Below are 57671 nucleotides of genomic sequence, written 5' to 3'. Positions count from 1 at the left end.
AGGCTCGATTCCGCTTACTTTTGTAAACATGTTCGTGCAGCAACAGCCTTATCAAATGCTACAAAAAATGAAAATTCAACTCAGTGAGCAAACCCAATATTCACCCTTACCAGAGGCTTTAAAATAAAATTGGGCATCCAATTAAGGCTGGGCTGGGAGTTGATAAGCCGTTAGACGTTTAATATCGATTGCTTTGGGTATATTGAGACTCAGCACGACATGGGCTTGAGCTTGTGTTGGATCGACTAAATGGAGCTGAACTTTGGCATTATCACCTTGAATGCAGTTGAACTGAAGTTGTTTGGGTTGTGGCATCAAGCGTTGTGCACTTTTCCGTTGTGCAGTGTAATTTAATTGTGTCTTTAACGGATGATGATCTTCAAGATTAAGTTCATAGTCCGTTAAATGCTGTGTGCTTAAAAAGCCTTGAATGAGCGCTTTACACATAAAATGTTGTTGTGCATTGACTGCTTTTTCAGTCTCATTTTGGCAAGCTGTTAAAGTACAGATCAGTATTAATCCCATCACTTTTATATACAGATTCATGTGTTTCCCCTCAGATTTTATCTTTTCTTGTATGGAGAAGAGCTTAAATTTGTTAGGCTGTTGGGTACAGCTACAAGAAAATTTAAAAAATGGGTACAGCACTTCAATTCGAGTATCAACTTCTTGCTTATAGCCTTGCAGAAAAGATACGAGCAGGGGAATTGGTTCAGGGGCAACGACTCTGTTCAATTCGCCAACTTGCGTTGCAACATCAGGTCAGTCTCAATACAGTCAAAAGCTGTTATGCCTTACTTGAAGCACAAGGATGGATCGAAGCGAAGGAAAAAATTGGTTATTTTGTGAAAGCTCGAGTCGCTCAGCCTGAGCTTGCATTACCGCAGCATCCAGATTTTCAGGCATCGGCACGGCAAGTCTCAAATTTAGAACTACAAATTCAAATCCAAAATGCCGCGATTGACAGTCGACTGATTCAACTCGGTTCAATTCAATTGTCACCCAATCTTATTCCGATCCAAGCTTTGCGTCGTTCGGTGCAAAGAGCCTTAAAACATGCCAAGCCTGAGGACTTTTTATATAGCGATCGCCAAGGGCATTTGAGTTTACGCCAAGCCTTGTCTGAACATTGGGCAGAGGATGGCTTTTTTATTGCCAGTTCTCACATTTATATTAGTAATGGCTGTATGCCGGCCTTATCGGTGTTGTTACAAAATCTGACTCATGTCGATGATGCCGTGATTGTACCAACCCCAAATTATAATGGTCAGTTGCAACTCTTGGCATTGTTGAAGCGCAAGATCATTGAAATTCCTGCCAATACTCAAGGCTTTGATTTGGCTCGATTGGAACATGCCATGCAGCAACCCAATGCCAAAGCCTGTTTATTGACTGCAAATTATCAAAATCCTCTGGGTTTTTGCTTAAGCCATGAAGATAAAGAAAAAATCGCGCAACTGGCCGCGAAATATCAATGTGTGGTTATTGAAGATGATATTTATGCAGAATGCAGCCATGAGCCGCAGCGACCTTTGCCGATTCAATATTGGGATCAAGCGGGTTATGTGGTGTATTGCGGTTCAGTGTCAAAGTCATTGTCATCTGCCTATCGTGTTGGCTGGTTTTGCTTACCTGAACGTTTGAAATATCTGCACCCACAATTCATGCTGCAAAATGTGTCGGTGAATACGCCATTACAATTGGGACTCACAGATTTAATTCATAGTCGTGCCTATCGGCAACATTTAAATCAGTTGAAACCGATCTTAAAAAAACAACTGCAAGATTATCGAATTTTTATTCATCAAGCCTTTATGGGCGTAGATATCAGAATTAATCAGCCGATGGGTGGATATGTCCTTTGGATTCAAATGCCTGAATCTATCGACAGCCTTGCTATGTATACTTTTGCGCAGCAACAGGGGATTAATATTGTGCCCGGTATGTTATTTGGCGAGGAGGCACGTTATAACAATTGCGTGCGATTCAATGCGGGGCATGAATTATCAGAGGACATCTGCCAAGCAATTCAGTGCTTGGCAGACTGGGTAAAACAGCAAATCAATTAAAGCTTAAAAGTCCGCTTTAAGCACAATACGATAGCGCGCTTTGCCCGAATGTAGGCGCTCAATTGCTTCATTGATGTGTGACATCGGATAGATTTCCACTTGCGGTGCAATGTTCTTACGCGCAGCAAACTTAAGCAGTTGCGCTAAGGTTGCAGGTGAACCGGTTGCTGAACCGGTCACACCACGTGATAAACCAATCAGTGAGCCTGCTGAAATTTGCATCGGTTCGAGCGGTAAGCCGACCATATGTAATTGACCATTTGGCGCTAAAGTATTCATCAGCATTGGCCAATCTAAAGTCACATTGACGGTTGAAAGCAATAAATCAAAACTATTTTTAAGTTGTTTCATTGCAGCGCTATCACGGCTATTGACGACATGATCTGCGCCCATGGCTTTCAATTCTTCAGTTTTATCCAAATTTGAAGTGAACGCTGTAATTTCGCAGCCCCAAGCTTTGAGCAGTTTGATTGCAATGTGCCCAAGACCACCAATGCCAATCACACCAACATGATGAATCGCTTGAATTTGATGCTGTAAAATTGGCGTAAATACCGTAATCCCACCACACAATAGGGGACCTGCACTTTCAGGTGCTAAATCATCAGGAAGTGGAATTGCCCATTGCCATGCAGCACGGACTTTATCTGCAAAACCACCGGCATGACCAATAATCGTCGGTGTTGAACCTGTCGCGCATTGGACTTGGCGACCATCTAAACATGGCTCACAGTGCTGACAGCTATCGGCTGTCCAACCAATACCTACACGTTGACCGAGTTTCAAGCCTTTGGCTTCTGAACCGAGTGCAGTCACTGTGCCAATAATTTCATGACCCGCAATGACAGGATAGCTTGATACACCCCAATCATTTTGAATAACCGATAAATCGGAATGACACAGACCGCAATATTCGACTTTAACTTCAACTTCGTGAGATTTTAGTTCACCCGCATCAAATTGATAGGGCTCAAGGGCTGCACCAGCAGACATCGCAGCATAAGCATGAACGGTATGAGTTGACATAATTTTCTAGCTCTTATGAAGTAGGGGAGATAAGGTTCTTAAAGTGGCAGTGATTTTCATGATCATTGACCATGCCGACCGCTTGCATAAATGCATAACAAATGGTGGGACCAACGAATTTAAATCCTGCTTTTTTCAAGGTTTTGGACATGAAACGGCTTTCGTGTGTTTCTGTCGCAGCTTCACGATAATCAGGAATATTATGATTGTATGGCGGCTGAGGTGCAAAAGCCCATAACCAATTTACGACATTAATCTTTTGTTGTTTTAATGTTTGCCAAGCCATCGCATTGGCTCGAATGGCTTTGAGTTTACCGATATGACGGATTAATCCTGCATCTTGGCATTTGGCTTGCAGCTCATCATCAGTGAATGCTGCAATGCTTTCAATCGAGTATTGGAAAAAATGTTGTCGATAACATTCACGTTTTTTCAGCACCGTAATCCATGATAAACCCGCTTGCTGACCTTCAAGACAGAGCATTTCAAACAGGGCAGATTCATCATGAAGAGCTTTGCCCCATTCTTGATCATGATAGGCAATATAAAGCGGATCATTAGAGCACCAGCCACAGCGTTGAATGGTCATCAGTGCTCCTTGATGTTTACAGTGTAAATGTCGTCCACTGATCTTGTTGTGTATCCCAATAGCTTAAGTTTGCTTGTGAAATATCGGCAAATTGAATCCAGCTGTCTGTTCCCGATTTATCCGCATAACCTGTGCTGATGAGCAGTGCATCTTCGGTAATTTCCATGATCCAACCTTGGTAAGTTTGACCATTGAGTATGATTTTTTGTTGATTGCCTGATTCAGCAAATTCGACCAAGCGATTGATCAACGCTTCTGACATGAAAATATCCTAAAACTAACGTAAATAAGGATAAGGATTTGTCGCACCGCGACCCTTAGCCTGTAAATAAAGACCATAATGTAAATGCGGTGCGGTATGACGCGCATTGCCAGTATTGCCCACATACCCAATTAAATCACCTGCTTTGACGTAATCACCGACTTTCAGACCACGTTTATGTGCATCCAAATGTGCGTAATAATGCCAAGTGCCCGCAGGGCCGAGTATCCATATCACTTTACCACCCAAATTGTTATCGCGTAAGTCCGAAACCAATCCTTCAGTCGCGCTCAGCACTTTTGTTCCACGTGGAGCCATAATATCAATACCTTCATGTAGACGCCCACTGCTGCGTGATGCACCCCAAGTATCAAGGAGTTTTTTGGCTTTCACACCATCGACCGGAATGGGCAATTTATTAGGCAATTTCATTTTCTTTAGTTTTTCAACTTGCGCTGTTGGCAAGACAATCGGGCTAGTTTGTTTGGGCGCAGAGCTACAACTTGCAACCAAAATTGCGCATAAGCTGAGTGCAATCACACGGCAAATATTGAATAAATTTTTCATCCTGAAAGACAGATTATTCCTACATTAGAACCTTAAATATGTCACAGGCTTAAGCTTGAAATCAATTTTTTCATTGCCGTTGGAATGCCCGACTCAACTGCTAAATTCGGATTCATCCAGCTGCCATTGAGTTCAATTGCTAAATGCTCTTGCTGATCTGGATCAATGTGAAAGACAAAGGCTTCAAGTTGCCATGTGAAATGGGTGAAACTATGTGAAATATTGACTTTTTGCACGACTTTTTTCAGTCCTAAAGTTTGGCAACGGTGCTCAAATTCGCTTGGTTCATCAATAATCGGTAAGCACCATAATCCGCCCCACAAGCCACTATTTGGACGTTGTTGCCATAACCAATTGTCACCGCATTGGATCACTAACACTTGAGCAGAACGTACAGGCACAGGCTTTTTGGCTTTTTTAAACGGGAGCTCATTTTCCAAGCCTTGTGCATGGGCCTTACATTCAGCTTGCATCGGACAATACAAGCATAATGGTTTTTTGGGCGTACAAATCGTGGCACCCAAGTCCATAATCGCTTGAGTGTAATCATGGTTACGTTCGCTTGGACACAGGCTTTTTGCTAGTTCCCACATGGCACGTTCATGCATAGGTTTACTTAGGTCATCTTCAATGGCAAAGAAACGAGACAGCACACGTTTCACATTGCCATCCATAATGACGCCGTATTTTCGTAGCCCTAGAGACATCAGCGCACCCGCTGTCGATGGACCAATTCCGGGCAATTCAATCCATTCTTCCAATGTTTGTGGGAAATGACCTCGTGCTGCCACAATGCCTGCTGCTTTATGCAAGTTGCGTGCACGTGCGTAATAACCGAGTCCTGCCCAATAAGGCGCGACATCATCCCAAGATGCTGTACCTAAGTCATGTACGGTCGGAAAACGCTGCATAAAACGGTCAAAATATTGCAGTACAGTTTTGACTTGGGTTTGTTGCAACATGATTTCAGAGACCCAAACTTTATAAGGATCATCGGCAACTTGCCATGGTAAATCGTGGCGACCATGAACATCGAACCAAGCTAAAAGGGCATCTGAAAATACAAACATGGAGCCAACAAGACCGTGAAATGAGTCGATCATTATAGCGGAATCAAAGCGAGAGAAATGTGAAAAGTGGATAAAGCAGAGGGTAGGGAATTGTAAATAGCAGAGTGAATGACATACAAATCATTCACTCTTTAATGGGGTTAGCTCTGCTTAATCTTCAATGCCCCAGCGTTGATCAAGTTTGAGGGTTTGATTTTCATAGCGCGGAATAATATGAATATGGAGATGTTCAGATTTAGATTTAAACACCTCACCATCATTAAAACCGACATGGAAGCCCGCAGGTTGATGACGCAATTGCAGTTCATTACGCGCTTGTTCTAACAGGGACATCATGGCTTTTCGCTCTTTGTCACTAATCTCAAAAAAGGATGCGATATGACGTAAAGGGACAATGACACTATGCCCTTTGGATAATGGATGCGGTTCAGCAATAATGACACCAAAATCATTTTTTGCGATCACGTCATATTCATCAAAATCGCAATATAGACAGTTATGTTCAGTCATTTTTATCTTCCTCTTTCACTATTATTCATATCTGTTAACCCATCTGTATATTTGTATTTTTCAATCGCTTTAAGCGAGACGTTCAGCTAAAAGCTCATACATGGCAGCTAAACTTTTTTGTTCTGCATCTGCGTTATAGCCGAGGTCAACACCATTGGCTTTGGCGCGTTCGTCGGCAAGAGGATTACTAAAGCCATGTTTGGCATCTTCAAAGACAATCACTTCATGCGCAACTTGTGCAGCGTGCATTTCTTCACGGAATTTGGCAACATCGTCTAAGCTGACCATGCTATCAAGCTCGCCATGTAGGACTAAAATTTCAGCTTGTACTTGACCGACTTGAGCAGGGGTTGCCGTTGATAGATTGGCGTGGAAAGTGGCAACGGCTTGAAGCGGAGCATTTGCACGTGCTAAATCTAACACCACTTTACCGCCATAACAGAAACCAATTGCAGCCAATTTATTGCCATCGACTTCTGCTTGTAATTTTAAAATATCGAGTGCCGCAGTCGCACGATTCACAATGGTATTGCTAGATTCAAAGGTTTGCATCATCCATGCATAAGCTTGTTGTGAGTCTGTTGTGACTTTTTTATCACCATACATATCAATGGCAAGGGCAGCATAGCCATGCTCAGCAAGTTCACGTGCACGCTGTTCAGTATATTCGTTACGTCCCCACCATTCTGGTGCAACCAAGATACCTGCAACAGGTTGGGTATCTGCGGGTGCAGCAAAATAGCCAATGAGTGTTTGACCATCTTGAGCGGTATATTGAATTTCGCGAGTCTGAATAGCGGCCATGCTGAGCTCCTAATTATTGTGTCTATACTTCTGATTAAAGCATAAAAATAATCATTCGATATGAAAAGTCACATGAAAACAGCAGATAATTTTAATCTTAAGCGTCAAAAAAAAGGAGATGCACTTGGCATCTCCTTTTGATTTATTTCATGACTTCAATGAGTTCGACATCAAAAATTAACGTGCTATTCGGCTCAATCACATCACCTGAACCAATTTGCCCATAAGCTAATGCCGCCGGAATAAAGAAGCGGTATTTTGCACCTTCTTTCATGAGTTGTAAGCCTTCAGTCCAACCGGTAATGACTTGACTGGTACGGAAATCGACAGGTTGATTACGAGCAATTGAGCTATCAAATACCGTACCATCAATTAAACGACCTTCATAATGTACACGGACATTACTATTCGCCTTCGGAGACTTACCTTTGCCTTCTTGAATCACTTGGTATTGCAATCCAGATTTTGTGACTTGAATACCTGATTTTTTTGCATTTTCAGATAAGAAGACTTGACCAATTTTGGCGTTTTCTTCTGCTTTTTGTTTTAAAGCGATGAGTTCTTTGGCTTCATTCTGTTTTTTAAACTGAGTCAAAATGCTGGCCATTTCTTCATCGCTTAAAGCAGATTTTTGACCGGCTGTAGCACTTTTTAAGCCAGCACTAAAGGCGTCTAAGTCCATGCCTTGCAAAGATTCAGCATTACTGCGACCCATGAGGTAACCAAAACTGTAGCCGACTTGTTCAGCTTGTGAACTTTTCTTATTGATATCTTTTGCCAAAACCATCTGTGAGCTCAAGATGAGCGCAGCCACACCAATATATATTTTCATTATCATTTCTCAAAATAAAGGAGAGCCTTACGCTCTCCCTTGTCATTATTATTTCACTTGAATCAGTTCAACATCAAAAATGAGCGTGCTGTTGGCAGGAATTGTGCCTGGAACACCTTGTTCGCCATAACCCAATTGAGATGGGATATAGAACGTTGCTTTACCGCCTTCTTTCATGAGTTGCAGACCTTCGGTCCAACCCGGAATCACTTGATTCAGTGGGAATTCAATTGGCTCACCACGCTCAATTGAGCTATCAAAAACAGTACCATCGACTAACTTGCCGCTGTAATGCACTTTAACCACAGAATCCGCTTTTGGCGATTTCCCTTTCCCTTCTTGTGTCACAACATACTGTAAGCCTGAAGCTGTGGTTTTAACACCTGCTTTTTTCGCATTTTCTGTTAAGAATGTATCATTCGATGACTGAGTTTGCTTAGCGGTATCTACTTGCTTTTGTTGCATATCTTTTTGGAATTGTTCATATGCTTCTTGCAGTTGTTTTTCATCATAGGCAGGCTCAGTACGTGCATGACCATCACGAACACCCGTAATAAAACTGTTAATATCTAGCTCTGGTGGTGTTTGATGAGCGACCTCATAACCCAGTGCATAACTGATTTTAGCTACGGCTGTTGCATTCTGAGGTGCTTTAGACGTTTGTGCAGCGGGGTTTTGAGTTGCATAGTAAACAGGAACTAGCGCGGCACCACCTAAGATGACAGCGACAGCGATGGGTAAGGCCTTACTCATGTTTTTTCCAATATCATGTTATCGTTAATGTTGAATTAATATTAGCAGAAAATTTAGCTAAAGCTTGAATAGAACGTTTAAATCCGATTGAGGCGAGTTTAATTTTTGTAGGATTTAAATCAAAAAGACCAGCAAATTTGCTGGTCTTTGAGGTTAGTCCTGATCTTTTTGAGCTTTATAAGCATAACTGTAGTTATAGCCATATCCATAGCTACCACTATTACGTTGCACATCATTCAGAATAATACCGTTAACCTTCACATTCGCTTGCTCTAAGCGATTAATGGTAATTTCTAACTCTTTCATATGCGTTTTCGCATGACGAACAACAAGTAAATTTACGCCAGCATACTGTGCAATAATTACACCATCAGTCACAGCTAAAGTTGGTGGTGTATCAATTAAAATATGATCATATTGTTCAGAGAGTAATTCTAAAGTTTGTTTAAACTTCTGTGATCCTAACAATTCAGATGGATTTGTTGGACTTTTACCACGAGGCATAAAGAATAAATTATCAAGGGTAGATGCTTTAATTACATCATTCAGTGATGATGAGCCTAATAACATCTCAGACAAACCCGGTGAAGTTACTTGATCAAAGTATTTATGTAAGTAACCACGACGCATATCTGCATCAATGACTAAAACTCTTTTACCACCTTGGGCTAAAATTACGGCTAAATTTGTCGTAATAAATGATTTGCCCACTTCAGGTGCGGGGCCAGAAATGGCAATAATATTATTTTTTGCTTCAGCGAGTGAGAAGTGAATGGTGGTACGAACACTACGTAAACTCTCAATTGCAATATCATTACTGTCTTTAAGTGCAAGAATAGGAATATTTTTCTTCTTCTTTAAGAACTTAATACGACTTTCTTGAATAGGCGAACGAGGAACAGTTGCGTAAACAGGTACATCCAACTCATTTTCAATTTGAGATGCATCTTTAATACCTGAACGCATCATATTACGTAATAAGGCAAGTAAAGTACCGAGGAAACCACCCAAGAAAATTGAGAGAACTAAGATTTGCAATTTTTTTGGTGCTATTGGCTCAATAGGCTCAACAGCTTGATCCACAATACGTACATTACCAATTTCACCTGCTTTGGCAATACGTAGTTGTTGATATGAATTAAGCAGGGAAGTATACATTTGCTGTTGTACTTCAACTTCACGGTAAAGTTGTAAATAACGGCGCTGTAAATCAGGAAGTTGCTTTAATGTGTTATTGAGCTCTGCAATTTTATTATTAATGGCAGAGAGCTGAGCATCCATTTGTTGCATGACAGGATGTTCGTTGGTGTATTTGGCTGATGCCTCAGCAACTTTTTGTTCAAGCGCTGTTTTCTGAGTCTCTAAAGCCACACTTTGCGTCAAATAAAGCTCAGATTCTTTTGTGACATCCACTGTATTATACTTTTGACGGAATGTATTGAACTCTCGTTCGGCAATATCAAGTTTAGCTTTAAGCTCAGGTAGTTGTTCGTCTAAGAATTTTAGAGTCTGTGCCGTTTCAGCAGAACGTCGCTCTACATTCTGACGATTATAAGATCCTAATATCTCGTTTAGAACTTGGGTAATATGTTGTTTATCTTCACCTTGTAGATTGAGACCTAAAATTCCAGTTAATTTCCCTTTTTCAGCGACTGAAAAATCTGATAATAGTCGGTCTACTGCGGCAGGGAGAGATTGTTTTTGTACAATATAACTATCTTCAAAGCGATCTTTACTAAAGATTTTAACTTTCCAGTGTCCCGCAGGTGTTGTGCTTTCATTGACTTGGTTAAGTAAACCAGTAAATAGGATTTGATCTGTTTTTGGATCAATTAAGTTAAACTTTTGCTGATCAAAATGAAGTTTTAAATCTTCATTCATATACAGTGCAGGGATATCCAAGCTTCGAATATCAAAACCTTTTAAATCATCTTTAAAGTGTACAGATTGATTTGAATATTTTGTACTATAGTCGTGCGGTGTAAATAGACGGTCTAACAAACCATCTTGCGTACCAGAAACAAGAATATCTAAATTTAGCTTTTGAATGACATTCCCTAACACCATGCGTGACTTTAAAATTTCAATTTCAGCTTGGGCAGGTTGTTTCTGATCGATCATACTCGATAGATCACCCAATAAGGCAGCGGAAGTTCCTTTTGATTCTTCAACCTGAACAAGTGCGTTGACACTATAGGTATCAGGCGTTGTTCTTAGGTAAAGCAATGCAAAAATTAAACTTAAAATCACACACAGCGCGATTAATTTCCACTGAGCAATTAATGAGAAAAATAACTCTTTTAAGTCAATAGTGTCTTCAGTGTTAGTGTTTTGGTTCATAATTGTCATTCAAAAATTAAAAATGTTTTTTCCAGTCGCTTACGCACTGTTGAATTAGTTGGCAGGTCTCGTCGAAAAACTGCTGATCATGCTGATATGGATCTGCAATATTTTTATCTTGCCAATGCCCCAATCGAAATACTTTACCCTTCGCAAAAGGCCAAGTTTGTTCTACATGCTGTTGCTGATTTTTACTCATCACTAAAATCAGATCAGCTTTCTTAACTAAATGAGCGTTTAACTTTTGTGCAATATGAGCATCCATGTTAATGCCATGGAGTTGCATACAGGCTTTGGCCTTATCATCTGCAGGATGATCGACCATCGCCGCAATACCTGCTGATTGAATATTTAAGCTAGGACAAGCATGTTTTAAAAAATATTCAGCCATTGGACTTCGGCAAATATTACCGATACAGACCACAAGGATATTTTGAAATTGCATTATTGCCCCAAACGATCAAAGTTATAAATAATGTTAGAGAACGGAATAACTTGATTGATCACACGTTGCCAGCGAGCTAAACCAGATGCATCAACATAAACGATATCATTAGGCTGCATCTTAAATTGATTCGCTAAACCAAAATCACCAATACTGCTAAGGTCAACATTATACACTTCAGTCATATTATGAATTGGATTACTTCTGACGACATAAATTTTACTACGACTTGCGGAGAGAGGGTTGAGACCTAAGCTCTCACCTAAAGCATCGCTCAAGCTCATGCCTTGTTCGCGCATGGCTAAAGACTGATTCTTACCAGACTCGCCCATGATGTATATTTTTTGATTTTCGCGAGAATTTACGTATAGCGTATCTTTGGGTTGAATGAGAAGGTTGTGGAGCGAATAGCCATTTTTTTCGAGTTCAACACTATTGAGTATATAGCTTTGTCCTTGGCGAACTAAAGTTAAAGACGCATTGTCACCATATTGGCTGTTGACACCACCAGCCATGCCCAGTGCGGTATAAACACTAATTGGTTGATCACTTAAGTAAAATTGTCCACCTTTCATTACATTACCTTGGACAGAGAAACGCTGTCCTTGATATGAAAGAACACGCACAATGACATCAGGTGTTTTCAAATAACGGGCTAATTGGCTACGCAATTCAGTGGTCACCTGATGAAGCGACTTGCCTGCTGCTTTGTAGCGTCCAATGATAGGAAACTGAATGAACCCATTAGAGTCGATTTGAAAACCGTTTGAATTGATGCTTTGATCACTTGAAATAGTATTGGTTGGTGGTGTGATTTCTGGATAAGCCCATAAATAAATCGATAAAATATCGCCAGAGCTCAAAGTATAGTTTTGATGCTTTTTTTGGAATAAATGAGCAATTTGTTGAGGATTGTTTTGAGCAGGTTGAACTGCAAATAAATTTTCTTGAGTTAACTTAATGACATTAACCTGTGTTCCTGCATCTGTTTGATATATGCCTTCCGCAGGTAAGTCATAAGTTTGCATGCCAGATGTTATCGCACAACCGGTCATTCCTAAACTGAGTGCTAATAGAAAGCTATAACGATAGTAACTCACTCGAAATCCTATTTTATAAAAATAATGGTTTGATTGTTTTATAAAAAGATCAACCAACTAATATGTTTTGATTTTATACTAACTTAGACTGTACGCCTAGGTAATCTCTGATGTGTTCTAGTTAATTAAAAAGTATTAAGTTTTCTTGTTTTATTTAAGGATACTAGTAAAGGATTAAATTTCAAAATAATTTTTTATAATTTTGAGGGTTTACGGTTAAGCACAAATTAAGCTTGGTAAATCTCATCAGTTTTAAATTCTGTTATAATTATTGACAGAATCCTGTATGGGATTTTCTCTCATTAAAACATGTAAGGCTATCACATGCTGTCCATCTCTGAACTTAAAATTGCGATTATCGGATTAGGTTATGTCGGGTTACCACTGGCGGTAGAGTTTGGCAAGAAAGTTCCTGTCGTGGGTTTTGATATCCATCAAAAACGTATTGATGAATTGCGCAGTGGCGAAGACCATACTTTAGAAGTATCTCCTGAAGAATTACAACAATCTACACATTTAACTTATAGCTCTCAGCTTGAAGACCTCTCTGACTGTAATTTCTTTATTGTTACAGTTCCAACACCGATTGATGAATATAAACAGCCTGATTTAACGCCACTTGTGAAAGCATCACAAACCATTGGTAAAGTGCTAAAAAAAGGCGATGTGGTGGTGTATGAATCAACGGTTTATCCAGGCGCAACGGAAGAAGTCTGTATCCCTGAGCTAGAAAAAGTATCAGGCTTGAAATTTAACCAAGATTTTTTTGCTGGCTATAGTCCTGAGCGGATTAATCCAGGCGATAAACTGCACCGTGTCACCAATATTCTAAAAATTACCGCAGGTTCAACGCCAGAAGTCGCTGACTTTGTCGATGAAGTCTATAACCTGATCATTGAAGCCGGTACACATAAAGCAACAAGTATTAAAGTCGCTGAAGCTGCGAAAGTCATTGAAAATACGCAACGTGATGTGAATATTGCACTCATTAATGAGCTTGCCGTGATCTTTAATAAAATGGGCATTGATACCGAAGCGGTGCTGCAAGCAGCAGGCACCAAATGGAACTTCTTACCGTTCCGTCCAGGTTTAGTAGGTGGTCACTGTATCGGTGTGGATCCGTACTATTTAACCCATAAAGCACAAGCGATTGGTTATCACCCTGAAATTATTTTGGCAGGTCGTCGTTTAAATGATGGCATGGGTGCGTATGTGGTAACTCAGCTTGTGAAAGCGATGCTGAAAAAACGCATTCAAGTTGAAGATGCCAAAGTCTTGATTTTAGGTTTAAGTTTTAAAGAAAACTGCCCTGATATTCGTAATACCCGCATCATTGATATCGTGAATGAACTCAAAGAATATCATATTGATGCCGATGTCTATGATCCATGGATTGATGCTCAAGAGGCTGAGCATGAATATGGCATTCAGCCAATTTCGACTTTAGAAAATGGCAAATATGATGCCGTGATTTTAGCCGTGGCGCATGATCAGTTTAAAGCGATGGGTGCGCAAGCTATCCGTGCTTTAGGCAAAGCTGAGCATGTATTGTATGACTTGAAATATGTGTTATCTCAAGCCGAATCTGATTTGCGTTTGTAAAAGGACATTGTTTCATGAATCAATATCAACAGGTATGTGAGCAACTGAAAGCCCAGCCAAAAACATGGCTTGTGACAGGAGTTGCAGGCTTTATCGGCTCAAACCTTTTAGAAACTTTGCTGAAGCTTGATCAAACGGTGGTGGGTTTAGATAACTTTGCTACAGGTCATCAGCATAATTTGGATGAAGTTCAAAGTTTAGTATCTGCTGAGCAATGGACAAAATTCAGCTTCATTGAAGGTGATATCCGCCAGTTTGCAGATTGCCAAAAAGCCTGTGAAGGTGTGGACTATGTCTTACATGAAGCGGCATTAGGTTCTGTACCACGTTCAATCGCCGATCCGATCACCACCAATGCAACCAATATTAGTGGTTTCTTAAATATGTTGACTGCGGCACGTGATGCCGGTGTCGCAAGCTTTACCTATGCGGCAAGTAGCTCGACCTATGGTGATCATCCTGCACTACCAAAAGTCGAAGAAAACATTGGTAATCCATTGTCACCGTATGCGGTAACGAAATACGTGAATGAACTGTATGCCGATGTATTTGCACGTGCGTACGGTTTTAAAGCCATTGGTCTGCGTTACTTCAACGTGTTTGGTCAACGCCAAGATCCAAACGGTGCTTATGCGGCAGTGATTCCAAAATGGACAGCATCGATGATTGCTGGTGAAGATGTTTTCATCAATGGTGATGGTGAAACCAGCCGTGATTTCTGCTTTATCAACAATACTGTGCAAGCCAATATTTTGGCGGCGACTGCATCGGATGAAGCGAAGAATCAGGTCTATAATGTGGCTGTCGGTGACCGTACCACGTTGAATGACTTATATCGTGCTATTCAAGTGGCACTTGCGGAAAATGATGTGCAGTTTGAACGTGATCCGGTGTACCGTGATTTCCGTGCTGGTGATGTCCGTCATTCACAAGCGAGTATTGCCAAAATTCAAGCGCATTTAGGTTATGCGCCTGAGTTTAAAATTGCCGAAGGTATTCAACTCGCCATGCGTTGGTACGTGAATAACTTAAAATGATTTTGAATAGATGATTGCGAAACTGTTCGCAAAATATCAGTCGATTGGACTGATTACCTTAAGTTTACTGGCAGGTGCGATAATGACATTTATCGCACTTCCTGTTTTAACGCGCCTGTATTCTGTAGCCGACTTTGGTGCGTATGGGATTGCCTTAGCCATTGTCAGTGTTTTATCGACGGTTGCGAACTTACGTCTGGATCAAGCTTTATTGGTCGCCGAGGAGCAGGATAAAAAAAGCCTGATCTTTGAAGGGGCGGTGTTCTCAACGGTCATTGCAATCATCAGTGGCATTGTCATCAGCGTTATTTTGAACGTTGAAATGGCAGGGGCAGTTGCCACAGGTGTATTGGCTAATACCCTGATTCAAAGCCTATATAATTATCAATTCTCCGCACACAAAGAATATTTTTGTGCAGGTTTAAATATTTTTAGAAGTTTAATTGTGGTGGCAGTACAACTGTCTTTACCGCTTGTGATGCAAATTAGTTTAGTAAACAGTTATAACATCAGCTCGATCATCATGATTGTCGCGGTGTTAGTCTATTTGCTAAAGCATCAACTCTATCAAGTCAGTTGGCAGGCATTTAAAAACTACAAAGATTTCATTTATGCCAATACACCCCATGCCTTGCTGAATAGTTTTTCGCATAACTTGCCGTACTATGTGGTGTCGCATTTTGTCGGCGTGCAGGCGATGGGTTTCTACGCCATTGTCGAGCGGACTTTGCGTGTGCCGATTAATCTGATTTCGCAAACCTTACGTCAGTTCTTTATCCGCAAATTTAAAACCACAGAATCCAATCAAAGTGCCTTGAAGGCGAGTGTATTACTCAGTCTCGTTTCACTGCCTTTATTTGCCATTTTCTTTATCTTGCCTGAATCCCTGTATTTATGGATTTTTGGTCATGAATGGGTCGGGATCTCAAGCTATTTCCAAATTTTGGCTTTGGGCTATTGGGCAATTTTCTTTAATCCACCTAGCTCGGCTTTTTTAATTGCTAAGCGCAACAGCCAAGTGTTGTTTAAACTGCAAATCGTTGAACTGATCATTAAGTTTGCATTATTTGCAGGTTTATATATTTTATTTGACGATAAAATTTATATGCTCTTGGCGGTGCCTATCGCATTGATTATCTATAACTTTGCCATTTTATATGTGGTGTGGAGAAACAAAAACTGATGTTTTTTAAACTATTAAAACTGATGAATTGGTTCACTGCACAATGTCGTCAGCAATTTTATAATGTGACTTTTGGCACTAAGTTTCGCTATTTCGGCAAAGGCTGTACCGTGGATATCAGTGGAAAAGTGAAGATCGGTAGCAATGTCTATATTGGTGATTATGTGAGTCTGATCGTTGAAAATGGCGCAGTGCTAGAAATTGCTGACAACAGTTTTATTGGTGAAAACTGTTATATCAAATGCTTTGGTGGCAAGGTGGTGATTGGTAAAGATGTCAGTATTAATTCCAAATCGTATATCAATGGCTGTGGTGGTGTGACGATTGGTGACAACACCCGTATTGGTACGCAAAGTATGATTATTGCGAGTAATCATAAGTTTGGTGAGCCTGATGTTTTGGTCAAAGATGCGATTACCAAACTAGGGGTTAACCTCGGTGAAAATATTTGGCTGGGTGCACGTGTGACAGTTTTAGATGGTGTCACCATTCCAAGCAACAGCGTCATTGGCGCTTGTAGTTTAGTGTCTAAACCGCTTGATGATGCAGGTGTATATGTCGGTAGTCCTGTTAAGAAAATCAAAGACCTATAATCAGGTCATCATGCTGACTTTGGCATTGATATCCTAAAGTGCATTTTCAGCGTAAAATATTCAGTGATTTTCCCTCTTTTGACACCTGACATAGGTCATGCATATGGCATTTATTGTTTCTGCTTTTCGACAGCTGTTTGATTTGGCTTATTTTATGGCTAAAGGCAGTGTGGCATATGCACGTAAAAAGGGGGTGAAAGTGGGTGAAAACTGCCGAATTTATATTAAAAATTGGGGCTCAGAACCGTTTTTAGTCTCTATTGGTGATCATGTTACGGTCACTTCGGGCGTGAAGTTTATTACCCACGATGGTAGTACCTGTTTGGTCAAAGATGCGCAAGGAAAACGTTATCAACGCTTTGCCTCGATTCAGGTCGGCTCACATGTCTTTATTGGTGTAAATAGCATTATTATGCCGGGTGTAAGCATCGGCTCCAATGTGGTGATTGGTGCAGGTTCGGTGGTGACTAAAGATATTCCCGATAACGCCGTAGCAATTGGTGTGCCTGCCAAAGTAGTCTCAAACTTTGCCGATTATCAAGCCAAAATTCAAAACACTTGTGCCAGTGATAGTGACTTGGTCGGGATCACCGATTATCAACAGCGTGTTGAACGTGCCATGCAAGTGCAACAGCAAAAATCCTCTTAACTCATTCTCCCCACATTTTAGGTTATTCTATGCTGAATAAAGTCATGTTTTTCTTGCCAACTTTAGGCGGTGGCGGTGCGGAGCGTACCGTGATCCAATTGGCAAATAACTTGGTACAGCAAGGCCGTGATGTCGATGTGGTGGTCTGTGATTTAAGCGGAGAAAAAGCCAAATTATTGCCTGAAGTCGACTCTAAAATTCAGCTGATTGACCTCAATTGCGGTCGTGTATTTCGAGCGATCACGCCATTAAAACAACTGCTTAAAGCCGTGCCTTATGAGGCAGTGATTGCCACGCAAAGTCACAGCAATATCGTCTGTGCCATTTCAAAACGTTTGGCAAAAAGTCACAGCAAACTGATTTTGCGTGAAGTATCGACGCCCTCGAAAAATATGAAACTGAGGGGACTGAAAAAGTTTGTCTTTAACCGTTTGGTGAATTGGACTTATCGCAGTGCCGATCAAGTAGTGTGTGTATCCAATGGTGTATTAGAAGATTTTAGACAGTACTACCATTACGCTGAAGATAACCTGAGCACCATTTATAACCCTGTGATTGACAGCCGTTATTTGCAAAAACTCAAAGCACAGGTACAGCATCGATTCTTTAGTCAAGATCATCAAGTGGTGTTGGCAGTAGGGCGTTTAACCGAAGCCAAGAATTTTGGATTATTGATTCGTGCTTTCTATGAATTGCATCAGATGCATCCTGAAACCCGTCTGATTATTTTGGGTGAAGGTGAGTTACGTGCTGAATTTGAAGCCTTAATTAAAGATTTGAATTTAACCGACGTGGTGGATTTACCGGGCTTTGATCCAAATCCATATGCCTATTTTAAATATGCTTCGCTGTTTGTTTTAAGTTCGAATTGGGAAGGTTTGCCGGGGGTGCTGATTCAAGCATTGGCATCCAAAGTCAAAGTAGTCAGTACCGATTGCCCAAGTGGTCCGCGTGAAATTTTGGCAGAGGGTCAGTTTGGGCTTTTGGTACCATGTGATGATCAAAAAGCCTTAAGTCATGCTATGCATAAGGCGCTGTATCATGATTATGTCGAGTTTGATGCGGAAAGCTTTAAAGCGCATTGTTTGCAATTCCATAAAGATACCGTGGTGCGTCAGTACCGAGATTTGTTGGAGTCAAAGGCGTGAATAAACCGTTAATGGTACATGTCATCACCAACTTTGCAGGCGTCGGCGGTGCCGAGATGATGTTGGCACGCCTGATTCAATATACTGAAAATCAATATCAGCATGTCATTATTGCTTTGATGAAAACCTCAGAGGTATATCAAAGTACGCTTGATCGTTGTCAGTCACATTATGCCTTAGGGTGGAATGGTTTAAATACGCTGAGTACGATTCAAAAATTGCGTAGTTTACTCAAACAATTACAACCGAAAACTGTGCAATGTTGGATGTACCATGCCAATGTATTGACCAGTCTCAGTGTCATCGGTTTAGCCCAAAAACCGAATGTAGTGTGGGGAATTCATCACTCACTTGCATCACCAAAAGATGAATCGATCAGTACCAAAATTGCACTCGGTTTAAGTAAGGTTTTATCCAAACAACCGACTGCTATTATTTATTGTGCACATTCTTCTAAACAGCAACATACTGATTTTGGCTTTCAAAATACCCATCAATATGTAATTGCCAATGGTGTCTTTCTCGATAAATTTCAACCCAATCCACAAGTGAATAAACCAACCGTGATTGGGTTTGCTGGTAATTATCGACATGCCAAAGGCTATCCGTATTTGTTTGAAACGATGGGTTTGCTGAAAGATGAAAACATCGTCTTTAAAATTGCGGGTGGTGGCGCAAGTTTACAAAACCCAGATGTTAAAGCCTTATTTGAGCAGTATCAGTTAGATCCTCAAAAAGTCCATTTGCTTGATCAAATCTCAGATATGCCTGCTTTTTATCAATCCATTGATGCCTTCTTAATGACTTCAATCACCGAAGGTTTTCCGAATGTATTGGTGGAAGCCATGGCATCGGGTTTACCCTGTATCAGTACCGATGTTGGCGATGCCAAATACATTGTGCAGGATTTAGGCCGTATTGTTCCGCCACGCAATGCGCAAGCCTTGGCAGAGGCCATTTTAGAATATGCACAAAAAACCGAGGCAGAAAAACAAACCTTAAAACAGGCAACGCGTGAGCGTGTTGAGCAAAATTTCAGTATTGCAACCGTCAGCCGTCAATATATGCAGGTGTGGAGCCAACAGGCATGAAATTTTTAATGATCAGTAGTTTTTTGCCGTCGGTGCTGAATTTTCGTGGCAAATTATTAGAAGCCATTGCTGCTCATGGCTATGAAATTCATATCATGGCACCTGAGTTTGCAAGCTTTCCCGAAGAACAGCAAAAGCTTGAAGCGCTTGGCTATCATTTGCATGAAATTCCAATGCAACGCACTGGCACCAATCCATTGGCGGATTTAAAACTCCTTAAAAATCTGTATCAGCAGATTCGCCATATTCAGCCAGATTATGTATTGTCTTATACGATTAAACCGGTGATTTACGGCATGCTCGCATCATGGCTTGCCAAAGTCCCGCATCGTTTTGCGTTAATTACCGGTCTTGGTTATGCCTTTCAAAATGTGGAATTGGGCAAGCGCAGTCTGTTCCAAAAAATGGTGCATGGCTTATATGCCCAAGCCTTAAAACATAGCGACAAAGTCTTTTTCCAAAATCCTGATGATTTAAAACTGTTCCAAGATATGCACTTGCTCGAAGCCAATAAACCCACTGTAGTGGTGAATGGGTCAGGCGTAAATGTGCAAGATTTTGATGTCATGCCCTTACCGAAAAATGCACAAGGGCAGGTCAAAGCATCATTCTTGCTGATAGCTCGATTACTCGGTGATAAAGGCGTACGTGAATATGCTGAATCGGCACGCATCATTAAAGCTAAATATCCTGAAGCAGAATTTCATTTAGTGGGTTGGATTGATGATAATCCATCTGCGATTGCCCAAGCTGAACTTGATGAGTGGATTGCTGATGGTCGTCTGAAATATTGGGGTAAACTCAGTGATGTGCGTCCTGCCATTGCGGAAAGCTCAGTCTATGTGTTGCCATCTTATCGTGAAGGTACGCCACGTACTGTGTTAGAAGCCATGGCAATGGGTCGAGCGGTGATTACCACCGATGCACCGGGTTGTCGTGAAACGGTATCGCATGGTTTAAACGGCTATTTAGTCGGGGTAAAATCAGTCGATGATTTGGTGCAAAGCATGCAATATTTTATTGAAGATCCAAAACTCATTGAGTTGATGGGACAGCGTTCCCGTGAAATTGCCTTAAATAAATATGATGTGCATCAGGTGAACAAATATATGCTTGGTGAAATGGGAATCTTGGCATGATCAAACGCATTTTAGATATCACCATTGCATCGACGGCTTTAATTTTGCTGTCTCCGGTGTATTTGATTGTGGCTCATAAAGTGAAAAAGAATCTCGGTTCGCCAGTACTGTTTCGTCAGGTGCGTCCGGGTTTACACGGCAAGCCTTTTAAAATGATTAAGTTCCGTACCATGAAAGATGCGCTTGATGCTGAGGGCAATCCATTACCGGACAGTGAACGCCTCACCCCATTTGGAAAAATACTTCGAGCAACCAGTCTCGATGAAATGCCTGAACTGTGGAATGTGATAAAGGGTAATATGAGCATCGTTGGTCCACGTCCCTTACTGATGGAATATTTGCCTTTATATAATGAGCAACAAGCCAAACGGCATAATGTGCGTCCGGGCATCACCGGTTATGCACAAGTGAACGGGCGCAATGCGATTTCATGGGAAAAGAAATTCGAACTCGATACATGGTATGTTGAAAACCAATCGCTATGGCTCGACTTTAAAATCATGCTGAAAACTATAAAAAAAGTCATTGCCAAAGATGACATCAGTGCCGAAGGCGAAGCAACCATGACGAAATTTACCGGTACACCGGAACAAAAATAATGACAACACTCTATGCAATTTATGGTGCTTCAGGTTGTGGACGTAGTCTGATGCCTGTGGCACGTCAGCAATTGGCGCGTGAACAAGATCAATCTGAAATTGTCTTTATTGATGATGCTTTAACAGAAATTAGTGTGGTAAACGGTCATCGTGCCATGAACTATAAGGCATTTTTAAATGAATCTGCATCGACAAAATACGTGCAAATTGCGATAGCCAATAGTCGTGTACGCGAAAAAATTGCCCAGCGTTTAGAAGCAGATGGTATTCGGCTTTGGTCAATCTCTGCCGATAACGTTATTTTCATGGATGAAGTACACATCGCGGAAGGTTCAGCCTTAAGTCCATTTGTCACCATCACCTCCAATATTAGAATTGGCAAATGCTTCCATGCCAATTTATATAGCTATGTTGAGCATGATTGTGTGATTGGGGATTTCGTTACTTTCGCACCAGGCGTAAAATGCAACGGCAATATTCATATTCATGATCATGCCTATATTGGCGCAGGTGCCATGATTAAGCAGGGTACCTCCGATCAGCCTTTAGTGATTGGCAAAGGCGCGATTATCGGCATGGGCGCCGTGGTCACCAAAAGTGTCCCTGCGGGCGCAACAGTGGTGGGTAATCCTGCGCGGATTGTCACGACTTCACAGCAATAAGTTTTAGGAAAATTCCATGTTAAACAGTGCATTTGAGCCTTGGCCAAGCTTTACCCAAGCAGAAGCCGATGCGGTGTCCAAAGTCCTTTTGTCTAATAAAGTCAATTATTGGACAGGTCAGGAATGCCGTGAATTTGAAAAGGAATTTGCACAGTTTGCAGGAACCAAACATGCCGTTGCCGTGGCAAATGGCACGGTGGCACTTGATTTAGCCCTCAAGGCCCTCGGTATTGGTTCAGATGATGATGTGATTGTCACTTCACGCACGTTCTTGGCCTCAGCAAGCTCAATTGTCACTGCAGGTGCCAATCCTATTTTTGCTGATGTTGAATTTGATTCACAAAACATCTCACGCCGTACCATTGAAGCGGTGATTACGCCGAATACCAAAGCCATTATTTGTGTGCATTTAGCAGGTTGGATGTGTGATATGGATCCGATCATGCAATTGGCTGAGGAAAAAGACATCTTCGTGATTGAGGATTGTGCTCAAGCGCATGGTGCGATGTATAAAGGTAAATCTGCAGGTTCAATCGGTCATATTGGTGCATGGTCTTTTTGCCAAGATAAGATTATGACGACTGGTGGTGAAGGCGGTATGGTCACCACCAATGACGAGCATCTTTGGAAAAGAATGTGGTCATACAAAGATCATGGCAAAAACTTTGATAGTGTGTATAACAAACAACATCCACCGGGTTTTCGTTGGTTGCATGATTCATTTGGTACCAACTGGCGCATGATGGAAATGCAGGCGGTGATTGGTCGTTTGCAACTGAAACAAATGCCTGAATGGACAGCAAAACGTCATGCCCATATGGCACGTATCCAAGCTGTATTTGAACATAGTCCATATTTTACAGTGGCGAAACCATCTTCTGATTATGTGCATGCAAGTTATAAATGCTATGTACAGGTCAATGTTAGTACTTTACCTGAAGGCTGGTCACGTGATCGCATCATGGCGGAAATCAGTGCGCAAGCAGTGCCATGTTTTAGTGGCTCATGTTCAGAAGTCTATCTAGAAAAAGCTTTTGATGAGACACCGTGGCGTCCAGCAACACGTTTAGCCAATGCTAAAGCTTTAGGCGAAAGTAGTCTGATGTTCTTGGTGCATCCAACACTGTCTGAACAAAGCCTACAAAAAATCGTAGATGCGATTCAAAGCGTGATTGCCAAGATTCACGCCTAAAACAGCGTATAATCACAGCGTGCTTTTTCAGCCAAGATAATTGAGCCTCAATGAAAGATTTTATTCGTTCCATTGCATCTTTACCGCGTCGCCAAAAACAAGTGGTTTTGGTGACCATGGACATGTGCATGTTGCCACTTATGATGTGGCTGGCCTACGCCATTCGTTTGGCACGTCCAAATGTCACCGTGATGCAAGGACTTGAGGCTTGGTATGTTTATGTTGCGATTGCAGGTGTACTGATTTTCGCTTTGCTCGGGATTTACCGTGCCATTGTCCGTTCATTTAACGAAGACTATTTACTGCGTATTTCGATTGGGACATTTATTCAAATTGTCGCACTCTATGCGATTAAAAAATTAGATGTTGCCTTTATTCCGATGAGTATTCCACTCATGTACGGCTTTATGCTGTTTTCCTACATGTGGTGGAGTCGCGCAGTCATTCGTTATGCGACGCTTAAAACTTTTGCCAAAAAACAAACTCGCAAACGCGTAGCGATTTATGGGGCAGGGCTTGCAGGACAACAAATTGCGGCTGCGTTAAACCGTTCTGATGATTATCTTCCCGTATGTTTTATTGATGATAAAAAATCACTGAAAGGGCAATCTTTAAGTGGTTTAAAGATTTATTCACCGAAAAAAGCGCAAAAGAAACTCGGGAAATTTGGCATTGAAGAAGTGTTACTTGCAATGCCATCAGTCGGACGTGCTCGTAAAAAGGAAATTATTGAATCCTTTGAAGCCACCGACGTCAAAATCATGGAATTGCCAGGAGTCACTCAACTGGTCGATGGACAGGTTAAGGTTGCCGATATCCGTGAAGTGGATATTATTGATTTACTTGGTCGTGATCCTGTACCACCAAAACCTGAACTACTAAAAAAGAATATTAAAAATAAAGTGGTGATGGTGACTGGGGCGGGGGGGTCGATTGGCTCTGAGCTTTGTCGTCAGATCGTGAAGCATCAACCTAAAATGCTCGTGCTGTTTGAAATGTCAGAGTTTGCGTTGTACTCGATTGATCGCGAATTACAAAATTCAGGGATTCAAGTGATCCCGATTTTAGGTTCAGTGACCAATCAAGCCAAATTGGAACGGATCTTACAACAATATAGCGTGCAAACGGTCTATCACGCTGCAGCTTATAAGCATGTACCGCTTGTTGAAGCCAATCCTTTTGAAGGGATCTATAACACCTCGATTGGCACGCAGCGCAGTGTCGATGCTGCTGTCGCACAAGGGGTAGAAACCTTTGTACTGATTTCAACCGATAAAGCAGTACGTCCAACCAATGTCATGGGTGCATCTAAGAGAATGGCAGAGTTATATTGCCAAGGTTTAGCATCAACCAATCCTAAAACCCAAATCAGTATTGTACGGTTTGGTAATGTTTTGGGCTCATCGGGTTCAGTAGTGCCACTGTTTAAAAAGCAGATTGCGCAAGGTGGCCCTGTGACGGTGACTCATCCTGAGGTAACACGTTACTTTATGACCATTCCTGAAGCGGCACAGCTCGTGATTCAAGCAGGTGCGATGGGCATAGGTGGTGATGTATTTTTATTGGATATGGGTGAATCAGTAAAGATTGTTGACTTAGCTCGACAAATGATACGTCTCAGTGGATTCCGACCTGTTGATGAAAATGGGGTGGGGGATATTGAGATTCAGTTTACGGGTTTGCGTCCTGGTGAAAAGCTGTATGAAGAATTATTGATTGATGTGGATAATGTGGAAAAAACAGGGCATGAGAGGATTTTGAAGTCTTTTGAGAAATATATTGACTATACGAAAAGTAAAAAAATTTTTATCAATCTTAATAGTGCTTGCATAACATTTGATAATTTTGTGTTGGAAATAATATTATCCAAGTATGTAGATGGTTATCATAAAGATATATTTTAGGATATTGTTTTGAATTTAATAAATAGTGTGAAATGGGTTTTAATATCTCAGATATCTAAAATTTTATGCCAAGTTGCTGTTTTAATATTATTGGCAAGACTAATGCTACCTAGCGAATATGGTTTAATTGCACTTGCATCAATTATTGTTGCTTTAGGTATGCTATTTCGTGATATGGGTACATCTGCTGCAATAATTCAAAAAAATCTATTAAATAATAAAGTTATTAATGCTGTTTTTTTACTCAATATGTTATTAGGTATATTGGTATGTGCATTTCTAATGGCTTCAGCACAATTTTTTTCAGCTTACTTTTCTCAAGAAAAACTGTCTAATGTAATTATTTTACTATCACTTACCTTTCCTATATTGAGTTTAGCTACAACGCAGAAAGCGTTGATGGAAAGAGAATCCGATTTTAAGAAATTAGCTTTTATAGAGTGTAGTAGTATTATTTTGTCTACAATGCTTTGTATCTTAACGGCAGTTATTGGTGGTGGAGTTTATAGTATTGTGGTTCAAGCTATATCTAATGCATTGATTTCAACAATCTTAATCGTAAATTCTTCAGGTTGGTCTATTAGGAATGTTAGGTTTAAAGATATTAAAAACATTAAAGAATTAGTAAGTTTTAGTGGAAATTTATTTGCTTTTAATTTAGTTAATTATTCATATAGAAATGCTGATAAATATATAATAGGTAAGAATATGACCACTACAGTATTAGGAGCATATGACTTATCCTACAAAATTATGCTGTTTCCCATACAGACTTTGACATCAGTATTATCAAGAGCTTTTTTTCCGGCATTTAGTAAATTACAAAATAATGATAAAGCGTTTAAAGAATTATTCACAAGAAATACAATATCTGTAAGTCTTTTAAGTTTCCCTATGCTTACAGGTCTGATGGCATTAAGAGAAGATTTTGTAAGTTTCACTTTTGGTAAAGAATGGTTATTGGTTTCATCGTTATTGTTATGGCTATGTCCAGTTGGAATGATTCAAGCTTTAGGAAGTTCAACTGGTAGTGTTTTAATGGCAAAGGGTCGTACAGATGTCTTATTTAGGTTAGGGTGTTTCGGGGCTTTTTTAACTATTTTAGGTTTTTTTGTATCGATAAAACTTAGTAATGATATTATATTTTTTTCTCAATTTTATTTAATGTCAAATTCTATAAATTTTATCATTGCAACATATGTAGTTTGTAGAGTTATAGGATATAGTTTCTTTGATTACTTTTTTGTTAATTTACCTATACTTATTGCAAGCGTAGTAATGTTTTTTATTTTAAGTATAATGAATAATTTTCTACCTTATGGGCTTATTGGTTTTATTTTTAAGATTTTATTAGGTATGTTTTGTTTTTTGATCATATTATTTATCTACTCAAATAAATATATAAATGATATTTTTGAGTGGGCTTTAGTTAGAGTTTTTAAAGGTGTAAAGAATTGAGAAAAATATACTATCTACCATTTGAAAGTTGTGAAAATGATTATTGTAATAGAATGAAGTATTATTTATCAAATTATGGTTTAGTAGTTCCGATGAGTAAGAGAAATTTCATAAAATCTTTACTCTTAATAAGAGATAATGATTTTATTTTTTTAAATTGGTTTGAGAATCAAATCGTAAAAAATACTAAATTTAGTATATTAGGTTTCCTAAAGGTATTTCTTGTTTTTTTATTATGCAGGATTAGTTTGGGAAAATTTGTTTATGTTAAACATAATAATTATCCGCATAATTGCTCGGAAAATGATATTCTAAAAGCAAAATGGGCAATTTCTGTATTTGAGAGGATGGCAAATATAGTCGTTGTACATTCATTAACAGAGTTGAATTCTAATCGTGCTTATGTACCCCACCCATTATATGAGAATATAAGTGATAGTAATCTGATTAATGGTGGTAACAGTTATATTATATTTGGTCGTATCGTTCCATATAAAAAAATAGAAAAAGTTATAGAGATTTTTCCTTCTAATAAAAAATTAATTATTGCTGGTATATGTCAGGATAGTGAATATTTAAACAAGCTTGTTAAGATTTCTGAGTATAAGACCAATATAGAAATAATTCCTAAATTTTTAACTCAAAATGAAGTAAAATCTTTGGTTGAAAAGAGTGCTGGAATGCTAATTACTCATAATGATGATGATATGATAGTGTCGGGAAGTTTCTTTTATGCTATGACATTAAGATCAAAAGTATATGCTTTAGAAACACCATTTTTCAAATGGGCTGAAGAAAAAATGGGTAGTAAATACATTGAAACCTTCCCTACATTAAAGGATTTAGGAGATATTTTGACTAAACCAAGCAGTAGTAAGCAAGAGGGGAATCTTACAATGATCGATTTATTTGGGGAAACTGCAATGAATGAAAGCCTTTATTCTTTATTTAATGGTGAATAAGTATGAATATAACTATTGTTGGTACAGGTTACGTTGGCCTTTCTAATGCCATGTTATTTAGTCAGCAACATCAAGTTGTTGCATTAGATATTGACGAAAATCGTATAAAATTACTACGAGAAAAAAAATCTCCGATTCAAGACCAGTTGATTGAAGAATACCTATTGAAGGAAATTAACTTTAAGGCGACTTTAGATAAATCAGAAGCATATAAAGATGCTGACTATATCATTATTGCTACACCAACGAATTACGATGAGAAAACCAATTATTTTGATACCAGTTCAATTGAACAAGTTTTAAATGATCTAAATGTATTAGGTACTTCGGCAGTAATTATTATTAAATCAACAATTCCGGTTGGTTTTACCAAAAAAGTTCAAATGCTTTTTCCAAATCTCAAAATCGTCTTTTCACCCGAATTTTTACGTGAAGGCAAAGCCTTATTTGATAATTTATATCCATCACGCATCGTGGTTGGAGATAAGAGTGAAGTTGGTCAAAAAATTGCTGAACTTTTTAAAAGTGCAAGCTTAAAGCCAGAAGTTGATATTGCATTGATGGATTCAACTGAAGCAGAAGCAGTAAAGTTATTCTCAAATACTTATTTAGCGATGCGTGTTGCTTACTTCAATGAATTAGATAGTTACTGTGCTTTGCGCGGGTTAAATAGTAAAGACATTATTCAGGCAGTTGGTTTAGATCCACGTATTGGAACGCATTATAACAATCCTTCCTTTGGTTATGGTGGTTATTGTTTACCAAAAGATACTAAGCAACTTTTAGCAAATTACCAAGACGTACCACAAAGTTTAATTTCAGCTATTATTCAATCAAATACCACACGTAAAGATTTTATTGCCGAACAAATTTTGAAATTAAAACCTCAAGTGGTTGGGATTTATCGTCTAGTCATGAAGCAGGGATCTGATAACTTTAGGGAGTCAGCGATCCAAGGTATTATGAAGCGGATCAAAGCCAAGGGTATTGATGTGATTGTCTATGAGCCGAATCTGACGGAAGAACGATTTTTTAATTCTGAAGTAGTGAATAATTTTTCAGATTTTAAACAACGAGCAGATGTAATTATTGCCAATAGAACTGTTCCAGAGTTAAGTGATGTCACAGATAAAGTATATACACGTGATATATTTGGGGATAATTGATAGGTAAATTATGTATGTTTTAAAAAGAGATAATTTTTTAGCAACACTTTTTTTTGTTGTTATTTTTTTTATAGTTTTTGATGGTGTGAGAAATAATTTAATTTTTTCTCCTTATTTAAGTTTAATTAGAGAAATTTCTCTTCTTTTAATATTAATTTTAGGGTTTATATTTAGAAGAAGAATTGATAAAAAATATTTATCAAAATTTATTCCTTTGATCCTTTTCTCATTTTTTATTCTTTGTTTATGGCCAATTACTATATTCTTAAATTTTTCTGATTTTTATTTTGTTGAACAAGAATTTGGTAATAAATTTAGTATTTATTATAAACATTTTATTTTTCCATTTTGTTTTTTGGCTACATATGCACTATTAAAAGGTAATGATTTACTTCAGAAAAAAATAGTGAATATATTTGTTGTTTTGTCCTCATTGTATGGTTATGTAACGTTGCCACTTTATTTTTTTCCTCTTCCATTCTTTAATGAGGTATATAAAGATTATGGTCGTTTTGGAGTAGGGTATCCTACAATGGATGGTCAAGTCTTTATTTTGTCTTTATTTTGTTTAATATTTTTGGCTAAGAAAAAAATTATAATGTTTCATTTTTGTTTATACGGTATTTTATTGGGAATGTTATCTCAAAATACTGGAACTATGTATGTCTCTTTATTGCTTATGATTATATTCGGTACTTTTTTAAATTTTAAAAGAACGTTATATATAGTTTTAAATTTATCAATTTTATTGATTACTTCTGTTTTTATTATAATTCAAAATTATTATGATCTTTACATAGATATGAGTAAAGTTTTTTTAAGTAAATTATATACTTTTATTGATAGTAATAATGTTGCAATTGATACAGTATCTATGAGAGAGAGTCAATATGAATTATTAAACTCTTATATTAAGACAGACGATATGTATTATATTTTTGGAGTAGGTGCTAGTAGTTATGTGGAGAATCAATTTTTATATATAAAGACTGCTTTTGGTAATTTGGGTTTTCTATTATACTTAATTAGTTTAACTTATATTTTTATTATAACCTTATTTATAGAAAATAAAAATAAGTTAAAAATTATTTTTTTGTATATAATTTTTTCATTGTCCTCTTACACTCTTTTAACTATATATTTTTTTCCAACTGTCATGGGTTTTTCACTTCTTATCAATATTCTTTATCTAAATGGTAAGATGAAGCCAAATTAATTTTTAAGGTTAATTATGAAAAAAGTTCTTATATTTTGCAGAAGTTATTATCCCCATATTAGTGGTGGCGGGGAAATATCTACTCAGGCCCTAGCAGAAAACTTAGTAAGTCTGGGATATGAAGTTAAAGTTATAACAATTAGTTCATCTTACTGTAAGGAAGTTATAAATAATGTTTTCGTTGAAAGATTGAAATTTAAAAATATTTATTGGTCTTATGAGTCTAGTAATTCGCTTATAAAAAAGATTATTTGGCATACCATTGATGCAAATAATATATTTATAGCTTCAATACTTGATGAAATCATTAAAAAATATAATCCTGACACTGTAGTTAGTAGTACTATTGAAGATATATCTAGTATATTGTGGAAAATTTCAAAGAAAAATAATTGTAAAGTAATTCATATTCTAAGAAGTTATTCATTACTGTGTACTAATGCTAATATGTTTAAAAATAATTCTAATTGTCTAAATAGATGTTTAAATTGTTCTTTAATTACCTTAAACAAAAAATTTAATTCTTATTATGTTGATCATGTGGTTGGAATTAGCAATTTTATTCTAAATAAGCATTTACAGTTTGGGTATTTTAAAAATGCTCAAAATTCTGTTATTCATAATATATGTTTTGATGAAGAAGTTGAGAGAGAAAAGAGTCCTTCTAATGAATTTAAAATCGGTTATTTAGGTAGAATTCATCCTACTAAAGGCATTGATATGATTCTTGAGAGTATGCAAAAATTAAATGATAAAAATAACTTATTATTTATAGCTGGCAAAGGAGATAGTGAATATATTAAGTATTTGCATCAAAATTATTCTAATATTCAGTCTAATTTTTTCTTTTCTGGTCTTCAAAATGCATTTGAATTTATCGATGGTATAGATTTGCTTATAGTGCCTTCTAAATGGGAAGAGCCATTCGGTAGAGTGGTAATTGAAGCTTTAAGTAGAAATGTTCCAGTCGCTGTTAAACGTGTTGGTGGAATGCCAGAACTATTAATTGATAATGAAGACTTTATTTTTGATGATATTAGTGGATTGGTAAAAATAATTTCAGATTATAAAAATAATATTATTCAATTTAGTTTTAACTTAAATAGCTTCAGAAAAGATTATATAATGAAAAAATGGATTGATATAATATAAAGCTAAAATGGAAAGATGTTAATTTTAAAATTATTTACTTCATCTTTCCATTCTATTAATAAATATTTCTTGCAAAATTTTCTTTAATCTTTTTTTACTAGACTGCCAACAATATTTTTTTATATTAATATATCCTAAGTTGATATTTTTTTGTTGTAATTGTTTGTCAGAGTATAGCCTATTAATACTTTGTGATATATTATTTACGTTTTTGGGATCTATTAATTCAGTAGCTTGACCAGCGACTTCAACTAGTGAAGTTGTATTTGAAGTAATTACAGGTGTTCCACATGCCATAGATTCTATAACTGGTAGTCCGAATCCTTCATATAGAGATGGGAATAACAAACAAATAGCCCCCTTATATGTGCTAGCAAGTTGCTCTTCAGTTAATCGACCTAAAAAAATAATACGTTCGGTAATACTTAATTCATTTGCAGTTTGTAGTAATTGATCTGATGGATCACCCGAAAATACTAATTTAATATCCTTATCTATATCTGCTTGTGCAAATGCACGCATAGCTCTATCTTCATTTTTATGAAGTTTTCGATTTCCAACGATAAAAATGTATGGAAAACCTGGTTCATAGGGTTTTACGTTTGCATGAAATGCATCAGAGACTCCATTATAAACGACTTTTACTTTATCTGGATTTATTCCACTCCATTCTACAATCCTTTTTTTAGAAAATTCTGAGACAGTCACAATGAATGCACATTTTTTACAAGCACGCTTTAAAACTAAATTATAGTATAACCTTTTTAAAAAAGAACTATTTGCATCCAGATCTATATGGTTCAAATCATGCAGAGTAATTGCTGTTCGCTTTAGAAAAAAGAAAGGTGCATTAAAGCCTGGGGAGTAGAAAAAATCATGATGAAATAATAAATATAATGTCAGTTTTAATACGTCAAATATACTGATAGGATTTCCTGTTAATTTAATAGGCTTAAATATATCTTTGTCATATACTTCTTTTGCAAACCTACCAATTCCATGTTCACCAAACCATCTTGTGTCAAAAATTATTTTACGATTTTGTTTATTCATAATAAACCTTTGAATAGAAGATGGTAAGCGAAAAATATCGATGGATTTTAAACTAATTATTAGATATTTGGAATAAATTCCATTTGTCTTCAATGTATTTTGAAAATTCTTGATTGAATCTATCCGTAGAAAATTTTAAGGCATTTAATCTACAGTTTTCAGGTGTATATATGTGCTGTTCTCTTTCAAATGAACTAATCGCTTTTATAAGAGAATCGATTTTTTGTTCTTCAAAAAAAACTCCAGTTGGATTTTCAGCATTTTTTCCAACTACAGTTTCTAAGGCACCACCTTTGCCGAATGCGATAATTGGAGTACCGCATGCTTGTGCTTCAACAGGTGTAATACCAAAATCTTCTTCTGCAGCAAATACAAATGCTTTTGCATTGCGCATATATTCTTGCATTACATCATTGTTTTGATATCCTAAAATTTCAATATTACTTGAGGCTTTGGCCTTAATTTTTTCCATATCAGGACCATCACCAATAACAACAAGTTTTTTATCTTTCATATGACTAAAAGATTCGACAATTAGGTCGATTTTTTTGTAGGGTACCATACGTGAAGCAGTCACATAATAATTATCCTTATTATCTTTTGGTTGGAAAATATCAGTATTGACAGGCGGATAAATTATATCTGCTTCACGGCCGTATACTTTTTTAATTCTTCTTGCGATAAATTTTGAATTCGCAACAAAATGATCTACACCATTAGATGTTCTATAATCCCACATTCTAATTTTATGTAATAGCCAACGTATAATTAAGCTTTTGAGTCCTTTATTTAGATTTAGTTCATTTAAATATTGATGTTGTAAATCCCAAGCATAGCGAATAGGAGAGTGAACATAGCTAATATGTAATTGATCTGGTCCAGTTAAAATTCCTTTTGCTACTGCATGGCTACTGGATATAACAACATCATATTTTGATACATCTAATTGCTCAATTGCATACGGCATAAACGGTAAATAATTACGATACTTTTTTTGTGCAAATGGAAGATGTTGGATAAATGTCGTTTGTGCGAGCTTACCTTGAAAGTATTTCTTTCTAGTAGTTTCATCTATAAAATCAATAACAGCAAAAAGATCAGCATGAGGCACTGTCTTAAGCATTTCGCAAAGTACGCGTTCTGCTCCGGCATAGGTAACAAGCCAATCTGCTACTACTGCTGTATTTATTACCTTAGACATATATATCTATATTCCAATACTTTTAATCTGAGCAAGATGACTTGCCCAGATTATATAAAACTAAATTATACTCGACCGTATACGTCTTCGAAACGAATAATATCATCTTCATCTAGGTAAGAACCTGATTGAACTTCAATGAGTTCGAGTGGTACTTTACCTGGGTTTTCTAAGGCATGGATTTCACCGAGAGGAATATAAATAGACTGGTTTTCAGTGAGTAGAACCGTTTCATTACCTTTACGCACTTTGGCTGTGCCATTCACCACAATCCAATGTTCTGCACGGTGATGATGCATTTGTAAAGAAAGCTTTTGTCCTGGATTCACCACAATGCACTTCACCTGATAACGGCTGCCACTGTCAATCGAATCATAACTTCCCCATGGGCGGTACATTTTACGATGAGTATCTACCTCAGGGCGTTTAGATTGTTTTAACTTTTCAACGATTTTTTTTATGTCTTGAACTTTATTTTTATTGGCAACCAAAACTGCATCTGAAGTTTCGATCACCACTACATTTTCAAGACCTAAAACACTCACTAAACGATGTTCTGCATATACAAGTGAATTAGTTGTGCCTTCAGCTATGGTATCACCACGTAGTACATTACCATTTATATCTTTATTGCTTACTTCCCACACACTTTTCCAAGCACCAACATCATTCCAATGAGCAGATAATGGCACAACTACAGCCTTAGTAGTATGCTCCATAACGGCATAGTCAATTGAATCCTCTGGTGATTGTTCGAAATGCTCTTTATCCAACCGGACGAAATCTAAATCATTTTTACTATATTGAATAGAAGCTTTTGCATTTTCAACAATAGCTGGATTATATTTTTCTAATTCCTCTAGATATACAGATGCTTTAAACATAAACATCCCGCTATTCCAGAGATATGACCCTTCCTTAATATACTCCTGTGCTGTTGCTAAATTTGGTTTTTCAATAAATTTCTCAATGGCATATGTTTGAATTTCTAGTTCGAATGTATTTATATCTTGAGCTTTAATATAACCATAACCAGTTTCAGGAGAGGTGGGTACAACACCAAATGTTACCAATTGACCAGCCTCAGCAGCTTGGAGCCCGACTTCAACAGACTTGTTGAAAGCTTCTTGATCTTCAATGATGTGGTCAGCAGCAAGAATAAGTAATACAGGGTCTTCACCATAAGATAGAGCAAGTTCAGCAGCGGCTGCTATGGCTGGTGCTGTATTTCTAGCAACAGGTTCAAGTAGAATTTTGGCATTCACCTGTTGCTGGCGAAGTTGTTCAGCTACAATAAAGCGGTGTCCCTCATTGGTAACAATGATAGGGTTTTGAAAATTAATAAGAGATTGATTTAAATTTGAGATTCGATCTAATGTGAGTTGAAATAGGGTTTTATCTTCTGTTATAGGCAGAAATTGCTTAGGGTAGCTTGAACGTGATAAAGGCCAAAGACGTGTACCCGAACCTCCTGATAATATTACTGGAATCATTTTTCTACCTCAAAATTAAATTTACTAATCATTAATAAGCCCCATCTTTTTTAAATACAACTTTTACCGTTTTTAAAATAATAATAATGTCTTTAATAAATGACCAATACATTACATAATCTGTATCTAATTTGACACGTGTATTATAATCAACATCACTACGTCCGCTAACTTGCCAAAGGCCTGTTAAACCTGGTTTACTGCTCAAATAATAGTGAATGAATTGGTCATACATGGGTAATTCTTGCTGCGTAACAGGTCTAGGGCCTACAGTACTCATTTCGCCTTTAAGTATATTAACTAGTTGCGGCAACTCATCCAAGCTTGTTTTTCTTAAGAATTCTCCAATAGGTGTAACACGCGGGTCTTGTTTTAATTTAAAGGTCGTTTCCCACTCTTTGCGAGCGGAAGGATTATTCATAAGTAATTCATTTAGTAGTTCTTGGGAGTTGACAGACATAGATCTAAATTTAAGGCATTTAAACTTCTTACCGTTACGTCCTACTCGTTCATGTCCGTAAAAAGCGGGTCCGCCATCCCGAATAACAATGAAATACAAAGTAACAAGTAATGGGGATAATATAATTAAACATGAAATTGAAAAAATAATGTCAAATAATCGTTTAGATATTCGCGGAATTTTATTATTAAGTTTTATTTCCGTCATTTTATTGTACCTCACCAAGCTCAAAATTTATTTGATAGCCATATTGTAGCAAATTTGGTAAGATTTTCATCTAGATATTTTGAATATATATCTTTTTGATTTGTAAATATCATTTTATGTGTTCTATTTTTCAAACATAGTATGTTCAAGTGTAAAGAACTTATATTGGGCTAAGGCAAGATGATCAAAAAAGCAATTTTACCTGTCGCAGGACTAGGCACACGTTTTTTACCAGCAAGTAAATCCATTCCTAAAGAAATGGTCACTGTTGTTGACCGTCCAGCCATTGAGTACGTGGTACGTGAAGCAGTTGCTGCAGGTATCGAAGAAATTATTTTAGTGACCCATTCTTCAAAAGCGTCTATTGAAAACTACTTTGACCGTAACTTTGAGCTAGAAACGACTTTAGAAAATAAAAAGAAATTTGACCTGCTCAAAGAAATCACAGAAATTTTACCCTCGCATGTCAAAGTGATTAGTGTGCGTCAACCGCAACCACTTGGTTTAGGGCATGCAGTGTTATGTGCTAAAGCTGTTGTAGGTACAGACGATTTTGCTGTATTACTGCCTGATGTATTGGTGAAAGATTCAGATGGAGAAAATGATTTAAGTCTGATGATTAAACGTTTTGAAGCATCACAAGCATCACAAATTATGGTGGAAGCTGTACCAAATCATCTAGTCGATCAATACGGTATTGTTGATGTTGCTAAATCGCCTGCGGAAGGTGAAAGTATTCAAATGCAAGGGATTGTAGAAAAGCCAGCAGTGGATAAAGCACCTTCTAATTTGTCAGTGGTTGGTCGTTATATTCTACCCGCTAAAATTATGCAGCTTTTGGAGCAAACCCCTAAAGGTGCAGGCAATGAAATTCAACTTACAGATGCAATTGCGATGCTGCAACAGACTGATGTGGTAGAGGCTTACCGTATGAAAGGTCAAACCTTTGACTGTGGTAGTAAGCTTGGTTACTTAAAAGCAGTATTATACTACGGGGTTGATCATCCAAAATTAGGTACAGAATTTAAAGCTATGATTAAAGAACTGGCACTTTAATAGGTCATTATATGAAGGTTGCAGTATTTGGTAGAACACTTTATTCAGGTGTATTGGCAGGTGTATTGGCTGAATACGGTCATCAAGTGTATTGGTGTGATGTATTTTTAAAAAATACATCAGAACATGTCTTTGCTCAGGATGAAGCGGTCAAGAACTTATTAGTTAAACAAGAGCAAAATGAGTTTCTACAGTACTGTACCCTTCAAGATATTCCTTTAGATATTGATAGCTATATTTTTAGTTTTAATCCGACTGAAGTCGATTTAGGTATTGAGTTGATCAAAGAAATTGGTCAACGGACGATTATCCATCCTAAACTCATGATTAATGCCTCGACACTGGGTTTACATGGCACAGAACAATTAAAACAATATCTGCCGCAAGATGAGTGGGTATATTTGCCTGATATTATTCAGGAAGGTAATGCACTTACGAGTTTTATTCAGGCGGAACAACTGATTGTCGGGTGTGAAAAAAGTAGTGCACAAGTGCTACTAAAAGAATTATTACGTCCCTTATTTTCACGTGAGCAACAATATTTATTTATGCCCATATTAGATGCCGAGTTTACTAAGCTCAGTATCTCAGGGATGTTGGCAACACGCATTAGTTATATTAATGATTTAGCCGTTGTCGCTGAAAAACTCGGTATTGATATTGAATATGTCCGTCAGGGTATGGCGGCGGATAGTCGTATTGGTAGTTCGTATTTATATCCGGGTGCAGGTTTTGGCGGTGAAAATTTCTCGCATGATATTTTAACACTTGCGAATACTGTTTCAGGAGCGGGTGCGAAGAGCCAATTGCTCGCGCAAGTTTGGGACATTAATGAGCAACAAAAAGAACTGTTATTTAGAAAGCTTTGGAATTATTACCATGGCGATTTAGAAGGTAAAACAGTCGCCATTTGGGGTGCTTCTTTTAAAGAAAATACCTCACGTATCCAACAATCCCCTGTACATATCATGCTTAAAGCATTTTGGGCACAAGGTGTCACTGTACGTCTACATGATCCACAGGCGCTGGCTGAAATTGAAAAAGTATATGGTCATCGTGATGATTTGGTTTACTGTACCAATCAATATGAAGCGGCTCAAGGTGCTCATGCGTTATGCTTGTTAACCGCATGGAAGCAGTATTGGAGTCCAAATTACAAAGATTTATTGAAAATTATGCAGCATCCATTAATCTTGGATGGGCGTAATATTTATGATCCTGAATATGTTAAATCACAAGGTTTCGCTTATATAGGGGTAGGACGCTAATGGTGGCAAAAATGCATCCTTACGCAGTGGAAGATATGGATACGGTTTTATTTAAATTAGAAGAATTAAAAAATCGAATCAAACCCAAACACCTGAAAGAGTTTTTTAAAGCGCATGATAATCGCTTTGAGACTTTAAGCGTTAAGCTTGCACCTTTAGTTTTCGATTATAGTAAGCAGCGTGTTGATAGCACAGTCCTCAAACATTTGATTCAATGGGCACACGTTGCTGAACTTCAGCCTTGGATCAAACGCTTATTTTCAACGGAAGCAATCAACTATACTGAGCAGCGTGCTGCCATGCATTGGGCTTTGCGGTTACCTAAAAATACCCAAAAACATCAGCAAACAGCAGGCTTCGTTCATGAACAATTGGAACGCATGTACCAACTTGTTGAACAAATCCATGATGGGCAATGTCGCGGTGTGACAGGTGAAGTGATTCAGGATGTTGTGAATATCGGTGTAGGTGGCTCGGACCTTGGGCCGCTCATGGTTACCCAAGCTTTATCTGATTTTAAGCAAAAAACAGTCAAGCCTTTAAACGTTCACTTTGTATCAACTATTGATGGTAGTCAGCTCTCTGAAATATTACATAAGCTGCGTCCTGAAACGACGCTTTTTATTATTTCATCCAAGTCATTTGGTACGATCGATACCTTATCGAATGCGCAAACAGCACGACTGTGGCTAGAAAAATCTTTAGGTCAATCGGCTCAAATGCTAAAACATCACTTTGTGGGTGTGTCGACCAAACCTGAAAAAATGACAGAGTGGGGCATTCATTCAGAGAAGCAACTTTTACTTTGGGATTGGGTCGGTGGACGTTATTCACTCTGGTCATGTATCGGGTTGCCCATTGCATTGACGATTGGGGTAGATGGTTTTAAACATTTACTTGCAGGTGCGCACGTAGTAGATGAGCATTTCCAAACCGAACCTTTTGAGCAAAATATCCCTGTACTCATGGGGTTACTTAGTGCTTGGAATAGCAATTTTTTAGACATTCAGACCCATGCAGTTTTACCCTATGACGGGCGTTTAAAATATTTTGCTCCATATTTACAGCAGCTTGAAATGGAATCGAATGGGAAATCGATTCAGCGCAATGGCGAAAAAGTTGAATGGACGACTTGCCCGATTATTTGGGGCGAAGTTGGTCCAAATGCACAACATGCTTTTTATCAATTGTTGCATCAAGGTTCACAAGCCGTAAGCAGTGATTTTATTGCACCGATTCAGCGTTACAACGCACAGCAATTTACCTATGTTGACAATGCCGATGCATTAATTCAGCAGCATCATTTAGCACTGTCGAATTGTTTGGCACAATCTCGCTTATTGGCATTTGGCAATCAAGTACTTGATCAAGAAGAAATCAAAGATTTGCCACGCTATAAGCAATATGAAGGGAATCAACCAAGTACCACGATATTACTTGAAGAGTTGAATCCGTATAGCTTAGGTATGCTGATTGCACTTTATGAACATAAAGTATTTGTTCAATCTGTGCTTTGGAATATTAATCCATTTGATCAATGGGGCGTTGAAAAAGGTAAGGAAATTGCCAACCAATTGCTGCCAATTTTAAATGCTGAACAAACCGATTTATCTAAACTTGATGCATCGACACAAGGATTAATCCAAATTTTGATGGGAAAAGATCATGTCTAAAATTTTAGTCACCGGTGGAGCAGGCTATATTGGTTCACATACGTGTGTTGAACTACTTAGTGCAGGACATGAAGTCGTTGTATTGGATAATTTATCGAATAGTTCGAAAGAGTCTTTAAATCGTGTTCAAACTTTAACTTCAAAATCTTTAGATTTTATCGAAGGTGATATTCTTGATTCAAATGCGCTTGATCGAGTGTTTCAGACCCATCAGATTGATGCCGTAATTCACTTTGCTGGCTTAAAAGCCGTAGGTGAAAGTCAGCAAATTCCGCTTAAGTATTTTGAAAATAATATTTCAGGCTCGATCAGCTTAGTCAAAGCAATGGAACGTGCCAACGTATTTAATTTGGTCTTTAGCTCTTCTGCAACGGTTTATGATGAAGCTAATGTATCACCACTAAATGAAGAAATGCCAACAGGTATGCCAAGTAATAACTATGGTTACACCAAACTCATTGTAGAACAATTATTACAGAAATTATCGGTTGCTGATGAGCGTTGGTCAATTGCCTTATTACGCTATTTTAACCCTGTTGGCGCACATAAAAGCGGTCAAATTGGGGAAGATCCGCAAGGTATTCCAAATAACTTAATGCCTTATGTCACGCAAGTTGCAGTGGGTCGTCGCGAAAAATTATCTATTTTTGGCAATGATTATGATACTGTTGATGGTACAGGGGTGCGTGATTATATTCATGTGGTTGATTTAGCTAATGCACATTTATGCGCATTGAAGAATCGCTTAAATGCTCAAGGTTGCCGTGTTTGGAATGTTGGTACAGGCAATGGTTGTTCTGTACTACAGATTAAAAATACCTTTGAACAAGTTAATGGGATTGAAATTCCATTTGAATTCGCCCCTCGTCGTGAAGGTGATGTGGCGACGACATTTGCAGATAATGCACTTGCGGTTTCTGAGTTGGGTTGGACACCAAAATTTGGTCTGGAAGATATGCTGGCTGATAGTTGGAATTGGCAGAAGAAAAATCCAAAAGGGTATTTGGCTGATGTTGAATCTTAAAATTATGTATTTACTATTTTAAGTATTAACTTTGTTGTAAATGATACCTTAAAATATTTATTACATTAAAATCTTGTCATTCAATAATTATCTTAAAAAGTGATTTCAATTTTTTGTAACATTTAAATTATTTACATATATAGGAATAGAAATTGAAAATTTTATCGAGCTTGATTTTATCAATCATTACTGTTCCTGTCATGGCACAAGGTATTGTATTAAATAATGAAGAGTTACGTACGGATCTAAATTGGCTGAATCAACAAGGTGTGATTCAAATCAGTACATCGACTTGGCCCTTAAGTGGCGATGAGATTGAACGTGCTTTAAATCACGCAAAAGTTTTGAATAATACACAGCAAAAAGTCATTGATTCTGTTAAAGCAGTTTTAAATAAAGAAAATACTGCTGTTAAATTTGATCTCTCTATTGCAAGTGATCAAGCGTATAGTCCACAACAATTTGGAACGAATGCTAAAGCGCAATACGTTGCCGGTGTTGAATTAAATGCAGGACAAGCGCATTGGGATGCAAGATTAAAGGTTAATGCCGAAAAAGATCAAGTGATAGATCATGGTCATGATATTAATATCGAAGGCTCTTATATTGCTGGAAAACTACGGAATCAGTGGTTAATTGCAGGGCAAATTCCGACATATTGGGGTCCAGGGTATGAAGGCAGTTTGATTCGAGGCGATGCCAGTCGTCCAGTGTATGGCTTAACGATGCAAAGAGCTGAGCAAAAGGCTTTTGAAACGAAGTGGCTCTCTTGGATTGGTGATTGGCAATATCAAATTTTTGCCGGTCAATTAGATAATTATGAGGCTATTCCCAATGCAAAATTACTTGGTTTACGTTTAACAATGCAACCACGCCCATATCTAGAAATAGGAGCATCTAGGATTCTTCAGTGGGGAGGAGATGGTAAAGATGAAAGTTTAAGTGGTTTGTGGGAGGCCATTAAAGGAAATGATAATTTCGATGACCGCGCTTTAGATAAATCCAATCAACTTGCAGGTATTGATATAAAACTAAATCTTAAGCACCTAATTGATTTGCCTTTAGGAATTTATGGTCAATTGATTGGCGAGGATGAGGCTGGGTATCTACCATCTAGGAAATTTTATTTATTAGGTGTGGATTACTCCTCTGAGCTTGGAAAATTACCATTTCAATTGTATTTAGAATTAGCTGATACTCGTACTAATAGAGAAGTTTGGGGATACACATATAGTCATGGTGATTATAAGGATGGTTATTATCAACATGGTTTCCCACTGGGGCATAGCTTAGGGGGAGATAGTGAAATGTATTCAATTGGTGGGAATATTCGTATCGACCTTATAAATCGATTAAGTGGGCGAGCACTTTTCGCTACAGTGAATCAGTCGAATCTATCTATTAATGAAGCTTTCCCCAATAAAGATGAAATTAAAGCTTTAGATTTGACTTGGACACATTACCTTAAACCAACACTTCCTTTGGAAATTAAGGCTTGGGTCAGTGATTCAGATTTACATGGGCGTGATACGGGTGCATCAGTAGGCATTGAAATCCCGTTGGATAGTACTTTGTTTAAACATTGAGTCTAATTTGCCAATAGAAAAAAGAGCCTTAAAGGCTCTTTTTTCTATAAATTAATCTAATTATTAAGCTTGAATCAATTGAGTTAATTCATCCACATATGTTTGAATTGGTTTTGGATTTTGATCTTTACGACTTTCAATATTTAAACGTAGAAGTGGCTCAGTATTTGAAGCACGAACATTTAAGCGCCAAGCGCCAAAATCTAAACTTACACCATCCGTTTTATCAATTGTTGGTTTTTGATCGGTAAAATGATCGAAGATTTTTTGAATTGTCACTTGAGTATCTTCGACCTTGAAGTTGATTTCACCTGAACAAGGGAATTTTTCAATCATTTCTTCAACCAGCGAAGAGAGTGGTTTCTGAGTTTCTGAAAGAACAGAAACAGCCAATAACCAAGGAATCATACCGCTATCGCAATATGCAAAGTCACGGAAGTAATGATGGGCGCTCATTTCCCCGCCGTAAACAGCATTGCGTTCACGCATTTTTTCTTTAATAAAAGAGTGACCAGATTTTGATTGGATCGCTTCACCTTGGTATTGCTCGACAACATCAAAAGTATTCCAAACAAGGCGAGGATCATGCACAATTTTTTCGCCAGATTGTTTCAGTAAGAAGGCTTGAGCCAATAAGCCGACAATATAATAGCCTTCAATAAACTGACCTTTTTCATCGAATAAGAAACAACGATCAAAGTCACCATCCCAAGCTAAGCCCATGTCAGCCCCATGCTCAAGGACTGCATTACGTGTGCTATCACGGTTTTCAACTAATAGTGGGTTGGGAATACCATTGGGGAAAGTACCATCAGCCTCGTGATGAATTTTAATAAACTTGACAGGCACACTGAGTGCTTTAAATTTTTCTTCAATGGCATCAATCACGTGACCTGCTGCACCGTTGCCTGCATTGACAACCAACTTTAATGGGCTGATTTTTGCAGGTTCGATGTACGTCATCAAATGTTCGATGAACTCAGGCAAGATATTGTATTTTTCAGTTGACCCTTTCACCGCAACATCTTTAAATTTACCTGATTCAGCCAATAAGCGAATTTCTTTTAAACCTGTGTCAGCACTAATCGGACGTGCATTTTCACGGACTAATTTCATGCCGTTATAGTCCATAGGATTATGACTGGCTGTAATTTCAATGCCACCTTGCACATCTAAATGGAAAGCACCGAAATAAACTTCTTCTGTACCTGTCATACCTAAATCTAAAACATCAACACCGGCATCATTAAGGCCTTTGATCGTGGCTTGTTTAAGGTCTTCACTGGTTAAGCGAACATCACAACCAACTACAATTTTTTTAGGTTGGTAAATTTCGCCGTAGGCACGACCAATTTTATAAGCAATCTCTTCATTCAGCTCTGTGCCAAGTTTGCCGCGGATATCATAAGCTTTAAAACAAGTTAATGTCATGTTTATTCCCTCAAATATGAAAAAGGCTGGTTCACCAGCCTTTGAAATTATTCAACTGTCACCGATTTTGCCAGATTGCGTGGTTGATCGACATCCGTACCGCGTAATACTGCAACATGATAAGAAAGTAATTGCACCGGTACGCTGTATACGATTGGCGCAATAATGGCATTCACACTCGGTACATACACCACATGTTGACGATCTTTGGCTTTGATACCGCTGTTCTCATCCGCAAAGACAAAGAGTTCACCACCACGTGCTTGAACTTCTTCCATGTTGGATTTCAGTTTATCGAGCATGTCATCTTGTGGTGCAAGGATCACAACAGGCATGTCGTTATCAACCAGTGCGAGTGGACCATGTTTCAGTTCACCTGCTGCATAACCTTCTGCATGAATATAAGAAATTTCTTTGAGTTTCAGTGCGCCTTCTAATGCAATTGGGAAGTGTGTACCACGACCTAAGAATAGGCAGTGTTGTTTCTCAACAAACAGTTCAGATAAACGTAAAATTTCAGGATTGTTCTGTAGCGTGTCCAAAATCACTTTTGGTGTATGCCATAAATCCGCCACAATCTCTGCAATTTGAGCGTCAGATATGCTCTGCTTAATTTCACCAATTTTTAACACTAAAAGCATAAGTGCGGCAAGCTGAGTGGTAAATGCTTTCGTTGAAGCGACACCAATTTCAGGACCAGCAAGCGTCAACAAACTGTGATTGGTTTCACGCACCATGGATGATGTTGCGACGTTGCAAATCGTCATGGTTGTGATGTTTAAATCTTTTGCTAATGCACGTTTTTGTGTATCACGAAGTGCGGCTAAGGTATCCGCAGTTTCCCCAGATTGGGAAATACAGACATAAAGCGTATTGTTCACAATGACAGGTGAGCGATAACGGAACTCACTGGCAATTTCCACTTGGCATGGCAGATTAATCAGTTGCTCGAACCAGTATTTTGCAATCATGCCCGCATGGTAACTGGTACCACAGGCAATAATTTGTACTTGTTGAATATTCGCAAAATCTTGCACAGCAGACGCTAAGAAATCTTCACGAAGTGCATTGCCATTTAAAGCTTGTGAAATGGTTTGTTTAATGGCTTCAGGCTGCTCATAAATTTCTTTGAGCATGTAATGCTTATACTCGCCTTTAGACGCATTGCTCACCGTTGCATCGAGTTCTTTGACAGGACGCTCAACGAGCTGACCATCTACAAATACTTCAATGGTATTACGGGTTAAACGTGCAATATCACCTTCTTCAAGGTAGATAAAACGATTGGTAATAGGGAGTAAAGCCAATTGATCTGAACTGATAAAGTTCTCGCCAATACCTACACCAATCACTAAAGGTGAACCTTCGCGTACTGTAATCAGCTCATTTGGATGATCTGTATGTACGATACCGAGTGCATAAGCACCTTTCAGCTGAGGCACAACCTGACGAACTGCTTCTAACAAACTTGGTGTTGTTTTTAATGCATCATTGACTAAATGCGCCACAACTTCAGTATCTGTTTGTGAAGTAAAGACATAGCCCAAAGCTTCTAAATCGTCTTTTAGTTCTTGGTAGTTTTCAATAATACCGTTATGTACCACGGCAACATTGCCTGAAACATGGGGATGGGCATTGGCTTCCGTTGGTTTGCCATGGGTTGCCCAACGGGTATGCGCAATACCCAAGCTACCTGTAATTTGAGACTCTGCCACGGCTTCAGCTAAATTCGCTACTTTACCGACACGGCGTTCACGCAATACTTGACCAGCATTAATTAATGCAAGACCTGCTGAATCGTAACCTCGATATTCGAGACGCTTTAAACCTTCAATGAGGATATTACTGATATTACGTTCTGCAACGCCACCGACGATACCGCACATAATGAATTCCTCTTATTTCTTAATTTTTTGTGGACGTGGATAATTTTCTTTCACGAATTGCTTTGAACGCTCTACTGCTAAACTATTCTCTGCAACATCACGGGTAATGGTCGAGCCTGCACCGACTGTTGCACCATTGCCAATTTGAACAGGCGCAACGAGTGAGCTGTTTGAGCCAATAAAGGCATTGTCACCGATAATGGTTTTGAATTTATTAGCACCATCATAGTTACAGGTAATAGTTCCTGCACCAATATTTGAGCCTGCACCTACTTCAGCATCACCTAAGTAAGTGAAGTGATTGGCTTTAGAGCCCAAGCCAATGCTTGAGTTTTTGACTTCAACGAAGTTACCAATGTGAACTTCAGCAGCCAATTTCGCACCAGGGCGTAGACGTGCAAAAGGACCAATTTGCGTATTTTCACCGATAACAGCATTGTCAAAAATACTATATGGCTGAACTTTTGTGCCTGCTGCAATGGTGGTGTTTTTAATCACACAACCTGCACCAATTTCAACATCATCACCAAACTCACAATTGCCTTCAATAATGACATTAATGTCGATGCGCACATCTTGACCTACTTTTAAAGTACCACGTAAGTCAAAACGTGATGGATCAATAATATGCACGCCTTGTTGCATGAGCTTTTTAGCTTGATCGGCTTGATACTGACGTTCAAGTGTTGCAAGTTGCACTCGATCATTGACGCCTTCAACTTCAAAAGCCTGCTCAGGTTCAACAGATGCGACCGTCATACCATCCGCAAGTGCCATAGCAACAATATCGGTCAGGTAATATTCACCTTGCGCATTGTTATTGCTAAGTTTTGGTAACCATTCATGCAATTTAGCATTACTAACGGCATAAATCCCCGTATTAATTTCTTTAATTTGGCGCTGTTCATCAGAGGCATCTTTATGCTCAACAATGGCTTGGATTTGACCATGTTCACGGACAATACGACCATAACCTGTGGCATCAGATAGAGTGAGAGTAACTAAGCCAATACCTTTGTCTTGCGTGGTAGCAAGTAGGTTCTGTAGTGTGGTTTGGCTAATGCATGGCACATCACCAGATAGAATCAAAGAGATGCCATCTTTTGGCAATACTGGCAACGTCACTTTAACCGCATGACCTGTACCCAATTGTTCAGCTTGTTCCACCCAAGTAATCTTTTGATCTGAAAATGCTGCTTGAACGCGATCGCCACCGTGACCGTAAATGGTAATGATATTGTCTGCTTTAATTTTTTGAGCAGTGTCAATGACATGACCAAGCAAAGGACGTCCTGCAAGCGGTTGTAATACTTTCGGGAGTTGCGAACGCATACGCGTTCCTTTACCTGCAGCAAGAATAATAACAGTCGTTGACATGTTGTAATCCTAAAAATGGCTTATGCCACGGTGAAATAAAAATAGAACCAGATACACAGTGCAGCCCAAAGACCTGCAATAATGTCATCAAACATGATGCCGAAACCACCGCCGACTTGGCGATCAATAACTCGAATGGGCCATGGTTTCCAAACATCAAATAAACGAAATAGGGCAAAACCAATGATCAGCCACCACACATTCATTTGACCCAAATACAAAATGGGTAAAAAGGTGATGGATTGTCCGGCGAACTCGTCCCAAACAATACGACCATCATCGTGTACGCCCATGACTTTGGCGGTTCGTCCACAAATATAAATCCCAATCAATGACATCAATACAATGGCGATGACTGTATTTGAAAAGCCAATCGCAAGCCAAATGGGCACGAACAGCAATGCAAATGCTGAACCAAACGTCCCTGGTGCTTTGGGCAATAATCCTGAACCAAAGCCTATGCCACAGAACACGATAAAACGATCTGCCCAAGACATAGCTTTAAAATGAATCGCTGGCTTATGCAAAGTGTTGATATCCATTTAAATTCAGCATGATATTTTGCTTGTGATGCTGAAAAGAGAGAATTTGACTGTCTGTAATTGTGCCAATCATTGTTATATTTACATCAAGTGGTTGCTGCAAAAGTTTTTCATAATTTTGCGGGCTTATTGTAAAACATAACTCATAGTCATCGCCACCTGCCAATGCATATTGCCATTGTTGTTCATGGCTTAAATCTTGAAGTGCAGGGCTAACAGGTAAATTTTCTAAATTTAAAATCGCACCTTTTTGTGATGCTTTTAAAATGTGTCCCAAGTCTTGGCTTAAACCATCTGAGACATCAATCATGCTATTTGCTAAGCCTTTCAATGCTTGACCCAGAGCGCAGCGTGGCGTTGGATAGTCCAAACGCTGTTGTAACGGGTGACCCAAATGCTTTAAGGCAAATGCGGCATCACCCACTGTACCTGATACACAAATTAGGTCGCCAACTTGCGCGCCTGAACGCTGTACGGCTTTCCCTATATCGACCCAGCCAAGTGCGGTCACAGATAGGGTCAAATGAGGGGCTTGGGTGGTATCGCCACCAATTAAACTCACACCAAATTGATCGCAACAATCGTATAAACCCTGACTAAAGCCTTTAAGCCAGTCATGATCAATTTGGGGTAAACTCAAGGCGAGTAAGATGCTATGCGGTTTTGCGCCCATTGCAGCAATATCAGATAAATTGACGGCAACAGATTTCCAACCAATCGCATGCGGATGAGTTTCTAAAGGGAAATGACGTCCAGCAACGAGAGTATCGGCACAAATGACCAATTGTTGCTGTGGAGGAGGGGTGAGCAAGGCTGAGTCGTCACCGACCCCTAAATCGACAGACGTAGATGTCCGCTGATTAAAATAGGTGTCGATAATCGAGAACTCAGCCATACAAACAATCTGCTTAAAAAATTAGTTAGATTGTTGCTTTTCTGCTGCACGTAAAGTTGTCGCTAAACGGTCTAATACACCATTGATGTATTTATGGCTGTCTGCACCGCCAAAGTGTTTAGCAAGCTCGATCGCTTCATCTAAAACAACGCGATATGGAATCTCAAGATGTTCTTTAAGTTCATATGCACCAAGACGAAGTGTTGCAAGTTCAACGCCATCAAGGGCGCTAACTTCGCGGTCAAGGACAGGGATTAAGAGCGCATCCAATGCTTCATGATTGGCAACCACCTCGGTCAACAATTCATGATAATAGCTAAGATCCACTTTGTGCATGGCATTTTCTACACGTGTACGTGCTTCAATCTCATGGACTGGATTGTGGCTCATTTGCCATTCATAAATTCCTTGTACAGCAAAGCGACGTGCTTTACGTTTTGCTGCATAAGTTGCTTGAAGTGTTTGCGACATAGCGTTAAATAGCCTTTAACAAGTTAACCATTTCAATCGCAGTTAAGGCAGCTTCGCTACCTTTATTACCTGCTTTTGTTCCAGAGCGTTCAATCGCTTGTTCAATACTATCCGTAGTGAGTACACCATTGATGACGGGTAAGCCAGTGTCTAGACCAACAACGCCTAAACCTTTGGCACATTCGCCAGCAACGAAATCGAAGTGAGGCGTGCTACCACGAATGACTGCGCCAAGCGCAATGATGGCATCGAAACGATCTGAAGCCGCAAGTTTCTTCGCAACGACAGGAAGTTCCCAAGCACCAGGTGCGTGAACAACAGTGATATTATCCTCTGATACGCCATGACGTTTCAATGTATCAACGGCACCTTCTAACAAATGTTCGACAACAAAGCTATTAAAACGACCAACTAGAATCGCATAACGGTCTTCGTTCGCGAGATGTAACATACCTTCAATACGGCGAACAGCCATAGCAACCTCGATTATTTCTCTGATGTTTGATGTGCGGTGATGTATTCCACCACTTCTAAGTTAAAACCTGAAAGTGCATTAAAGCGTAAAGGAGAGCTAAGCAGCTTCATCTTTTCCACGCCTAAATCACGTAAAATTTGTGCACCCACACCAATGGTTTGATACTGCTGAGAAAGTGCAGCATTCGATTTTACATTTTTTGGTGCGTTAAGGGTATCTAATGCAGGACCTAAATCTTGTAAATGACGTTGACCAATCCAAACCAGAACACCACGCTCGCTGCTTGAAATTTCTTTCAACGCGCGATCTAAGTTCCAAGCCGGTTCGCCATCTTGCTTATTGAGCTTCAATAAATCACGCGTTGGATTAAAACCATGTACACGAACTGTGGTGACGCCGTCTTTAGGCTCACCTTTCACTAAAGCTAAATGAATATCGGGATTGCCAAATTCACGGTAACGATAAAGATCAAACACACCGTATTCGGTATCTAGTTTTTGCTGATCTAAACGTTCAACCGTTTGCTCATTGGTCATGCGGTAATGAATAAGATCGGCAATCGTACCAATTTTTAAACCATGTTTTTCTGCAAAGACTTCAAGATCAGGACGACGTGCCATCGTACCGTCTTCATTAATAATTTCACAGATCACAGATGCGGGTTCTAAACCTGCTAAACGTGATAAGTCACAACCTGCTTCAGTGTGACCTGCACGGTGTAATACGCCACCTGGTTGTGCCATCAATGGGAAAATATGTCCGGGTTGTACAATGTCAGCCGGTTTAGCATGTGCTGCGACCGCAGTTTGGATGGTATGTGCACGTTCAGCAGGTGAAATACCCGTAGAAATACCTTGAGCCGCTTCAATTGAAAGCGTGAAGTTAGTGCCGTGCTGCGCACCATTGGCATCGACCATTAAAGGCAGATTTAACTGTTGGCAGCGTTCTTTACTTAACGTCAGGCAAACCAAGCCACGCGCATGCGTGATCATGAAGTTGATGTCTTCTGCACGAACATGCGTTGCTGCAATGACAAGATCACCTTCATTTTCGCGATCTTCGTCATCCATCAGGATAACCATTTTTCCTGCACGGATATCTGCTACAAGCTCTTCAACGGTATTGAGCGGCATCAACCTTCACCTTTTGTTTTGATCTTATTCAGACCGAATCATGACATTATTGGTTGCATAGTCTAACGCTTTTTGAGCGATTTTGCCTATGCTTATCAATTTCCCTGTATGGTTCATTGTTATACACAGTCTTGTTCGGCTTTAAAAGCCAACTTTAATTGAAAGCGGTGCTTTTAAGGCTGTTTTTTAAACACTTGAAAAGCATAAAAATATAAATAGATATACAGAAGAGACATAAGGCGTGAATGATTTTGCATGTTCAATGTGCTGATTTATTTTAATTTGTATTGTTATTAGGAAACTTAAATTTCAATTCAATAAAAAATGCAAAATTAAGCATGAAAAGTACATCTTGCTTCAATCAAAAAAGCGAACCGAAGTCCGCTTTTTATTACATTTTTACTTTAGAAGAAACCAGCAGGTTTAGTCGAATAACTCACTAATAAGTTTTTGGTTTGTTGGTAATGATCGAGCATCATCTTATGGTTTTCACGCCCAATACCTGATTTCTTATAACCACCAAATGCAGCATGAGCAGGGTACATGTGATAGCAATTTGTCCATACACGACCGGCTTGAATCGCACGACCTGCACGATAAGACGTGTGCGCTGAACGTGACCACACACCTGCACCTAGACCATAAATCGTGTCATTAGCAATTTTGATCGCATCATCAAAGTCTTTAAAGGTGGTGACCGCAAGCACAGGTCCAAAAATTTCCTCTTGGAAGGTTTTCATATCATTGGTGCCTTTAAAGATGGTGGGTTCAATATAGAAACCTTGCCCAACTTCTTGACGTGCCTCACCGCCAGTAAGAATTTGCGCACCTTCTTCACGCCCTGTGGCAATACAACCTAGAATTTTATCTTGCTGTTCCTGTGAGGCTTGAGCGCCAATCATTGTGGTCGTATCCAAAGGATGTCCCGTTTTAATGCGTTTTACACGTTCTACCGCACGCGCTAAAAATTCATCCGCAATACTTTCTTGCACCAAAGCACGTGAAGGGCAGGTACAAATTTCCCCTTGGTTGAGGGCAAACATGGCAAAGCCTTCAAGCGCTTTATCAAGATAATCATCTTCTTTGTCCATGATGTCTTCAAAGAACAGGTTGGGTGATTTGCCACCTAGCTCTAAAGTCACTGGAATAATATTTTCAGTGGCATATTGCATAATCATTTGCCCGACTGCGGTTGAGCCTGTAAATGCAATTTTCGAGATACGTGGATTGGTGGCTAAGGGACGACCGACTTCCACACCATAACCATTCACGATATTGAGAACACCGGGCGGTAAGATATCTTGAATGAGCTCAGCGAGTACTAAAATACTGACAGGGGTTTGTTCTGCGGGTTTAAGCACAATGCAATTGCCCGCCGCGAGTGCGGGTGCGATTTTCCATGCCGCCATCAGAATCGGGAAGTTCCATGGAATAATTTGACCGACGACCCCTAAAGGCTCATGGAAATGATAGGCAATGGTATCTTCGTCAATTTCTGAAATGCCACCTTCTTGGGCGCGGATACAACCGGCAAAATAACGAAAATGATCAATACAAAGTGGAATATCTGCCGCTAAAGTTTCACGAATCGGTTTGCCGTTGTCCCATGTTTCAGCTACAGCTAAAAGTTCTAAGTTTTCCTCTAAACGATCTGCGATTTTGAGCAAAATATTGGAACGCGTGGTCGGGGATGCGCTATTCCATTGTGCTTTTGCAGCATGTGCGGCATCAAGTGCGAGTTCAATATCTTCCACACTCGAACGCGGTACTTTGCTAAAAACTTTGCCATCGACCGGCGAGATATTATCAAAATATTCACCTTTGACAGGTGCAACCCATTTGCCACCAATGAAGTTTTCATATTGCTGTTTAAATTGAATTTTTGCACCGTCTGTATTGGGATCTGCATATCGCATAATGTGTTCCTTATCTATATTGTTATTTAAAAAATTGCGCTAAAAATGATAGGAAAAGTTTGGTCTCTGAGCTAAACATGCTCAGTACTTTGCTTAATATAAAGAGGCTTGTTTCAATGAAGTTGATAACTTACAAGCATGCAACAAAAGACAACACAGAATTGGAGGATTTTTTAAAATTTATTATTTTAATAATAAGGGCTTAAGCCTATTTCATTTTTGATTGGCTCATCATATAACATGACATTCTTCACATATTTATTACCTAGAAAATAACAATAAAAGCATTAACCTAGAAAGATGTATACGTGTGAATTGAACACGTATTGAAATGCGCTAGAGAGTTCTAACGCATCGACTGATTAAAGATCAAAGTCATTAAAGATGTTTAGACTTTAGCCACTGAAAGAGTTCTTGATATACCGTTTCCCGTACAGGTGCTTTGGACAAGACTAAGTCATGCAAACCATCTTGAATGCCGCACAAGGTGATATCACCTGACATTTTATTGGCATACTTAATCATGTCCTTAACTTCAAGAATGATATCGCTACTTTGAGCATCATGATTAAAACGTAAAGGATAGCTCGACTTTGAGGAATGCATAATTAACGCAGGAATGTTTAAGCTGACTCCTTGATGGATTTCCTTGTGTGCTTGATGAATCGCATGTACAAAACTGAGTCGCACCAAATGATAAGTCGGCTTTTTCCATTCAAGATTAAAGTGCCATTCGCCGTGGTAACTGATATGTAGACTTGGAACGTAAAAACGATTTAAGCGACTCGGGAATAGCAGGTCAGGAAAGGGTTTACCCAATGCACTCATTTTCGGAATCGCAAATTTCTTTTCAAAGGGACTCATATTAAAGTCATAAAATGGGCTATTACACCATAAGGCTTTTATGAGTGGATGATTGGGATGGTGTGCTGCATATAAAGTCGTGGTCAGACCTCCTGTGGAGTGTCCACATAGTAGAACGGCATCGTGTCCTTCATTGCCAATAATATTCAGCGCCTCAGTGATTTCTGCATCATATTCGGCAATGTCATACACGTTATAGTATTTTTGATGGGGCAGGTGTGAGCGACCATATTTTCGTAGGTCTAAAGCATAAAAGTCAAAACCTTCGGCATTAAAACGTTCAGCCATTTCAGTTTGGAAGAAATAATCGACGAAGCCATGAATATAAAGCACAGCTTTGGATGTTGTTTTATCGGCTTTTTTACGGACCAAAGTGCCAATGACTTTGCCCTCAAAATCATCTGGAAATTCTAAAGTGGCTTGTTCAAAGCCTTTTCCTAAAATATCAGTTTGATATCGAATAGTTGTGGTTGTCATTTTTTATACTCATTTATTGTAAGCATTATCCTTGAGTATTCAGCAGATTTTGTCAATTACGATATTTTTAGAAAAGAGCAGATATATTCACATCTACAATCATAATCAATCGATATCTTTACCCTCTCAAGAGCATTCACGCTTTGCGATAAAATTTTATGCTGCAGCTAAGACGACCAACAACTAAGGTTTTTGTTTAGCTTTTTGGCGTAAGACATACAGATATAAATTTTCGACTTTTTCACGTGCCCATGGTGTGGTGCGTAAGAATCGCAATGATGACTTCACACTTGGATCGATACAGAAGCATCGAATTTCGATTTTACGACTTAACCCTTCAAAACCATCATAGTAATCGAGTAACTCATCCAAAATGTCAGCAAGTTTTTTGCCGTGTAAAGGGTCATTGGATGTGTTCATATTGGATCAATCATCTTTGGGGAGGAATGCATTATAACCTAGCTTAGGTCGAAAGATTTTCGTTTTGAGTGTGGGTGAAAATCATCAGAGGAAAGTTATTTTTAAACAATGCAATAAAATTGACATAAAAAAATCCCCCATCTTTCGATGAGGGATTTTTTTAGAATTTGGAGCGGAAAAAGAGACTCGAACTCTCGACCCCAACCTTGGCAAGGTTATGCTCTACCAACTGAGCTATTTCCGCAAATTGAGCAGTTTTATCAAAAACTTACACTTAAAAAATTTGAGCGGGAAAGGAGACTCGAACTCCCGACCCCAACCTTGGCAAGGTTATGCTCTACCAACTGAGCTATTCCCGCATGCCGTGTATAATACAGGATGGGAAAATGAGGTCAACACCTTTGTGAAAAAACTTAGATCGTTTGAATAAAATAAAATCAATTTTAAGGAAAAAACTGAAAGTTTCGTATTTTAATGCTGTTTTTGAAGAAAAAATCATCATTATTTCACGTGTTTAGTTCAGTTCTTGCAAAGGCGCAATAGCATCTAGAACACGCTATACTAGCTCTATATTTAGGCAATTCTTTTTTTGGAGCGAATTTTGAGCTTAGAACAACAGTTAATTGAGCGTTTAGAGCAGCTTTGCCCGACTCATTTGGACGTGGTCAATGAATCAAGTGGTCATGGTGGTTATTTTCCAGGCAAAGAATCACACTTTAAAGCCGTGATTGTCAGTGACGTATTTGCAGGCTTACGTTTGGTGCAACGTCATCAAAAAATTTATGCTGCGGCAGGTGATTTACTCAGTCCTGGAAAAATTCATGCGCTTGCGATTCATGCATTTGTGCCTGAAGAATGGAAAAATCAGGATACGACCAGCCCTGAATGTGCACATGCACCTAAAGCTTAAGGATTGTTCATGGATACTCAATTAATCATTAAAATTATTCATATGAGCGCGGCAAGTCTTGCAATTATTGCTGTGGTTTTGCGTGCAACAACTTTGTTTGTGGGAACACAGGGAAATTTACCCAATCCTAAAGGTCGTGTTGTATTGGTGGCATTACAACATTTGGCCATGGCATTGATCGCTCTGACAGGGGTTATTGCTTTAGTGCTAAAAGATTTTGATGTTCAGCCATGGTTTTATGCCAAGGTTATTTTATTCTTGGTACTGATTTCGTCTTTGGCAAAAGCCTATAAAAAAGATGAAGCGGTATTGATGGTTCAGCGTCGAGCTGGCTTATTTATTGCAATTGTTTCACTTATTTCAATTGTCGCTTTGGTCATCATTAAACCGAATTTTGGATAATTCCTTTTCGTGTTTTAATCATGTCCTAGAAATCAAATATTTATAATAAAATTTTAGGGGGTTCTAATGCGTACACGTGTGGTGTTTAACCAAAAGGGTGGCGTGGGAAAATCGAGTATTACCGTTAATTTGGCGGCAATCAGTGCCCATCAAGGTCTGAAAACCTTATTAATTGATCTCGACCCACAAGCCAATTCGAGCCAGTATTTACTCGGCGACGATGCGACCTACTCAGGCGATAAACCAGCATTAGAACCCAATATTGAAAACTATTTTGAAGATGTGCTTGGTAATCAGCAAAGCAAAGGCTTGATTGGTAATGCTATTGGCTCGATTTTAAAAAGTCGCAGTAAAGGCTTAGAAGGCTATATTCATCAATCGCCGTTTAAGAACTTAGATGTGATTCCAGCGAGTCCAAGTCTTGGTGCACTTGGGCATGCACTTGAGTCTAAACATAAAATTTATAAACTGCGTGATGCTTTGCAACAGTGCTCGGGGCAATATGATCGAGTTTTTATTGATACGCCGCCTGCATTTAACTTTTTTACCTTGTCTGCACTGATTGCGGCAGATCGCGTCCTTATTCCATTTGATTGTGATGTATTCTCCAAGCGTGCTTTACATACCTTGATTGAAAACGTCATTGAAACCCAAGATGATCATAATGACCGTTTAGAGATTGAAGGCATTGTGGTTAATCAGTTTCAGGCACAGGCAAAATTGCCGCGTGAAGTGGTCGAGCAGCTTAAAACTGAAGGCTTACCGGTACTTGAAAGCATGTTGCCACCATCAATTGTAATGAAAGAATCCCATCAGAAAAATCTGCCTTTAATTCATTTGGCTACAGATCATAAATTGACTCAGGCCTATATATCGTTGTTCAATGAGATAGAGAAACATTGAATATTGAGTCGATTATGAAACTGCTGAAATTAACTTTTGCGCTCGGTGCCTTGGCTTTGTTAAGTGCCTGTGCAGGTACAGTCAAGCCAAGCTATGTTTCACCGACCAAATATCAATCTTTCAATTGCCAACAACTACAAGGCGAATACAACCGCATTCAACGTTATATTGACGGTGGTGTTACCACTCCAAAACGTACTGGTGTTGGGGTAGGTGTAGGCTTGGGTGGTGGTTTTGGTAGTCATGGTGGATGGGGCATTGGTCCAAGTGTTTCTGTGAATATGGGACAATCTTCAAATACCAAAAAAACTGAACTTGCACGTGTATTGGGTGAACAAGAAGCGATTGTAGAAACGGCACGCTATAAATCTTGTCCAATTATTATTCGTCAAAAAGCAAGCAAATAGTCGTTCTCTTTTTCGTATTTTAAAGCTGGCATTTATGCCAGCTTTTTTGCCCTTATGCTTATATATTTGGGCTTTTATTCCCTAAAAACTCGTCATATTTTGTGACGAATACGTACAAGATTTATGCTGAATAGATCTTGTTCTCTGCGCTTTATTTTCGTTAATGTAGCGCCACAAACTGGGATATCTATTGTATATGGTTGAAAATTGGTTATTTCTTTTGGCTGTCATTGCTGTGCTAATGATACCGGGTGCAGGCAATGCACTGGTTGCAAGCTCAGCGCATCAACATGGACAGGCAAAAACCAGTCTTTATATTCCTGTGATTTTATTGGGGTATTTTTATGCCATTAATGTATGGGCATTATTGATTCATTTGGCAGCACCCATTTGGCCAAATTTTGCTGCTTTGGTTCATATTAGTAGTACAGTTTATGTGGGTTGGCTCACGTTTAAATTGTTTAAGGCGGATCAATTAGAACTGCATAATAAAAAACATCCCGAAATTCGCCCATGGCAAGTTTTTGCTGCCACCTTAAAAAATCCCAAAGCTGCTTTATTTGCAGCCGCGATTTTTCCGAGTAGTACATGGGACAACCCGACCAATTTTGTCTTGGTGTTCGCGGCCTTTAGTTTAGTGACTCTGCCCGTATTTATTTTTTGGATGGCATTTGGTCAAGCCGTACTCTCAGGGCAGTCTGAGAAAATAAAAACCGACCTCATTTATAAAGGGTCGGCGCTGTTTTTATTGCTGTGTTTAATTCCACTGATAATCAATTTATTCCATTCATCATCCGCTTGAAGCCTATGCAGCGGGCGTCTTTTTGAACTTTTGGCGAATAAAACCAATAATGCCCGGTAACACACTAATAATAATGATGCCGAAAATCAGGTGAGTAAAGTTGTCTTTGACGATGGGCATATTACCGAACATATAGCCAAGGATCACAAAAGATGTAATCCACAAAAATGCACCGATGACGTTATAGCTGAGGAAGTATTTGTAATTCATTTTGCCTGC

General features: G+C 38.8%; 58 protein-coding genes and 2 tRNA genes (2 of these 60 only partly in view). 29 read left to right on the top strand and 31 right to left on the bottom strand.

The window, feature by feature from the left end; translation table 11 throughout:
• On the top strand, positions 1–127 hold the 3' portion of the coding sequence (locus GFH30_RS12995; protein ID WP_153373227.1) for an START domain-containing protein. It extends 518 nt beyond the left edge of the window; only the last 127 of its 645 coding nucleotides appear in the window; the start codon falls outside the window, past its left edge; the stop codon is at positions 125–127.
• Positions 128–141: 14 nt separating this feature from the next.
• On the opposite strand, the gene GFH30_RS12990 is transcribed toward GFH30_RS12995, so the two are convergent.
• Positions 142–546 (bottom strand): hypothetical protein, encoded by a 405-nt coding sequence (locus GFH30_RS12990; protein ID WP_153373225.1) that lies wholly within the window; start codon positions 544–546, stop codon positions 142–144.
• A gap of 89 nt (positions 547–635) precedes the next feature.
• Here GFH30_RS12990 and GFH30_RS12985 point away from each other — a divergent pair, with 89 nt between their 5' ends.
• Entirely contained in the window at positions 636–2069 is a 1434-nt protein-coding gene (locus GFH30_RS12985) for an aminotransferase-like domain-containing protein (protein WP_153373223.1), read from the top strand.
• A gap of 3 nt (positions 2070–2072) precedes the next feature.
• Here GFH30_RS12985 and ahr read toward each other — a convergent pair whose 3' ends face one another.
• The 12 genes from ahr to GFH30_RS12925 all read right to left on the bottom strand — a co-directional run bounded on the left by ahr (position 2073) and on the right by GFH30_RS12925 (position 12322).
• A complete protein-coding gene (gene ahr / locus GFH30_RS12980; protein ID WP_153373221.1) occupies positions 2073–3095 on the bottom strand; it encodes an NADPH-dependent aldehyde reductase Ahr in 1023 nt (340 codons plus the stop codon).
• A gap of 13 nt (positions 3096–3108) precedes the next feature.
• Positions 3109–3684, bottom strand: a complete 576-nt coding sequence (locus GFH30_RS12975; protein ID WP_153373219.1) for a DNA-3-methyladenine glycosylase I — start codon at positions 3682–3684, stop codon at positions 3109–3111.
• 16 nt (positions 3685–3700) lie between these two features.
• On the bottom strand, positions 3701–3946 hold the full coding sequence (locus tag GFH30_RS12970; RefSeq protein WP_153373217.1) for a hypothetical protein: 246 nt from the start codon (positions 3944–3946) through the stop codon (positions 3701–3703).
• A 15-nt stretch (positions 3947–3961) separates the two neighbouring features.
• A complete protein-coding gene (locus GFH30_RS12965; protein ID WP_153373216.1) occupies positions 3962–4513 on the bottom strand; it encodes a M23 family metallopeptidase in 552 nt (183 codons plus the stop codon).
• Between the two features lie 41 nt (positions 4514–4554).
• On the bottom strand, positions 4555–5583 hold the full coding sequence (gene mutY, locus GFH30_RS12960) for an A/G-specific adenine glycosylase (RefSeq protein WP_153373482.1): 1029 nt from the start codon (positions 5581–5583) through the stop codon (positions 4555–4557).
• Positions 5584–5733: 150 nt separating this feature from the next.
• Positions 5734–6093, bottom strand: a complete 360-nt coding sequence (locus GFH30_RS12955; RefSeq protein ID WP_153373214.1) for an HIT family protein — start codon at positions 6091–6093, stop codon at positions 5734–5736.
• 69 nt (positions 6094–6162) lie between these two features.
• The gene (locus GFH30_RS12950; RefSeq protein ID WP_153373212.1) at positions 6163–6897 is read right to left on the bottom strand and encodes a dienelactone hydrolase family protein; all 735 of its coding nucleotides are present in this window, start codon (positions 6895–6897) and stop codon (positions 6163–6165) included.
• A 142-nt stretch (positions 6898–7039) separates the two neighbouring features.
• Positions 7040–7729, bottom strand: coding sequence for an FKBP-type peptidyl-prolyl cis-trans isomerase (locus GFH30_RS12945; protein WP_153373210.1), 690 nt, complete (start codon positions 7727–7729; stop codon positions 7040–7042).
• Between the two features lie 48 nt (positions 7730–7777).
• Entirely contained in the window at positions 7778–8482 is a 705-nt protein-coding gene (locus tag GFH30_RS12940; RefSeq protein ID WP_153373208.1) for an FKBP-type peptidyl-prolyl cis-trans isomerase, read from the bottom strand.
• Between the two features lie 153 nt (positions 8483–8635).
• Entirely contained in the window at positions 8636–10822 is a 2187-nt protein-coding gene (locus tag GFH30_RS12935) for a polysaccharide biosynthesis tyrosine autokinase (RefSeq protein ID WP_153373206.1), read from the bottom strand.
• A gap of 16 nt (positions 10823–10838) precedes the next feature.
• Positions 10839–11267 carry a low molecular weight protein-tyrosine-phosphatase gene (locus GFH30_RS12930; RefSeq protein WP_153373203.1) on the bottom strand — a complete coding sequence of 143 codons (429 nt, stop codon included), beginning with the start codon at positions 11265–11267 and terminating at the stop codon, positions 10839–10841.
• Positions 11267–12322, bottom strand: coding sequence for a polysaccharide biosynthesis/export family protein (locus GFH30_RS12925; RefSeq protein WP_153373480.1), 1056 nt, complete (start codon positions 12320–12322; stop codon positions 11267–11269). Before GFH30_RS12925 ends, GFH30_RS12930 begins: the two co-directional genes overlap by 1 nt.
• A gap of 369 nt (positions 12323–12691) precedes the next feature.
• Here GFH30_RS12925 and tviB point away from each other — a divergent pair, with 369 nt between their 5' ends.
• The 17 genes from tviB to GFH30_RS12840 all read left to right on the top strand — a co-directional run bounded on the left by tviB (position 12692) and on the right by GFH30_RS12840 (position 31120).
• Entirely contained in the window at positions 12692–13969 is a 1278-nt protein-coding gene (tviB, locus tag GFH30_RS12920; protein WP_153373201.1) for a Vi polysaccharide biosynthesis UDP-N-acetylglucosamine C-6 dehydrogenase TviB, read from the top strand.
• 14 nt (positions 13970–13983) lie between these two features.
• Entirely contained in the window at positions 13984–15006 is a 1023-nt protein-coding gene (locus GFH30_RS12915) for an NAD-dependent epimerase/dehydratase family protein (RefSeq protein ID WP_153373199.1), read from the top strand.
• 10 nt (positions 15007–15016) lie between these two features.
• Entirely contained in the window at positions 15017–16189 is a 1173-nt protein-coding gene (locus GFH30_RS12910) for a lipopolysaccharide biosynthesis protein (protein WP_153373197.1), read from the top strand.
• Positions 16189–16782, top strand: coding sequence for an acyltransferase (locus GFH30_RS12905; RefSeq protein ID WP_153373196.1), 594 nt, complete (start codon positions 16189–16191; stop codon positions 16780–16782). Before GFH30_RS12910 ends, GFH30_RS12905 begins: the two co-directional genes overlap by 1 nt.
• 103 nt (positions 16783–16885) lie before the next feature.
• Positions 16886–17431 carry an acyltransferase gene (locus tag GFH30_RS12900; RefSeq protein ID WP_153373194.1) on the top strand — a complete coding sequence of 182 codons (546 nt, stop codon included), beginning with the start codon at positions 16886–16888 and terminating at the stop codon, positions 17429–17431.
• A 29-nt stretch (positions 17432–17460) separates the two neighbouring features.
• A complete protein-coding gene (locus GFH30_RS12895) occupies positions 17461–18579 on the top strand; it encodes a glycosyltransferase (protein ID WP_153373192.1) in 1119 nt (372 codons plus the stop codon).
• On the top strand, positions 18576–19670 hold the full coding sequence (locus tag GFH30_RS12890; RefSeq protein WP_153373190.1) for a glycosyltransferase: 1095 nt from the start codon (positions 18576–18578) through the stop codon (positions 19668–19670). The genes GFH30_RS12895 and GFH30_RS12890 overlap by 4 nt, the downstream gene beginning before the upstream one ends.
• Positions 19667–20809: a glycosyltransferase family 4 protein gene (locus GFH30_RS12885; RefSeq protein WP_153373188.1), complete on the top strand. Its 1143-nt coding sequence runs from the start codon at positions 19667–19669 to the stop codon at positions 20807–20809. Before GFH30_RS12890 ends, GFH30_RS12885 begins: the two co-directional genes overlap by 4 nt.
• Positions 20806–21408 (top strand): sugar transferase, encoded by a 603-nt coding sequence (locus GFH30_RS12880; protein ID WP_153373186.1) that lies wholly within the window; start codon positions 20806–20808, stop codon positions 21406–21408. Before GFH30_RS12885 ends, GFH30_RS12880 begins: the two co-directional genes overlap by 4 nt.
• The gene (locus tag GFH30_RS12875) at positions 21408–22070 is read left to right on the top strand and encodes an acetyltransferase (RefSeq protein ID WP_153373184.1); all 663 of its coding nucleotides are present in this window, start codon (positions 21408–21410) and stop codon (positions 22068–22070) included. Before GFH30_RS12880 ends, GFH30_RS12875 begins: the two co-directional genes overlap by 1 nt.
• 16 nt (positions 22071–22086) lie before the next feature.
• Positions 22087–23262: a DegT/DnrJ/EryC1/StrS family aminotransferase gene (locus tag GFH30_RS12870; RefSeq protein ID WP_153373182.1), complete on the top strand. Its 1176-nt coding sequence runs from the start codon at positions 22087–22089 to the stop codon at positions 23260–23262.
• A gap of 50 nt (positions 23263–23312) precedes the next feature.
• Positions 23313–25166, top strand: a complete 1854-nt coding sequence (locus tag GFH30_RS12865; RefSeq protein WP_153373180.1) for a polysaccharide biosynthesis protein — start codon at positions 23313–23315, stop codon at positions 25164–25166.
• A 9-nt stretch (positions 25167–25175) separates the two neighbouring features.
• Positions 25176–26624 carry a lipopolysaccharide biosynthesis protein gene (locus tag GFH30_RS12860; RefSeq protein ID WP_153389391.1) on the top strand — a complete coding sequence of 483 codons (1449 nt, stop codon included), beginning with the start codon at positions 25176–25178 and terminating at the stop codon, positions 26622–26624.
• A gap of 92 nt (positions 26625–26716) precedes the next feature.
• Positions 26717–27586, top strand: a complete 870-nt coding sequence (locus tag GFH30_RS12855; RefSeq protein WP_153373176.1) for a glycosyltransferase family protein — start codon at positions 26717–26719, stop codon at positions 27584–27586.
• A 2-nt stretch (positions 27587–27588) separates the two neighbouring features.
• On the top strand, positions 27589–28752 hold the full coding sequence (locus GFH30_RS12850) for a nucleotide sugar dehydrogenase (protein ID WP_153373174.1): 1164 nt from the start codon (positions 27589–27591) through the stop codon (positions 28750–28752).
• A 10-nt stretch (positions 28753–28762) separates the two neighbouring features.
• Positions 28763–29968, top strand: a complete 1206-nt coding sequence (locus GFH30_RS12845; RefSeq protein ID WP_153373173.1) for a hypothetical protein — start codon at positions 28763–28765, stop codon at positions 29966–29968.
• Between the two features lie 15 nt (positions 29969–29983).
• A complete protein-coding gene (locus GFH30_RS12840) occupies positions 29984–31120 on the top strand; it encodes a glycosyltransferase (protein ID WP_153373171.1) in 1137 nt (378 codons plus the stop codon).
• Between the two features lie 39 nt (positions 31121–31159).
• On the opposite strand, the gene GFH30_RS12835 is transcribed toward GFH30_RS12840, so the two are convergent.
• The 4 genes from GFH30_RS12835 to GFH30_RS12820 form a co-directional block, all read right to left on the bottom strand.
• A complete protein-coding gene (locus GFH30_RS12835) occupies positions 31160–32173 on the bottom strand; it encodes a glycosyltransferase family 4 protein (RefSeq protein WP_153389390.1) in 1014 nt (337 codons plus the stop codon).
• Positions 32174–32225: 52 nt separating this feature from the next.
• Positions 32226–33374, bottom strand: coding sequence for a glycosyltransferase family 4 protein (locus GFH30_RS12830; RefSeq protein ID WP_153373169.1), 1149 nt, complete (start codon positions 33372–33374; stop codon positions 32226–32228).
• 65 nt (positions 33375–33439) lie between these two features.
• Entirely contained in the window at positions 33440–34867 is a 1428-nt protein-coding gene (locus GFH30_RS12825) for a mannose-1-phosphate guanylyltransferase/mannose-6-phosphate isomerase (protein ID WP_153373167.1), read from the bottom strand.
• 31 nt (positions 34868–34898) lie between these two features.
• Positions 34899–35534, bottom strand: coding sequence for a sugar transferase (locus tag GFH30_RS12820; protein ID WP_153373165.1), 636 nt, complete (start codon positions 35532–35534; stop codon positions 34899–34901).
• 180 nt (positions 35535–35714) lie between these two features.
• Between GFH30_RS12820 and galU the strand changes: the two genes are divergently transcribed.
• The 5 genes from galU to GFH30_RS12795 all read left to right on the top strand — a co-directional run bounded on the left by galU (position 35715) and on the right by GFH30_RS12795 (position 42141).
• Entirely contained in the window at positions 35715–36590 is an 876-nt protein-coding gene (galU, locus tag GFH30_RS12815) for a UTP--glucose-1-phosphate uridylyltransferase GalU (RefSeq protein ID WP_153373163.1), read from the top strand.
• A gap of 11 nt (positions 36591–36601) precedes the next feature.
• On the top strand, positions 36602–37858 hold the full coding sequence (locus GFH30_RS12810; RefSeq protein WP_153373161.1) for a nucleotide sugar dehydrogenase: 1257 nt from the start codon (positions 36602–36604) through the stop codon (positions 37856–37858).
• An 11-nt stretch (positions 37859–37869) separates the two neighbouring features.
• Complete coding sequence (pgi, locus tag GFH30_RS12805) at positions 37870–39531, top strand: glucose-6-phosphate isomerase (RefSeq protein ID WP_406565737.1); 1662 nt, start codon at positions 37870–37872, stop codon at positions 39529–39531.
• Positions 39524–40555 carry a UDP-glucose 4-epimerase GalE gene (gene galE / locus GFH30_RS12800; protein ID WP_153373157.1) on the top strand — a complete coding sequence of 344 codons (1032 nt, stop codon included), beginning with the start codon at positions 39524–39526 and terminating at the stop codon, positions 40553–40555. Before pgi ends, galE begins: the two co-directional genes overlap by 8 nt.
• A gap of 200 nt (positions 40556–40755) precedes the next feature.
• On the top strand, positions 40756–42141 hold the full coding sequence (locus GFH30_RS12795) for a capsule assembly Wzi family protein (RefSeq protein ID WP_153373476.1): 1386 nt from the start codon (positions 40756–40758) through the stop codon (positions 42139–42141).
• 63 nt (positions 42142–42204) lie between these two features.
• Here GFH30_RS12795 and GFH30_RS12790 read toward each other — a convergent pair whose 3' ends face one another.
• The 13 genes from GFH30_RS12790 to GFH30_RS12730 all read right to left on the bottom strand — a co-directional run bounded on the left by GFH30_RS12790 (position 42205) and on the right by GFH30_RS12730 (position 54387).
• Positions 42205–43572, bottom strand: a complete 1368-nt coding sequence (locus GFH30_RS12790) for a phosphohexomutase domain-containing protein (protein ID WP_153373156.1) — start codon at positions 43570–43572, stop codon at positions 42205–42207.
• Positions 43573–43619: 47 nt separating this feature from the next.
• On the bottom strand, positions 43620–45458 hold the full coding sequence (glmS, locus tag GFH30_RS12785; RefSeq protein ID WP_153373154.1) for a glutamine--fructose-6-phosphate transaminase (isomerizing): 1839 nt from the start codon (positions 45456–45458) through the stop codon (positions 43620–43622).
• Positions 45459–45470: 12 nt separating this feature from the next.
• The gene (gene glmU / locus GFH30_RS12780) at positions 45471–46835 is read right to left on the bottom strand and encodes a bifunctional UDP-N-acetylglucosamine diphosphorylase/glucosamine-1-phosphate N-acetyltransferase GlmU (RefSeq protein WP_153373152.1); all 1365 of its coding nucleotides are present in this window, start codon (positions 46833–46835) and stop codon (positions 45471–45473) included.
• 20 nt (positions 46836–46855) lie between these two features.
• Positions 46856–47377 carry a phosphatidylglycerophosphatase A family protein gene (locus GFH30_RS12775; RefSeq protein WP_153373150.1) on the bottom strand — a complete coding sequence of 174 codons (522 nt, stop codon included), beginning with the start codon at positions 47375–47377 and terminating at the stop codon, positions 46856–46858.
• A complete protein-coding gene (gene thiL / locus GFH30_RS12770; RefSeq protein ID WP_153373148.1) occupies positions 47355–48272 on the bottom strand; it encodes a thiamine-phosphate kinase in 918 nt (305 codons plus the stop codon). The genes GFH30_RS12775 and thiL overlap by 23 nt, the downstream gene beginning before the upstream one ends.
• Positions 48273–48293: 21 nt before the next feature.
• Positions 48294–48743: a transcription antitermination factor NusB gene (gene nusB / locus GFH30_RS12765; protein WP_153373146.1), complete on the bottom strand. Its 450-nt coding sequence runs from the start codon at positions 48741–48743 to the stop codon at positions 48294–48296.
• Positions 48744–48747: 4 nt separating this feature from the next.
• Positions 48748–49218 carry a 6,7-dimethyl-8-ribityllumazine synthase gene (gene ribH / locus GFH30_RS12760; protein ID WP_067765591.1) on the bottom strand — a complete coding sequence of 157 codons (471 nt, stop codon included), beginning with the start codon at positions 49216–49218 and terminating at the stop codon, positions 48748–48750.
• 11 nt (positions 49219–49229) lie between these two features.
• Positions 49230–50351 carry a bifunctional 3,4-dihydroxy-2-butanone-4-phosphate synthase/GTP cyclohydrolase II gene (gene ribBA, locus GFH30_RS12755; RefSeq protein WP_153373144.1) on the bottom strand — a complete coding sequence of 374 codons (1122 nt, stop codon included), beginning with the start codon at positions 50349–50351 and terminating at the stop codon, positions 49230–49232.
• A gap of 404 nt (positions 50352–50755) precedes the next feature.
• A complete protein-coding gene (gene exaC, locus GFH30_RS12750) occupies positions 50756–52267 on the bottom strand; it encodes an acetaldehyde dehydrogenase ExaC (RefSeq protein ID WP_153373142.1) in 1512 nt (503 codons plus the stop codon).
• 378 nt (positions 52268–52645) lie between these two features.
• On the bottom strand, positions 52646–53608 hold the full coding sequence (locus GFH30_RS12745; protein ID WP_153373140.1) for an alpha/beta hydrolase: 963 nt from the start codon (positions 53606–53608) through the stop codon (positions 52646–52648).
• Between the two features lie 183 nt (positions 53609–53791).
• Positions 53792–54028: a VF530 family protein gene (locus GFH30_RS12740; RefSeq protein ID WP_153373138.1), complete on the bottom strand. Its 237-nt coding sequence runs from the start codon at positions 54026–54028 to the stop codon at positions 53792–53794.
• A gap of 168 nt (positions 54029–54196) precedes the next feature.
• Positions 54197–54272 (bottom strand) — tRNA-Gly (locus GFH30_RS12735).
• 42 nt (positions 54273–54314) lie between these two features.
• Positions 54315–54387 (bottom strand) — tRNA-Gly (locus GFH30_RS12730).
• A gap of 242 nt (positions 54388–54629) precedes the next feature.
• Between GFH30_RS12730 and GFH30_RS12725 the strand changes: the two genes are divergently transcribed.
• The 5 genes from GFH30_RS12725 (at position 54630) to GFH30_RS12705 (ending at position 57452) form a co-directional block, all read left to right on the top strand.
• A complete protein-coding gene (locus GFH30_RS12725) occupies positions 54630–54938 on the top strand; it encodes a BolA family protein (RefSeq protein ID WP_153373136.1) in 309 nt (102 codons plus the stop codon).
• A 9-nt stretch (positions 54939–54947) separates the two neighbouring features.
• Positions 54948–55340 (top strand): SirB2 family protein, encoded by a 393-nt coding sequence (locus GFH30_RS12720; protein ID WP_153373134.1) that lies wholly within the window; start codon positions 54948–54950, stop codon positions 55338–55340.
• Positions 55341–55406: 66 nt separating this feature from the next.
• A complete protein-coding gene (locus GFH30_RS12715; protein WP_153373132.1) occupies positions 55407–56243 on the top strand; it encodes a ParA family protein in 837 nt (278 codons plus the stop codon).
• A 14-nt stretch (positions 56244–56257) separates the two neighbouring features.
• Positions 56258–56650, top strand: a complete 393-nt coding sequence (locus tag GFH30_RS12710; protein ID WP_153373131.1) for a hypothetical protein — start codon at positions 56258–56260, stop codon at positions 56648–56650.
• Between the two features lie 196 nt (positions 56651–56846).
• Positions 56847–57452 carry a LysE family translocator gene (locus tag GFH30_RS12705; protein ID WP_153373129.1) on the top strand — a complete coding sequence of 202 codons (606 nt, stop codon included), beginning with the start codon at positions 56847–56849 and terminating at the stop codon, positions 57450–57452.
• Between the two features lie 3 nt (positions 57453–57455).
• On the opposite strand, the gene GFH30_RS12700 is transcribed toward GFH30_RS12705, so the two are convergent.
• Positions 57456–57671: the final stretch of a DedA family protein gene (locus GFH30_RS12700; RefSeq protein ID WP_153373127.1), read on the bottom strand. Its footprint extends 423 nt past the window's final position; 216 of the gene's 639 nt are visible here — the last part of the coding sequence; its start codon lies beyond the right edge, outside the window — the gene reads right to left on this strand; it ends in the stop codon at positions 57456–57458.

Origin of the sequence: Acinetobacter wanghuae (genome assembly GCF_009557235.1) — a bacterium.
Lineage (GTDB): Bacteria > Pseudomonadota > Gammaproteobacteria > Pseudomonadales > Moraxellaceae > Acinetobacter > Acinetobacter wanghuae.
Note: the sequence above shows the minus strand (reverse complement) of the source record. Positions and strands in the feature narration are given on the sequence as shown.

What these genes read in the sequence shown, in the direction of transcription:
- GFH30_RS12795 (WP_153373476.1), top strand. Translation starts at nt 40,756, where the DNA reads ATGGCACAAGGTATTGTATTAAATAATGAAGAGTTACGTACGGATCTA.
- GFH30_RS12970 (WP_153373217.1), bottom strand. Translation starts at nt 3,946, where the DNA reads ATGTCAGAAGCGTTGATCAATCGCTTGGTCGAATTTGCTGAATCAGGC.
- GFH30_RS12915 (WP_153373199.1), top strand. Translation starts at nt 13,984, where the DNA reads ATGAATCAATATCAACAGGTATGTGAGCAACTGAAAGCCCAGCCAAAA.
- GFH30_RS12990 (WP_153373225.1), bottom strand. Translation starts at nt 546, where the DNA reads ATGAATCTGTATATAAAAGTGATGGGATTAATACTGATCTGTACTTTA.
- GFH30_RS12820 (WP_153373165.1), bottom strand. Translation starts at nt 35,534, where the DNA reads ATGACGGAAATAAAACTTAATAATAAAATTCCGCGAATATCTAAACGA.
- GFH30_RS12705 (WP_153373129.1), top strand. Translation starts at nt 56,847, where the DNA reads ATGGTTGAAAATTGGTTATTTCTTTTGGCTGTCATTGCTGTGCTAATG.
- ahr (WP_153373221.1), bottom strand. Translation starts at nt 3,095, where the DNA reads ATGTCAACTCATACCGTTCATGCTTATGCTGCGATGTCTGCTGGTGCA.
- GFH30_RS12740 (WP_153373138.1), bottom strand. Translation starts at nt 54,028, where the DNA reads ATGAACACATCCAATGACCCTTTACACGGCAAAAAACTTGCTGACATT.
- ribH (WP_067765591.1), bottom strand. Translation starts at nt 49,218, where the DNA reads ATGGCTGTTCGCCGTATTGAAGGTATGTTACATCTCGCGAACGAAGAC.
- glmU (WP_153373152.1), bottom strand. Translation starts at nt 46,835, where the DNA reads ATGTCAACGACTGTTATTATTCTTGCTGCAGGTAAAGGAACGCGTATG.
- mutY (WP_153373482.1), bottom strand. Translation starts at nt 5,583, where the DNA reads ATGTTTGTATTTTCAGATGCCCTTTTAGCTTGGTTCGATGTTCATGGT.
- GFH30_RS12870 (WP_153373182.1), top strand. Translation starts at nt 22,087, where the DNA reads ATGTTAAACAGTGCATTTGAGCCTTGGCCAAGCTTTACCCAAGCAGAA.
- GFH30_RS12900 (WP_153373194.1), top strand. Translation starts at nt 16,886, where the DNA reads ATGGCATTTATTGTTTCTGCTTTTCGACAGCTGTTTGATTTGGCTTAT.
- GFH30_RS12910 (WP_153373197.1), top strand. Translation starts at nt 15,017, where the DNA reads ATGATTGCGAAACTGTTCGCAAAATATCAGTCGATTGGACTGATTACC.
- pgi (WP_406565737.1), top strand. Translation starts at nt 37,870, where the DNA reads ATGCATCCTTACGCAGTGGAAGATATGGATACGGTTTTATTTAAATTA.
- GFH30_RS12955 (WP_153373214.1), bottom strand. Translation starts at nt 6,093, where the DNA reads ATGACTGAACATAACTGTCTATATTGCGATTTTGATGAATATGACGTG.
- GFH30_RS12775 (WP_153373150.1), bottom strand. Translation starts at nt 47,377, where the DNA reads ATGGATATCAACACTTTGCATAAGCCAGCGATTCATTTTAAAGCTATG.
- GFH30_RS12810 (WP_153373161.1), top strand. Translation starts at nt 36,602, where the DNA reads ATGAAGGTTGCAGTATTTGGTAGAACACTTTATTCAGGTGTATTGGCA.
- GFH30_RS12865 (WP_153373180.1), top strand. Translation starts at nt 23,313, where the DNA reads ATGAAAGATTTTATTCGTTCCATTGCATCTTTACCGCGTCGCCAAAAA.
- GFH30_RS12790 (WP_153373156.1), bottom strand. Translation starts at nt 43,572, where the DNA reads ATGACATTAACTTGTTTTAAAGCTTATGATATCCGCGGCAAACTTGGC.
- GFH30_RS12930 (WP_153373203.1), bottom strand. Translation starts at nt 11,267, where the DNA reads ATGCAATTTCAAAATATCCTTGTGGTCTGTATCGGTAATATTTGCCGA.
- GFH30_RS12950 (WP_153373212.1), bottom strand. Translation starts at nt 6,897, where the DNA reads ATGGCCGCTATTCAGACTCGCGAAATTCAATATACCGCTCAAGATGGT.
- GFH30_RS12875 (WP_153373184.1), top strand. Translation starts at nt 21,408, where the DNA reads ATGACAACACTCTATGCAATTTATGGTGCTTCAGGTTGTGGACGTAGT.
- galU (WP_153373163.1), top strand. Translation starts at nt 35,715, where the DNA reads ATGATCAAAAAAGCAATTTTACCTGTCGCAGGACTAGGCACACGTTTT.
- GFH30_RS12880 (WP_153373186.1), top strand. Translation starts at nt 20,806, where the DNA reads ATGATCAAACGCATTTTAGATATCACCATTGCATCGACGGCTTTAATT.
- exaC (WP_153373142.1), bottom strand. Translation starts at nt 52,267, where the DNA reads ATGCGATATGCAGATCCCAATACAGACGGTGCAAAAATTCAATTTAAA.
- galE (WP_153373157.1), top strand. Translation starts at nt 39,524, where the DNA reads ATGTCTAAAATTTTAGTCACCGGTGGAGCAGGCTATATTGGTTCACAT.
- GFH30_RS12940 (WP_153373208.1), bottom strand. Translation starts at nt 8,482, where the DNA reads ATGAGTAAGGCCTTACCCATCGCTGTCGCTGTCATCTTAGGTGGTGCC.
- GFH30_RS12965 (WP_153373216.1), bottom strand. Translation starts at nt 4,513, where the DNA reads ATGAAAAATTTATTCAATATTTGCCGTGTGATTGCACTCAGCTTATGC.
- GFH30_RS12835 (WP_153389390.1), bottom strand. Translation starts at nt 32,173, where the DNA reads ATGAATAAACAAAATCGTAAAATAATTTTTGACACAAGATGGTTTGGT.
- GFH30_RS12745 (WP_153373140.1), bottom strand. Translation starts at nt 53,608, where the DNA reads ATGACAACCACAACTATTCGATATCAAACTGATATTTTAGGAAAAGGC.
- thiL (WP_153373148.1), bottom strand. Translation starts at nt 48,272, where the DNA reads ATGGCTGAGTTCTCGATTATCGACACCTATTTTAATCAGCGGACATCT.
- tviB (WP_153373201.1), top strand. Translation starts at nt 12,692, where the DNA reads ATGCTGTCCATCTCTGAACTTAAAATTGCGATTATCGGATTAGGTTAT.
- GFH30_RS12945 (WP_153373210.1), bottom strand. Translation starts at nt 7,729, where the DNA reads ATGAAAATATATATTGGTGTGGCTGCGCTCATCTTGAGCTCACAGATG.
- GFH30_RS12925 (WP_153373480.1), bottom strand. Translation starts at nt 12,322, where the DNA reads ATGACCGGTTGTGCGATAACATCTGGCATGCAAACTTATGACTTACCT.
- GFH30_RS12895 (WP_153373192.1), top strand. Translation starts at nt 17,461, where the DNA reads ATGCTGAATAAAGTCATGTTTTTCTTGCCAACTTTAGGCGGTGGCGGT.
- GFH30_RS12830 (WP_153373169.1), bottom strand. Translation starts at nt 33,374, where the DNA reads ATGTCTAAGGTAATAAATACAGCAGTAGTAGCAGATTGGCTTGTTACC.
- GFH30_RS12985 (WP_153373223.1), top strand. Translation starts at nt 636, where the DNA reads ATGGGTACAGCACTTCAATTCGAGTATCAACTTCTTGCTTATAGCCTT.
- GFH30_RS12715 (WP_153373132.1), top strand. Translation starts at nt 55,407, where the DNA reads ATGCGTACACGTGTGGTGTTTAACCAAAAGGGTGGCGTGGGAAAATCG.
- GFH30_RS12935 (WP_153373206.1), bottom strand. Translation starts at nt 10,822, where the DNA reads ATGAACCAAAACACTAACACTGAAGACACTATTGACTTAAAAGAGTTA.
- GFH30_RS12845 (WP_153373173.1), top strand. Translation starts at nt 28,763, where the DNA reads ATGTATGTTTTAAAAAGAGATAATTTTTTAGCAACACTTTTTTTTGTT.
- GFH30_RS12855 (WP_153373176.1), top strand. Translation starts at nt 26,717, where the DNA reads ATGAGTAAGAGAAATTTCATAAAATCTTTACTCTTAATAAGAGATAAT.
- ribBA (WP_153373144.1), bottom strand. Translation starts at nt 50,351, where the DNA reads ATGCCGCTCAATACCGTTGAAGAGCTTGTAGCAGATATCCGTGCAGGA.
- GFH30_RS12840 (WP_153373171.1), top strand. Translation starts at nt 29,984, where the DNA reads ATGAAAAAAGTTCTTATATTTTGCAGAAGTTATTATCCCCATATTAGT.
- GFH30_RS12720 (WP_153373134.1), top strand. Translation starts at nt 54,948, where the DNA reads ATGGATACTCAATTAATCATTAAAATTATTCATATGAGCGCGGCAAGT.
- GFH30_RS12825 (WP_153373167.1), bottom strand. Translation starts at nt 34,867, where the DNA reads ATGATTCCAGTAATATTATCAGGAGGTTCGGGTACACGTCTTTGGCCT.
- GFH30_RS12850 (WP_153373174.1), top strand. Translation starts at nt 27,589, where the DNA reads ATGAATATAACTATTGTTGGTACAGGTTACGTTGGCCTTTCTAATGCC.
- GFH30_RS12975 (WP_153373219.1), bottom strand. Translation starts at nt 3,684, where the DNA reads ATGACCATTCAACGCTGTGGCTGGTGCTCTAATGATCCGCTTTATATT.
- GFH30_RS12905 (WP_153373196.1), top strand. Translation starts at nt 16,189, where the DNA reads ATGTTTTTTAAACTATTAAAACTGATGAATTGGTTCACTGCACAATGT.
- GFH30_RS12710 (WP_153373131.1), top strand. Translation starts at nt 56,258, where the DNA reads ATGAAACTGCTGAAATTAACTTTTGCGCTCGGTGCCTTGGCTTTGTTA.
- nusB (WP_153373146.1), bottom strand. Translation starts at nt 48,743, where the DNA reads ATGTCGCAAACACTTCAAGCAACTTATGCAGCAAAACGTAAAGCACGT.
- glmS (WP_153373154.1), bottom strand. Translation starts at nt 45,458, where the DNA reads ATGTGCGGTATCGTCGGTGGCGTTGCAGAACGTAATATCAGTAATATC.
- GFH30_RS12885 (WP_153373188.1), top strand. Translation starts at nt 19,667, where the DNA reads ATGAAATTTTTAATGATCAGTAGTTTTTTGCCGTCGGTGCTGAATTTT.